This window comes from Paraburkholderia sp. CNPSo 3274 (assembly GCF_024206475.1).
GTDB lineage: Bacteria > Pseudomonadota > Gammaproteobacteria > Burkholderiales > Burkholderiaceae > Paraburkholderia.
In genome coordinates this window covers 56,286-110,517 of record NZ_JAMBPR010000025.1, presented here as the reverse complement: position 1 = coordinate 110,517, position 54,232 = coordinate 56,286, and the positions used below count along the sequence as shown (strand labels likewise).

The 54,232-nt window shown below is 65.3% G+C and carries 44 protein-coding genes, 3 tRNA genes and 2 pseudogenes (1 of these 49 running past the window's edge); 30 read left to right on the top strand and 19 right to left on the bottom strand.

What is annotated here, in order from left to right; translation table 11 throughout:
* The 3 genes and pseudogenes from M3I54_RS19030 to phaR all read left to right on the top strand — a co-directional run.
* Positions 1-342: pseudogene (locus M3I54_RS19030) on the top strand (acetyl-CoA C-acetyltransferase); the annotation flags it as partial.
* Positions 343-497: 155 nt separating this feature from the next.
* On the top strand, positions 498-1,238 hold the full coding sequence (locus M3I54_RS19025; protein ID WP_028206947.1) for a 3-ketoacyl-ACP reductase: 741 nt from the start codon (positions 498-500) through the stop codon (positions 1,236-1,238).
* A gap of 149 nt (positions 1,239-1,387) precedes the next feature.
* A complete protein-coding gene (gene phaR / locus M3I54_RS19020) occupies positions 1,388-1,999 on the top strand; it encodes a polyhydroxyalkanoate synthesis repressor PhaR (RefSeq protein ID WP_254338570.1) in 612 nt (203 codons plus the stop codon).
* Positions 2,000-2,150: 151 nt separating this feature from the next.
* Here the strand turns inward: phaR and M3I54_RS19015 are convergent, their stop codons facing one another.
* Complete coding sequence (locus M3I54_RS19015; RefSeq protein WP_254338568.1) at positions 2,151-2,441, bottom strand: hypothetical protein; 291 nt, start codon at positions 2,439-2,441, stop codon at positions 2,151-2,153.
* Positions 2,442-2,579: 138 nt separating this feature from the next.
* On the opposite strand from M3I54_RS19015, the gene rimO reads away from it, so the two are divergent.
* The 5 genes from rimO (at position 2,580) to M3I54_RS18990 (ending at position 8,065) form a co-directional block, all read left to right on the top strand.
* The gene (gene rimO, locus M3I54_RS19010) at positions 2,580-3,917 is read left to right on the top strand and encodes a 30S ribosomal protein S12 methylthiotransferase RimO (protein WP_254338566.1); all 1,338 of its coding nucleotides are present in this window, start codon (positions 2,580-2,582) and stop codon (positions 3,915-3,917) included.
* Between the two features lie 5 nt (positions 3,918-3,922).
* Positions 3,923-4,849: a sugar kinase gene (locus M3I54_RS19005; protein ID WP_254338564.1), complete on the top strand. Its 927-nt coding sequence runs from the start codon at positions 3,923-3,925 to the stop codon at positions 4,847-4,849.
* Between the two features lie 61 nt (positions 4,850-4,910).
* A complete protein-coding gene (gene bktB, locus M3I54_RS19000) occupies positions 4,911-6,095 on the top strand; it encodes a beta-ketothiolase BktB (RefSeq protein WP_254338562.1) in 1,185 nt (394 codons plus the stop codon).
* A gap of 59 nt (positions 6,096-6,154) precedes the next feature.
* A complete protein-coding gene (locus tag M3I54_RS18995) occupies positions 6,155-6,760 on the top strand; it encodes a hypothetical protein (RefSeq protein WP_254338560.1) in 606 nt (201 codons plus the stop codon).
* A gap of 99 nt (positions 6,761-6,859) precedes the next feature.
* On the top strand, positions 6,860-8,065 hold the full coding sequence (locus M3I54_RS18990) for a cystathionine beta-lyase (protein WP_254338558.1): 1,206 nt from the start codon (positions 6,860-6,862) through the stop codon (positions 8,063-8,065).
* Between the two features lie 81 nt (positions 8,066-8,146).
* Here M3I54_RS18990 and serB read toward each other — a convergent pair whose 3' ends face one another.
* Positions 8,147-8,986 carry a phosphoserine phosphatase SerB gene (gene serB, locus M3I54_RS18985; protein ID WP_254338556.1) on the bottom strand — a complete coding sequence of 280 codons (840 nt, stop codon included), beginning with the start codon at positions 8,984-8,986 and terminating at the stop codon, positions 8,147-8,149.
* A 364-nt stretch (positions 8,987-9,350) separates the two neighbouring features.
* On the opposite strand from serB, the gene ligD reads away from it, so the two are divergent.
* Together ligD and M3I54_RS18975 are read left to right on the top strand one after the other, a co-directional pair.
* On the top strand, positions 9,351-10,403 hold the full coding sequence (ligD, locus tag M3I54_RS18980) for a non-homologous end-joining DNA ligase (RefSeq protein ID WP_254338554.1): 1,053 nt from the start codon (positions 9,351-9,353) through the stop codon (positions 10,401-10,403).
* Between the two features lie 303 nt (positions 10,404-10,706).
* Positions 10,707-11,276: a DUF6013 family protein gene (locus M3I54_RS18975; protein ID WP_254338552.1), complete on the top strand. Its 570-nt coding sequence runs from the start codon at positions 10,707-10,709 to the stop codon at positions 11,274-11,276.
* Between the two features lie 66 nt (positions 11,277-11,342).
* Here the strand turns inward: M3I54_RS18975 and M3I54_RS18970 are convergent, their stop codons facing one another.
* Both M3I54_RS18970 and M3I54_RS18965 read right to left on the bottom strand, forming a co-directional pair.
* Positions 11,343-12,155 (bottom strand): ABC transporter permease, encoded by an 813-nt coding sequence (locus M3I54_RS18970; protein ID WP_254338550.1) that lies wholly within the window; start codon positions 12,153-12,155, stop codon positions 11,343-11,345.
* Positions 12,152-12,898 (bottom strand): ATP-binding cassette domain-containing protein, encoded by a 747-nt coding sequence (locus M3I54_RS18965; RefSeq protein WP_254338587.1) that lies wholly within the window; start codon positions 12,896-12,898, stop codon positions 12,152-12,154. Before M3I54_RS18965 ends, M3I54_RS18970 begins: the two co-directional genes overlap by 4 nt.
* 130 nt (positions 12,899-13,028) lie before the next feature.
* Between M3I54_RS18965 and M3I54_RS18960 the strand changes: the two genes are divergently transcribed.
* Positions 13,029-15,563, top strand: coding sequence for an AsmA family protein (locus M3I54_RS18960; protein WP_254338548.1), 2,535 nt, complete (start codon positions 13,029-13,031; stop codon positions 15,561-15,563).
* An 84-nt stretch (positions 15,564-15,647) separates the two neighbouring features.
* Here the strand turns inward: M3I54_RS18960 and M3I54_RS18955 are convergent, their stop codons facing one another.
* A complete protein-coding gene (locus tag M3I54_RS18955; protein ID WP_028206958.1) occupies positions 15,648-16,148 on the bottom strand; it encodes a hypothetical protein in 501 nt (166 codons plus the stop codon).
* 511 nt (positions 16,149-16,659) lie between these two features.
* Between M3I54_RS18955 and M3I54_RS18950 the strand changes: the two genes are divergently transcribed.
* The 3 genes from M3I54_RS18950 (at position 16,660) to M3I54_RS18940 (ending at position 20,986) form a co-directional block, all read left to right on the top strand.
* The gene (locus M3I54_RS18950; protein ID WP_254338546.1) at positions 16,660-18,312 is read left to right on the top strand and encodes an ATP-binding protein; all 1,653 of its coding nucleotides are present in this window, start codon (positions 16,660-16,662) and stop codon (positions 18,310-18,312) included.
* A gap of 77 nt (positions 18,313-18,389) precedes the next feature.
* Entirely contained in the window at positions 18,390-18,890 is a 501-nt protein-coding gene (locus tag M3I54_RS18945) for a response regulator (protein WP_254338544.1), read from the top strand.
* Positions 18,891-18,988: 98 nt separating this feature from the next.
* Positions 18,989-20,986, top strand: coding sequence for a response regulator (locus M3I54_RS18940; protein WP_254338542.1), 1,998 nt, complete (start codon positions 18,989-18,991; stop codon positions 20,984-20,986).
* Between the two features lie 77 nt (positions 20,987-21,063).
* Here the strand turns inward: M3I54_RS18940 and mscL are convergent, their stop codons facing one another.
* The 4 genes from mscL to mfd all read right to left on the bottom strand — a co-directional run bounded on the left by mscL (position 21,064) and on the right by mfd (position 27,612).
* Positions 21,064-21,510: a large conductance mechanosensitive channel protein MscL gene (gene mscL / locus M3I54_RS18935; protein WP_254338539.1), complete on the bottom strand. Its 447-nt coding sequence runs from the start codon at positions 21,508-21,510 to the stop codon at positions 21,064-21,066.
* 188 nt (positions 21,511-21,698) lie between these two features.
* Complete coding sequence (locus M3I54_RS18930) at positions 21,699-22,709, bottom strand: threonine/serine dehydratase (protein WP_254338537.1); 1,011 nt, start codon at positions 22,707-22,709, stop codon at positions 21,699-21,701.
* Between the two features lie 21 nt (positions 22,710-22,730).
* Positions 22,731-23,954, bottom strand: coding sequence for an acetylornithine deacetylase (argE, locus tag M3I54_RS18925; RefSeq protein WP_254338536.1), 1,224 nt, complete (start codon positions 23,952-23,954; stop codon positions 22,731-22,733).
* A gap of 184 nt (positions 23,955-24,138) precedes the next feature.
* The gene (gene mfd, locus M3I54_RS18920; RefSeq protein WP_254338534.1) at positions 24,139-27,612 is read right to left on the bottom strand and encodes a transcription-repair coupling factor; all 3,474 of its coding nucleotides are present in this window, start codon (positions 27,610-27,612) and stop codon (positions 24,139-24,141) included.
* Between the two features lie 237 nt (positions 27,613-27,849).
* On the opposite strand from mfd, the gene ispD reads away from it, so the two are divergent.
* From ispD to M3I54_RS18905, 3 genes are all read left to right on the top strand, one after another.
* Positions 27,850-28,569, top strand: a complete 720-nt coding sequence (ispD, locus tag M3I54_RS18915; protein WP_254338532.1) for a 2-C-methyl-D-erythritol 4-phosphate cytidylyltransferase — start codon at positions 27,850-27,852, stop codon at positions 28,567-28,569.
* A gap of 34 nt (positions 28,570-28,603) precedes the next feature.
* Entirely contained in the window at positions 28,604-29,083 is a 480-nt protein-coding gene (gene ispF / locus M3I54_RS18910) for a 2-C-methyl-D-erythritol 2,4-cyclodiphosphate synthase (RefSeq protein ID WP_254338530.1), read from the top strand.
* Positions 29,084-29,266: 183 nt separating this feature from the next.
* A complete protein-coding gene (locus M3I54_RS18905; protein ID WP_302059021.1) occupies positions 29,267-30,412 on the top strand; it encodes an acyltransferase in 1,146 nt (381 codons plus the stop codon).
* A gap of 18 nt (positions 30,413-30,430) precedes the next feature.
* On the opposite strand, the gene M3I54_RS18900 is transcribed toward M3I54_RS18905, so the two are convergent.
* The 3 genes from M3I54_RS18900 to ompR form a co-directional block, all read right to left on the bottom strand.
* Entirely contained in the window at positions 30,431-30,979 is a 549-nt protein-coding gene (locus M3I54_RS18900) for a peroxiredoxin (protein ID WP_254338526.1), read from the bottom strand.
* Positions 30,980-31,138: 159 nt separating this feature from the next.
* Positions 31,139-32,488, bottom strand: a complete 1,350-nt coding sequence (locus M3I54_RS18895; RefSeq protein WP_254338524.1) for an ATP-binding protein — start codon at positions 32,486-32,488, stop codon at positions 31,139-31,141.
* Between the two features lie 53 nt (positions 32,489-32,541).
* Entirely contained in the window at positions 32,542-33,276 is a 735-nt protein-coding gene (gene ompR / locus M3I54_RS18890; protein ID WP_027814652.1) for a two-component system response regulator OmpR, read from the bottom strand.
* Positions 33,277-33,539: 263 nt separating this feature from the next.
* On the opposite strand from ompR, the gene M3I54_RS18885 reads away from it, so the two are divergent.
* From M3I54_RS18885 to M3I54_RS18875, 3 genes are all read left to right on the top strand, one after another.
* Positions 33,540-33,842, top strand: coding sequence for a hypothetical protein (locus M3I54_RS18885; protein ID WP_254338522.1), 303 nt, complete (start codon positions 33,540-33,542; stop codon positions 33,840-33,842).
* A 263-nt stretch (positions 33,843-34,105) separates the two neighbouring features.
* Complete coding sequence (locus M3I54_RS18880; RefSeq protein WP_254338585.1) at positions 34,106-35,614, top strand: DUF1800 family protein; 1,509 nt, start codon at positions 34,106-34,108, stop codon at positions 35,612-35,614.
* Positions 35,615-35,682: 68 nt separating this feature from the next.
* Positions 35,683-36,918 (top strand): DUF1501 domain-containing protein, encoded by a 1,236-nt coding sequence (locus M3I54_RS18875; RefSeq protein ID WP_254338520.1) that lies wholly within the window; start codon positions 35,683-35,685, stop codon positions 36,916-36,918.
* 14 nt (positions 36,919-36,932) lie between these two features.
* On the opposite strand, the gene M3I54_RS18870 is transcribed toward M3I54_RS18875, so the two are convergent.
* Positions 36,933-37,775, bottom strand: coding sequence for a squalene/phytoene synthase family protein (locus tag M3I54_RS18870; protein WP_254338583.1), 843 nt, complete (start codon positions 37,773-37,775; stop codon positions 36,933-36,935).
* A gap of 435 nt (positions 37,776-38,210) precedes the next feature.
* On the opposite strand from M3I54_RS18870, the gene M3I54_RS18865 reads away from it, so the two are divergent.
* Positions 38,211-38,297: transfer RNA gene (locus tag M3I54_RS18865), tRNA-Leu, on the top strand.
* 132 nt (positions 38,298-38,429) lie between these two features.
* Here M3I54_RS18865 and M3I54_RS18860 read toward each other — a convergent pair.
* Positions 38,430-38,876: a MarR family winged helix-turn-helix transcriptional regulator gene (locus M3I54_RS18860; RefSeq protein ID WP_254338518.1), complete on the bottom strand. Its 447-nt coding sequence runs from the start codon at positions 38,874-38,876 to the stop codon at positions 38,430-38,432.
* A gap of 246 nt (positions 38,877-39,122) precedes the next feature.
* A complete protein-coding gene (locus tag M3I54_RS18855; protein ID WP_254338516.1) occupies positions 39,123-40,280 on the bottom strand; it encodes a glycerate kinase in 1,158 nt (385 codons plus the stop codon).
* Between the two features lie 417 nt (positions 40,281-40,697).
* Between M3I54_RS18855 and tig the strand changes: the two genes are divergently transcribed.
* From tig to M3I54_RS18815, 8 genes and pseudogenes are all read left to right on the top strand, one after another.
* Positions 40,698-42,044, top strand: a complete 1,347-nt coding sequence (tig, locus tag M3I54_RS18850) for a trigger factor (RefSeq protein ID WP_254338514.1) — start codon at positions 40,698-40,700, stop codon at positions 42,042-42,044.
* A gap of 159 nt (positions 42,045-42,203) precedes the next feature.
* Entirely contained in the window at positions 42,204-42,857 is a 654-nt protein-coding gene (gene clpP, locus M3I54_RS18845; RefSeq protein ID WP_028206978.1) for an ATP-dependent Clp endopeptidase proteolytic subunit ClpP, read from the top strand.
* 258 nt (positions 42,858-43,115) lie between these two features.
* A complete protein-coding gene (gene clpX / locus M3I54_RS18840; protein WP_254338512.1) occupies positions 43,116-44,387 on the top strand; it encodes an ATP-dependent Clp protease ATP-binding subunit ClpX in 1,272 nt (423 codons plus the stop codon).
* A 190-nt stretch (positions 44,388-44,577) separates the two neighbouring features.
* Positions 44,578-47,004, top strand: coding sequence for an endopeptidase La (gene lon, locus M3I54_RS18835; RefSeq protein ID WP_069268095.1), 2,427 nt, complete (start codon positions 44,578-44,580; stop codon positions 47,002-47,004).
* Positions 47,005-47,309: 305 nt separating this feature from the next.
* A pseudogene (locus M3I54_RS18830) lies at positions 47,310-47,600 on the top strand (HU family DNA-binding protein); the annotation flags it as partial.
* Between the two features lie 59 nt (positions 47,601-47,659).
* Positions 47,660-47,735, top strand: a tRNA-Val gene (locus tag M3I54_RS18825).
* A 34-nt stretch (positions 47,736-47,769) separates the two neighbouring features.
* Positions 47,770-47,846 (top strand) — tRNA-Asp (locus tag M3I54_RS18820).
* Positions 47,847-47,949: 103 nt separating this feature from the next.
* On the top strand, positions 47,950-49,896 hold the full coding sequence (locus M3I54_RS18815) for a SurA N-terminal domain-containing protein (RefSeq protein ID WP_254338511.1): 1,947 nt from the start codon (positions 47,950-47,952) through the stop codon (positions 49,894-49,896).
* Positions 49,897-49,989: 93 nt separating this feature from the next.
* Here the strand turns inward: M3I54_RS18815 and M3I54_RS18810 are convergent, their stop codons facing one another.
* Positions 49,990-50,337 carry a hypothetical protein gene (locus M3I54_RS18810; protein ID WP_028206982.1) on the bottom strand — a complete coding sequence of 116 codons (348 nt, stop codon included), beginning with the start codon at positions 50,335-50,337 and terminating at the stop codon, positions 49,990-49,992.
* Between the two features lie 204 nt (positions 50,338-50,541).
* Positions 50,542-51,222, bottom strand: coding sequence for an arylesterase (locus M3I54_RS18805; RefSeq protein WP_254338580.1), 681 nt, complete (start codon positions 51,220-51,222; stop codon positions 50,542-50,544).
* A 99-nt stretch (positions 51,223-51,321) separates the two neighbouring features.
* On the opposite strand from M3I54_RS18805, the gene M3I54_RS18800 reads away from it, so the two are divergent.
* Positions 51,322-52,062, top strand: coding sequence for an ABC transporter ATP-binding protein (locus M3I54_RS18800; RefSeq protein ID WP_254338509.1), 741 nt, complete (start codon positions 51,322-51,324; stop codon positions 52,060-52,062).
* A 54-nt stretch (positions 52,063-52,116) separates the two neighbouring features.
* On the opposite strand, the gene pgi is transcribed toward M3I54_RS18800, so the two are convergent.
* Complete coding sequence (gene pgi / locus M3I54_RS18795; protein WP_254338507.1) at positions 52,117-53,736, bottom strand: glucose-6-phosphate isomerase; 1,620 nt, start codon at positions 53,734-53,736, stop codon at positions 52,117-52,119.
* Positions 53,737-53,990: 254 nt separating this feature from the next.
* Positions 53,991-54,232, bottom strand: partial view of an NAD(P)H-hydrate dehydratase gene (locus M3I54_RS18790; protein WP_254338505.1) — the 3' end only. It continues 1,351 nt past the right edge of the window; only the last 242 of its 1,593 coding nucleotides appear in the window; its start codon lies off the right edge, out of view; the stop codon is at positions 53,991-53,993.

The window sequence follows — 54,232 nt, the reverse complement described above, 5'->3', positions numbered from 1 at the left end:
AGCGGCGGCGTGGACCCGAAGGTGATGGGCATGGGTCCGGTGCCGGCGTCCAGGCGTGCACTGGAGCGCGCGGGCTGGTCGGTGAACGACCTCGATCTCCTGGAGATCAACGAGGCATTTGCCGCGCAGGCGCTGGCCGTGAACAAGCAGATGGGCTGGGACACGTCGAAGATCAACGTGAACGGCGGGGCGATTGCGATCGGTCACCCGATCGGCGCGTCGGGCTGCCGGATTCTCGTGACGCTGCTGTACGAAATGCAGCGCCGCGACGCGAAGCGGGGTCTGGCCTCGCTGTGCATCGGCGGCGGCATGGGCGTGGCGCTCGCGCTCGAGCGCGCTTGATGCGACTGCAGGGGTGGGCCGCTAGCGGTCCGTCCCGGCGCTTGTGACCAGCGGGGCGACCAACGACCGCGAGCGGCGCAGGCGAGGGCAGGGGGAAGGAGCGAGGCCGGTGCCGTGGAACGGTGCAGCCGGAAAACGATAATGGAGTGTGGTTTATGTCAGAGCGTATTGCGTATGTAACGGGCGGGATGGGCGGCATCGGAACAGGCATTTGCCAGCGCCTCGCCAAGCAGGGTTTCACGGTGGTCGCCGGCTGCGGCCCGCATTCGCCGCGCCGCGTAAAGTGGCTGGAAGATCAGAAGGCGCTCGGTTTCGACTTCGTGGCCTCGGAAGGCAACGTCGGCGACTGGGATTCGACACGCCAGGCGTTCGACAAGGTCAAGGCCGAGGTCGGCGAAATCGACGTGCTCGTGAACAACGCCGGCATTACGCGCGACGTGGTGTTCCGCAAGATGACGCGGGAGGACTGGACGGCCGTGATCGACACCAATCTCACGAGCCTCTTCAACGTCACGAAGCAGGTAATCGACGGCATGGTCGAGCGCGGCTGGGGCCGCATCATCAATATCTCGTCGGTAAACGGGCAGAAGGGACAGTTCGGCCAGACCAACTATTCCACGGCCAAGGCCGGCATTCACGGCTTCACGATGGCGCTGGCTCAGGAAGTGGCGACCAAGGGCGTGACGGTCAACACCGTCTCGCCGGGCTATATCGGTACGGACATGGTGAAGTCGATCCGTCCCGACGTGCTGGAAAAGATCGTCGCGACGATTCCGGTGCGCCGTCTCGGCGCGCCCGAGGAAATCGCGTCGATCGTGGCGTGGCTCGCGTCCGACGAGTCAGGCTTTGCAACCGGTGCTGACTTCTCGCTGAATGGCGGGTTGCACATGGGCTGATCCTGAGCGCAGCGCGCCTGCAGGGGGCGCGCGAAGCTGGGATCGAGGACGGCAGCGGGCCTGTTTGCTCACCGGGGCAGGCCGTTTCCGGGCTAGACCGACGCGCGACGGCAGCGGCTGACGCGCGTTGGCGCTAACAAGGGCGACACATGACGACTACAAAGAAAACCGCCGAACGTCTCATCAAGAAATATCCGAATCGTCGGCTGTACGACACGGAGACGAGCACGTACATCACGTTGACGGACGTGAAGCAACTCGTGCTGGAGCAGGAGGAGTTCAAGGTCATCGACGCGAAGACCAACGAGGATCTGACGCGCAGCATCCTGCTGCAGATCATTCTCGAAGAGGAAAGCGGCGGTCTGCCGATGTTCTCGTCGTCGATGCTGTCGCAGATCATCCGTTTCTATGGGCATGCGATGCAGGGCATGATGGGCACCTACCTGGAAAAGAACATCCAGGCGTTCATTGACATCCAGAACAAGCTCGCGGACCAGTCGAAGACCCTCTACGAAGGCAACGCGATGAATCCCGAGGTCTGGTCGCAGTTCATGAACATGCAGGCGCCGATGATGCAGGGCATGATGACGAGCTACATCGAGCAGTCGAAGAACATGTTCGTGCAGATGCAGGAGCAGATGCAGAACCAGGCGAAGAACATGTTCAGCAGCTTCCCGTTCAAGCCCGTGGCGCCGGGCGGCGCGGCGGCGCCGACGCCGGCGCAGGGCGCGCCCGAGGGCGGCGAGGAAGAGAAGAAGTAAGCGGCGCGGCGCTCACGGCGGGTGGCGCGCGCGGTGGCAAGTCGCGTTGCGCAGTCGCCTACCCGGCGCGCCGTGGCGGCGCGTTGCCGCGCGAGCGCCACGCTTTGCGAGGCGGCTGGCGTGGGCGCGATGCCCCCGCCCGCATTTGCCCTCAGGCGCTTTGCAGGTCGCGCAACGCGCGACTCGAGGCGCCCCGGCGCGCTTTCAATCCGCACACCGATTTCAGCAGTTCGGCCTGAAACGGTTCCATTTTCTCGTTCATGTTTTCGCTCTCTCCACGCAACCGGTTCAGGTTGCGTTTGACCGTGCTCAAGGCGCACGCGGCGAAAATTATCCAGATGCGCAGCTGGCAGGCGAGTGATAGCTGAACAAAGTTTGATTCTGTCCATATTCCATCCGACCCTGACGCGACGAGGCGCGCACCCACCATGCTGCGCCGCACGATACGCCAAACGGGTAAAATAGCGGATTGGCTTGACCCCGCGCGGCGCTACCTTCGCCCTGCGCCCCACATCCGGACGTACACGTGAAAAACCCTGTTGAATCAACGACCCCCCGCAATCCTGCTCCGCGCGTCGGGATGGTTTCCCTCGGCTGCCCGAAGGCGCTTGTCGACTCTGAGCAGATCATTACCCAGCTGCGCGCCGAGGGTTACGAAATCTCGGGGTCTTACGACGGTGCGGATCTCGTGGTCGTCAACACGTGTGGTTTCATCGACGAAGCCGTGCAGGAGAGTCTCGACGCCATCGGCGAAGCGCTTTCGGAGAACGGCAAGGTGATCGTCACCGGCTGTCTCGGCAAGAAGGCGAGCGCAAGCGGCTCGAACCTGATCGAGGAAGTGCATCCGAAGGTGCTCGCGGTGACGGGCCCGCACGCCGTGGGCGAGGTCATGCAGGCCGTGCACAGCCACTTGCCCAAGCCGCACGATCCGTTCGTCGACCTCGTGCCGGCTGCGGGCATCAAGCTCACGCCGCGCCATTACGCGTACCTGAAGATCTCCGAAGGCTGCAATCACCGCTGCACGTTCTGCATCATCCCGTCGATGCGCGGCGACCTCGTGTCGCGTCCGGTCGCCGAAGTCATGCTCGAAGCGGAAAACCTCTTCAAGTCCGGCGTGAAGGAGCTGCTCGTCATTTCGCAGGACACAAGCGCTTACGGCGTGGACGTGAAGTACCGCACCGGCTTCTGGAACGGCAAGCCGATCAAGACGCGCATGACCGACCTCGTCGCCGCACTGGGCGAACTGGCCGCGCAATATGGCGCCTGGGTGCGCCTGCACTACGTCTACCCGTATCCGAGCGTCGACGAAATCATTCCGATGATGGCGGAAGGTCCGTTCAAGGGCCACGTGCTGCCGTATCTCGATGTGCCATTCCAGCACGCGCACCCCGAAGTGCTCAAGCGCATGAAGCGTCCCGCGAACGCCGAGAAGGTCATGGAGCGCGTGAAGGCCTGGCGCGAAGTGTGCCCCGATCTCACGATCCGCAGCACGTTCATTGCCGGCTTCCCCGGCGAAACCGAAGAGCAGTTCGAAACGCTGCTCGACTTCATCCGCGAGGCCGAACTCGACCGCGTGGGCTGCTTCGCCTATTCGCCGGTCGAAGGCGCAACGGCGAACGAGCTTGACGGCGCGTTGCCCGACGAAGTGCGCGAGGAGCGCCGCGCGCGCTTCATGGAGGTGGCGGAGCAGGTCTCGGCCAAGCGTATCCAGCGCAAGGTGGGCAAGACCCTGAAGGTGCTGATCGACGAGATCAACGCCGATGGCGGCATTGGCCGCACCGCGGCGGATGCGCCCGAGATCGACGGCGTGGTGTATGTCGCGCCGGCGGCCAAGGCGTCGAAGCGCTACAAGGTCGGCGATTTCGTTTCGGTGAAGATCACCGGCGCGGATGGCCACGATCTCTGGGGCGAGGTCTGACCGGCATGACGAGCGTCGCCTCGCAAGTCCTCGCTTATGGCGAGGCCATGGTCGAGTTCAACCAGGCGTCGAAAGACCGTCCCGAGTATTTGCAAGGCTTTGGCGGCGACACGTCGAACTTCGCCATCGCGGCGGCTCGCCAGGGTGCACGCACGGGCTTCGTCTCAGCCGTCGGCGACGATCATTTCGGACGTCTCCTGATCGACCTGTGGACGCGCGAAGGCGTCGATACCTCGACGGTGCGCGTGGACGCTACGGCGCCCACGGGCGTCTACTTCGTCTCGCATGGCCCGAGCGGCCATGCCTTCGATTATCTGCGCGAGGGCTCGGCCGCTAGTCGTTACACGCCGGACGACCTGCCGCTCGACGTCATTGCGGCGGCGCGCGTGCTGCATCTTTCCGGCATCAGCGTGGCGATCAGCGATAGCGCCTGCGACGCGGCACTCGCCGCCGTCGAGCATGCGCGCGCCAACGGTGTGCGCGTGAGCTTCGACACCAACTTGCGCCTGAAACTGTGGCCGCTCGCGCGAGCACGCGCCGTGATGAACGAGGTGCTGCGCCTCACCGACATCTGCCTGCCTAGCTGGGACGACGTGGCGGTGCTCACGGGCCTCGACGACCGCGAAGCGATCGTCGATGACCTGCTCGCGCGCGGCGCTCGCGTGGTCGCGTTGAAGCTGGGCAAGGACGGCGCCTATGTCGCGACGCCGGACGAGCGGCGCGTCGTGCCGGGACACGTGGTCGCGGCTGTGGACGCCACGGGCGCGGGCGACTGCTTTGGCGGCGCATTCGTCGCGCGGCTCGCAGCCGGCGACGATCCGTTCGTGGCCGCGCGCTATGCGAACGCGGCCGCCGCACTTTCGACGCTGGGTTTTGGGGCGGTTGCGCCAATCCCATATCGCGAAGACGTCGAGCGCTTGCTTGCCGATTAGCCCGCAAGCGAAGCGCACGAATAACAAGATTCATCCATTCAGGAAGACGAGGAGCAAGACTATGGAACGCGAAGTAGTGGTGGCAAGTGGTGTGCGCACGGCAATCGGCGACTTCGGCGGCAGCCTGAAGGACTTCTCGCCGACGGATCTCGGTGCACGCGTGGTCCGTGAAGTGCTCTCGCGCGCGAACGTGGAAGGCGACGCAGTGGGTCACGTGGTGTTCGGCAACGTCGTGCACACGGAGCCCAAGGACATGTACCTCGCGCGCGTGGCCGCAATCAACGGCGGCGTTGCCCAGCACGCGCCGGCATTGACCGTGAACCGCCTGTGCGGCTCGGGCCTGCAGGCGATCGTTTCGGCGGCGCAAACCATTCTGCTCGGCGACGCCGACATCGCGATCGGTGGCGGCGCGGAGAACATGAGCCGCGCGCCGTACTCGATGCCGGCCGCGCGTTTCGGCCAGCGCATGGGAGACACGCAGCTCGTCGACATGATGATCGGCGCGCTGCACGACCCGTTCCAGGCCATCCACATGGGCGTGACGGCTGAAAACGTCGCGAAGAAGTTCGGCATCACGCGCGAGGCGCAGGACGCGCTCGCGCTCGAATCCCATCGCCGCGCCGAGCGGGCGATCGCCGAAGGCCGCTTCAAGGATCAGATTCTGCCCATCTCGATCAAGTCGAAGAAGGGCGAAGTGCTGTTCGACGCCGACGAGCACGTGCGCCACGGCGCCACGCTGGAGGACTTCTCCAGGCTCAAGGCGGTGTTCGCGAAGGAGAACGGCACGGTCACGGCGGGCAACGCGTCGGGCATCAACGACGCGGCCGCCGGGGTGCTGCTGATGAGCGCGGACGCGGCCCGCGCGCGCGGCGTGAAGCCGCTCGCGCGCCTCGTCTCGTACGCGCATGCGGGCGTCGATCCGGCGTACATGGGCATCGGCCCCGTGCCGGCCACGCAGAAGGCGCTCGAGCGCGCTGGCCTCAAAGTCAGCGACCTCGACGTGATCGAAGCCAACGAAGCCTTCGCGGCGCAGGCCTGCGCGGTGTCGCAGGAGCTCGGGCTCGACCCGGCCAAGGTCAATCCGAACGGCTCGGGCATCTCGCTTGGCCACCCGATCGGCGCGACCGGTGCGCTCATCACCGTGAAGGCGCTTTATGAACTGCAGCGTATCGGCGGGCGCTACGCGCTCGTGACGATGTGCATCGGCGGTGGCCAGGGCATTGCGGCCATCTTCGAGCGGATTTGACGCCGACACGTGACGCGCGGCTCGCGCCAGTCCGCTGTGCAAGTGAAGGAAGGATTCAGATGGAAGTATTGACGCAAGCACAGCGGCTGCGGCGTGCGGCCGCCAAACGGGGCAGCGCCACCCGGGCGCGCGGCTGGATCGTGGCCGCGGCAGCTGCGGCCCTGGTCCTCACGCTGCCGCTCGCGGCGCGCGCGCAGGACGCAGGTGCTCCGCCGCCGGTCAAATCCACACTCAAGCCGAACCCCGAGTTCGCGAAGCTGCCGCAATACGTCGGCACGCTCGGCAAGCGCCAGATCGTCATGCGCCTTGGCGCCAAGGCCGGCGACGACGACCCGACCGGCGTGCATGGCGAATACCAGTTCACGGACACCGGCGAGGTGATCCTGATCGCTGGCGACCGCGCGGACGCCACGCTCGAAGCCGAGGACTCGAACGACGGCACACATATCACCGGCAACTGGGTGGGCACGTTCGCCGAGGACGGCTCGCTTTCGGGCGACCGCATGGACCCGGACGATTCCCATCCGGTGCCGTTCGATCTGAAGCCGCTCGCGGCGGGCTCCGCGGCGCCGGCCGTGTCGACCGGCGCGGCGAGCGCGCCCGCCGCGATGCCGAACGGCACTCAGGCAGTGAACGGCGTGGGCAATCTCGTCATCGGGCAATAAGCGCCGCTGCGGGTGTTACTCTTCGATATACGGCGTTGCGCGGCATTGCACAAGCCGCGCGCCGCAACATCATCGCGCCTCAACCGAATTCGCTCCGACATGACCAAATCCGACTCCAGCCGCGCATTGCAGACGCGCATCGTTCACCCGCAAGACGACCTCACGCCCGGCTTCGAGTCGTTTGCCGCGCCTGTCACGCGGGCTTCGACCGTGGTGTTTCCCGACCTCGCTTCGGTTCGCGCGCTCGACTGGCGCAACGACGCGCAATGGCGCTACGGCCTGCACGCCACGCCCACCTCGGCCATGCTGCAAAAGCGCATCGCCGAGATCGAAGGCGGCGAGCATGCGCTGCTGCAACCCTCGGGCCTCTCGGCCATCTCGAATGTCTACTTCGGACTGCTGAAGTCGGGCGACGATGTGCTGATCCCCGATAACGTCTATTCGCCGAACCGCGATCACGGCGACTGGCTTGCACGCGATTTCGGCCTCACGGTGCGCTACTACGATCCGATGATCGGCGCGGGCATCGCCGAGCTGATCCAGCCGAACACGAAGCTGATCTGGCTGGAAGCGCCCGGTTCGGTGACGATGGAAGTGCCCGACGTGCGCGCCATCACGGCGGCGGCGCGCGCGCGCAACGTCGTGACGGCCATCGACAATACGTGGTCGGCCGGCCTCGCCTTCAAGCCGTTCGAGCACGGCATCGACATCTCGGTGCAGGCGCTCACCAAGTATCAGTCGGGCGGCAGCGACGTACTGATGGGCGCGACCATCACCGCCGACCGCGATCTCTATCTCAAGCTCAAGGCGGCGCGCATGCGGCTTGGCATTGGCGTGTCGGTCGACGACTGCTCGCTGGTGCTGCGCGGGCTGCCGAGCATGAAGGCGCGCTTCGAGGCGCACGATCGCACCGCGCTCGCACTCGCAGGCTGGCTCAAGACGCGCCCCGAAATTGCGGCGATGCTGCACCCGGCGTTCGAAGATTGCTCGGGCCACGAGTTCTACAAGCGCGACTTCACGGGCGCGGGCGGTCTCTTTTCCGTGGTGTTCGACGAGCGCTATAGTGCGGCGCAGATCGACACGTTCTGCGAGTCGCTCGAACTCTTCGCGTTGGGCTGGAGCTGGGGCGGGGCGCATAGCCTGGCGATGCCGTACGACGTCGGTTCGATGCGCACGGCTGCGAGCTGGCCGCATCGCGGCACGCTGGTGCGTTTCTACATCGGTCTCGAAGAAGAAGCCGATCTGCGCGCCGATATCGAGCGCTCGCTCGCGAGGCTTGCGGAAAAAACAAGCACGCCTGAATAACCCGCGCAAAGCAACAACGGCCGCTCGCGTCCGCGAGGACACGAGCGGCCGTTGGCTTGTCTGAATGCCGCGAAACCCGAATCAGAAAAGACGCAGCAACCCGTCGAGCCCGACGAAGTTGAACGCGACGCTCGCGGCTTCCCGCACCACCGGCTTCGCGCGGAACGCAACCGACAAACCGGCCACGCCCATCATCTTGAGGTCGTTCGAGCCGTCGCCCATCGCGATTGCGCGGCGCGGGTCGATGCCGATCCCGGCACAGGTTTCGGCGAGCGTGCGCGCCTTCACGTCGGCGTTGACGATCTCGCCAGTCACGCGGCCCGTGAGCTTGCCGTCGACGATTTCGAGCGTGTTCGCGCGCGTGTAGTCGAGCCCGAGCCGCGCTTTCAGGCGCTCGGTGAAGAACGTGAAGCCGCCGGAGACCAGCAGCGTCTTCAGCCCCGCGGCCTTCGCGCCCGCGAGCATCTGTTCGGCGCCCGGCGAGAGCTGCAGGCGTTCCTCGTACACACGCTCCAGGGCGCTCGCGTCGAGCCCCTTGAGCAGCGCCACGCGGCGCGTGAGACTCTCGTTGAAGTCCTTGATCTCGCCGCGCATCGAGGCTTCGGTAATCGCCGCGACCTCGGCCTTCAGGCCGCAGAAGTCGGCGATTTCATCGATGCATTCGATCGTGATGAGCGTCGAGTCCATGTCCATCGCCAGGAGGCCGAAATCGGCCAGCGCGCGGCCCGTTTCGACGAATGCATAGTCGAGCTGATGCGTGCCGCAGTAGACCTCGAGGTCGGCGCGCTGGGCCGGCTCGGCGTTCTCGATGCGCAGCGCGTGAGCGTCGATCGGCGCGAGACGGCTGCCGCGGGCGAGGCCGAGGAGCGGCTTGTGATGGACGGTGTCGAGCGGGGCGGGACTCTGGATGACGAGGTTCATGGCTGGACGGGCAAAGCCGACGCACGGCGTCGTCGGATCGATCAGATGAAAAAGGGCGCAGTCGCGCGTGGGCGCTCAAGACCCCGCAGTGCTCCCTGCAGTGCGCGGCAAAGCGCGTCATTGTAACGTCCCGCTGACCGCTGCGGTCGCATGCTCCACCCCTCGCGCTTGCGCGGATGGCGGATGTTTCCCCGTTTTTGGCGTGCGTTCGCGATCACCTTTCAGCGACGAAAGCGGCCATTCGAGGCACAATGAAAGCTCATGCGGCGATCCGGGGGGGCGGCAGCCGCGTGCCGTCAACCGAACGTGTCGCGACTCGCGTCGCGCGATGCGTCATGTGCGCCAAGGCGCCAGGGGAACCGGTATGCAGGACGCTCGCAAGGCCCGAACCACGACATCTGCCCGAACGCCACGCGGCGAGCGGGCCTCGACATCGGACGCCGCCGCACCGGCCACGCCTGCCGCGTCCGTGCACCGCTTGCCTCGCACCGCACGGCGCCGGCGCGACGACTCCGCCGAAAGCGAAATCGACGGCATACGCATCACGAGCGCAAGACGCGTCATCGATGCGGACAGCGGCACGCACAAGCTCGAACTCGTGCGCTACTACGAGCGCGCCGCGCGCTGGCTCCTGCCGCAGCTGCGCGATCGCCCCGTGTCGCTCGTGCGCGCACCGCGCGGCTTGAGCGGAGAGATGTTCTTCCAGCGCCACCGCGGGCGGGCGCTGCTGCCCGAACTCACCGAACACGAAGGGCTCGACCCGGGCCATCCGCCGCTGCTCACGATCGATACGGCGAGAGCGCTGGTGAGCGCCGCGCAGATGGACGTCATCGAGCTGCACACCTGGAACGCCAGTGTCCACGACATCGAGCGCCCCGATCGGGTCGTGTTCGACCTCGACCCCGATCCGGCGCTGGGCTGGGACCGCATGATCGAGGCGGCACAGTCCACGCGCGCGTTGCTTGCGGAACTCAGGCTCGAATCGTTTTGTAAAACGAGCGGCGGCAAGGGGCTGCATATCGTCGTGCCGCTCACGCCGGAGGCGGGCTGGGATGACGCGAAGGCGTTCGCGCGTGCGGTTGCGCAGCATCTGGCCTCTGTCTGGCCCACGCAGATCACGGCCACCATGGGCCCCGAGCACCGCAAGAAGAAGATCTTCGTCGACTATCTGCGCAATGCGCGCGGCGCGAGCACGGCGCTCGCGTATGGCGTGCGCGCGCGGCCGGGCATGGGCGTGTCCGTGCCGATCGGCTGGGACGAACTGGAGGCGACGACGGGTGGTGCGCAATGGACGCTTGCGACTATCGACGCGCGCCTCGCTCAGATCGAGCAAGCCGATCCCTGGGCGGCCTATGGGCGCGTGCGCCAGAAGTTGACGGCGGAGCTGACGCTGAGTCTCGAAACAGCCGGCAAGTAAGCGCGCAATGGGAGGGCTTTGCGTGCCGGGTATGCACGACGAGTCGGCCATGCAGACGACGCCCGGCGCATCACCGCGCGCTGCCGGACGGCAAGCAAATTGCTCGCGATGACAAGCAGGATAAAACCTGGTCCGTTCGATGCATGTGCTCGGCGCAAGGCAGCGCGCAGCGCGCTAGACTGGTAACAGACCATCCGCCGCACGGGAGCGGAGCGTCGTACCTGGCGTTTCGCGGCTCGCCGCGTTCGTTGCATACGCCGCTTTTCGCTCGCGGGCGCGGCCGTTCCCGCCAGGAGGTGACGCATGCCTTGCCGCAGCTCCCGCCATACTCGCCGCCGCCACGCGGCGCTCGTCCAGTTTGTCCTCGCCGCTTCCTGCGCGATTGCGTTGCCGGCACTCGCGGCCACGCCGATCACGGTCACCTCGAAGGCCGCGACCGATGGGCCGATCCGCTACACGGTTCGAGTCGCGTCGAAGGCGTTCGGCGACGCTCAGGAGACCCGCACACTGCGCTCGGGCGATACCGACGACTTCACGTGGCGCACCACGCCGCCGGGCGGCGCGGTTGCGACGCCACAAGGCTGCCCGGACTACGCCGCGTTGCCGCTCGACGCGAACGGCGCGATGGTCCGGCAGACTCAGGTGCGTCTTGCGCCAATCGTCGCGAGCAATGGCACGGCCACCGTGCAGGTGAGCTTCCGCGCCCAGGCGCCCCACGGCACGCAGACGGTGTCGGCCAACGGCGCTTCGCTCACATGCCCCGCCGTGGTTGCGCATAGCGAGGTCGCGCATCTCACGATGCCCACCAATGGCACCGCGAAGATGCTCAAGCTCAGCGACGGCACGCAAATCACGATCTCGGCGCAGCGCTAGGGCGCGCCTGGAGCGGGATGGCCGGCGAGGCGCACAAAGCGCGCCGGCCGCGCGCGCCGCCCAGGCTTAAGCGCGTGCCTTGCGCTCGATCAGCCGCGCAACGAGAAAGCGATGCTCCGGCGAGAAGAGGCGCCGGTACGCGAGCAGTACCGCGCCCACCGTGCCGAGCGCCGACGAAGCCGCGATCAGGAACATGATCACGATCTGATAGCGTACGGCCTGTAGCGGCGATTGCCCCGCGAGCACCTGGCCCGTCATCATGCCCGGCAGGCTCACCACGCCGACCACGGCCATCTGGTTGAGCGTCGGAATCATGCCGGCGCGTACGGCCTCGCGCGCGCTCGCCTGCGCGGCTTCCCAGCGTGTCGCGCCCAGCGCGAGCGCGCTCTCCACACGGTCGCGCCGCGCGGTCAGTTCCTGCATCATGCGCTCCACGCCGAGCGAAACCCCCGTCAGCGTGTTACCGAGAATCATGCCGAGGATCGGAATCGCATATTGCGGCTCGTACCACGGCCGGATGCGGATCACCACGAAGAGCCCGACTGCCGCCACGAGCCACGCGCTCACCCAGATCGACACGATGCTGTCCGCGCGTTGCCCGCCATAGGTGCGCGCGCCGCGCTGCGCCCCCGCAAAGCCGGCGACCAGCGTCATGAGTACCATGAGCGGCAGCACGACGTACCAGCGGTTGAACGCGAACACCCAGCCGAGCACGTAACCGATCGCGAGCAGTTGCACGACGGTGCGCACGGCGGCCCACGCCAGCTTGCGCTCGAGGTCGAGCTTGAGCAGCACGGAGACCGCGCCGTTGACGAACACGAGCAGCGCCGCAATGGCGACGTCGCCGATGCCGAGGTTCTGCAGCACGCCGGGGCTCATTGCGCGGCTCCCTGCGTGAATGCCGCACGCGTGGCGGGTTCTTCGAGCACACCCGCGCGCATCGTCAGATGCCGCTCGCCCACACGCTGCGCCTGGGCGGGATCGTGCGAGACCCAGACCGTGGCGCGCGCGGTGCGCGCCTCTTCGAACCAGCCGGCTACGAGCGCTTCGACGGCGCGCGCCGATTCGGGGTCGAGAGACGCGGTTGGCTCGTCGAGCAGGAGCGCTTCGGGATCGAGCTGGAGCACGCGCACGAGCGCCACGATCTGCGCTTCGCCGCCCGAAAGCTCGGAGGTGTCGCGCGCGAGGAAGTCGCTGGAACGGCCGGTGGCGGCGAAGAGCGCGCTGGCGCGCGCCGCGTCGAATCGCACGTCGCGGTATACGGCTAGCGTATAGGGGTAGCGCAGATTGTCCTCGACGCTGCCGTCCAGCAGCGCGGGCCGCTGCCGCAGGTACGCAATATGCCGCCGATAGTGGACAATGCGCCCGCGCGTGACCGGTTCGTCATGCCAGCGCACGTCGCCGCCATCGAGCGGGTCGAGCAGCGCGAGCGCGCGCAGGAACACACTCTTGCCGGAGCCGGACGGTCCCGTCAGTACGGCGCGCTCGCCCGTCTGCAGGGCGAAATCCGTGGGATGCAGCAGCCACTGGCCGCGTTGCGCGTCGCGCCGGGAGACCTGGCGCGCCTCGACGAGCGACGCGCCATCGGCGTGGGGTGGGAGAAGTGGTTGGTGCTTGAGCATCGAAAGATTGCAAACAAGGCCGGCATACAGGTCGTGCGAGGCAGTCATGCAGATGTAACCGGGCACGCTGACTGCTCTTGCGGTATTGCAACATAGCAGGCCAAACAACAACGCATAACGTGGAGTACGCATGACGTCACCGCAGCCCAAGCCCTTCCGCCTTGGCCGCACGCTCGCCAGGATCATCGCATGGCTCGTCGCGGTTGTCGTCGTGTTGATCGCCGTGCTCGTCGTCTTCATCCTGACATTCGACTGGAACCACGCCAAACCCTACGTGAACGAGAAGGTCACCGAGGCCATCGGGCGGCCGTTCGCTATCGAAGGCGATCTCAAGGTGGGCTGGCAAAGGCCGCCCGGTGAAACGGGCTGGCGCGCGTGGGTGCCATGGCCGCGTTTTTCTGCCACGCAGATCGAGATTGCCAATCCCGACTGGACGAAGTCCCCGCACTTCGCCACGCTCGATGAAATCGACTTCGAGGTGGCCGTGCTGCCGCTTCTCGCGCACGACATCGTGATCCCGGCGATCAATCTCGTGAATCCGTCCATCGACGTCGAGCGTCTTGTCGACGGGCGCAACAACTGGACCTTCAAGCTGCCCGCCTCGAGCGGGCCGTCGACGTGGCGGCTCGATCTGCACGACATCACGTTCTCGAGCGGCAATATCGACGTGAGCGACCAGCAGACGAAAACCGACGTGAAGATCGCGGTGAGCCTGCTCGGGCACGGCATCCCGATCGGCAAGGTGATGGAGGAGCAGGAAGCGGCGTCGCGCCAGGGCTCCGCGCAGGTCATAGGGCGTGCGGGCGCGAACCGGCTGACGCAGCAGGTGCAGAAGGAACAGGCTTCGGAGGCGGCGGCCGCCAGCGCTGCGAGCGAGGCTAGCGGCGCGGCGGCTTCGGGCGTGCCGGCTGCTGCGAGTGTTGCCGGCACAACGACGGGCACGGCGGCCGCGACAAGCGCGCCCACGGCGGCCTCGCAGACGCTCGCCGCGAGCGGCGCCAGCAGCGCCATCGTCGGCTCGGGCGTGGCGCCCGCGCAGCCGCCCATGAAACAGCCGTTCTACGCGATCGGCTGGACGATCAAGGGCACGTATGGCAAGACGGCGCTCTCGGGCGATGGCAAGCTCGGCGGCGTGCTCGCCCTGCAGGACGCGAAGCGTCCGTTCCCGATCCAGGCCGACATGCGCGCGGGCGACATGCACATCGCGCTGGTCGGCACGCTCACCGACCCCATGCATCTCGCCGCCGTCGATCTGCGCCTGTGGCTGCAGGGGCAAAGCCTGGCGCACCTCTACAACCTCACCGGCGTGACGCTGCCCGAAACGCCGCCGTATGCCACCGACGGCCACTTCGTCGGCAATTTCAAGCCAGGTGCGAGCGTGTTCCGCTATGAGAACTTCACGGGCCGCGTGGGCGGCAGCGATTTGAACGGCACGGTGGTCTACCAGCAACGCACGCCACGGCCGCTCTTGTCTGGCGAACTGGTCTCGAACCTGCTGCAGTTCTCGGACCTCGCGCCGATCATCGGCGCAGACAGCAAGGCGAGCAAGAACCAGCGCGGCGACGCTGTGACCCAACCGGCCGATCGCGTGATTCCGGTCGAGCAGTTCCGCACCGACCGCTGGAACGCCATCGACGCCGACGTCAAATTCACGGGCCGGCGCATCATCAAGCAGGGCAGCCTGCCCGTTCAGGACCTCTACACGCACGTCACGATGACGAACGGCGTGCTCGTGCTCGACCCGCTGCAGTTCGGCGTGGCAGGTGGCACGCTCGGCACGCGACTGAACCTGGACGGCAACGCCGCGCCGCTCAAGGCGCGTGGCACGCTGGAGGTGCGCCACCTGAAGCTCAAGCAGCTATTCCCGAACGTCAAGACGATGCAGTCGGCGCTCGGCGAGATCAATGGCGACGCTTCGCTCACGGCGACCGGCAACTCGCCGGCGGCGCTCGCTTCGACCTCGAACGGCGAGGTGAAGCTGCTCGTCACGCAGGGCACGATCAGTATGCTGCTCATGGAGGCGGCGGGCCTGAACGTGGCGAACGTGGTCTACGAAAAGCTGTTCGGCTCGCGCGACGTGAAAATCAATTGTGCCGCGGCCGACTTCGTTGCGACCAACGGCGTGCTCGATCCGCGCGTGTTCGCGCTCGACACCGACGACGCTGTGATCGACATCGACGGCCCGATCGATCTGCGCGACGAGTCGATGGACATGAAGGTCCATCCGCATACCAAGGGATTTCGCATTTTCACGCTGCGCTCGCCGCTCTACGTGAAGGGCACCTTCAAGAACCCGCGCGTGGGCGTGGATGCGACGGCGCTTGCGCTGCGCGGCGGCGCGATGATCGGGCTCGGGCTGATCAACCCGTTCGCCGCGCTGATTCCGCTCATCGCGCCGAGCAACAACAAGCCGCTGCCGTGCGACACGCTATTCGCGCAGATGCATCAACACCCCGTGGCGCCGCCGCCGGGCCAGAAAATGCACGCGCTGCCAAAGCCCGACCTCGGAAGCGCAGGCGCGGGCGCGAGCGCGCCTACGGCGACTGACAAGGGCGACAAGGGTGATAAGAGCGCGAAAGCGGGCCCGGCAACGCGCAATGCGCCTTCGCCAGCCTCAGCTGGCAAGCCGACGCAAGGGCAGGAGCCGCTCTACAAGGGAAGCTGATTCGGCAAGCGGACGCGGAAAAACCACTGCGCCGGGCAATTCGCCCCGGCGCAGTGGTGCAGTGAACTTCGTTGAAAGCGCGATCTAGCGCAACGAGCGCGGCGCCGTGTCGCCGGCGGCGTCCTGGCGGCGTGTCACGCGTCGTGTGGTCATGGTCGGACGCGCCGCGCCGAACTCGGGCAGGACCCGGCCGCGCGCGCGGCTCGCGAACACGAGAAAGCCGAAGCCGTCCGCCTCGTACCAGTAACCGCCGTTCTCGAGGCCTTCGATCGGCTGCTCGAGCGCGTGAGCGATCGATTCGATGCAGCGCTTGCGCAACTCGCTCGTGCCCGGATAGGGTGGCTGCGCACCGCGCACGCTGCACAGGAGCACGTCGAGCCCCGGCAGGATATGCGCATAGAGCACGGGCTCGTCCTGCGCGCGCGCACGCGCGATCTTGGTATCAAGTTGGCCGAACGGTTTGAAATGGCTCAGCACGGCGAGAAATGACTCGTCGCCGTCAGCCTTGACGCGTTTGCGCTTTTTCGGGAAGGACATAAAAATTCGCCTGAAAAAGGTGGATTGCAGTACACGCAGCGTTCCCATGCGACCACTCCCGGACTGGTGCGCCGCACGTCGATCCTTTATAGCACACGGATTTGCTGTGTTCATGAGGATAGAGATGGGGACGGTCCGCTTTGACGGCGCGCGGATCGCCTGAAACGATCCGGCCTGCGCGGCCCGGCTTGCTGCCCCTGTTTCAAAACCCTCATTGCGCTCGCAAACGCCATGCCGGATCGCACGTCGCGCTCATGTAGACATCCCGGCGCTCTCTCGCTTGTCTCCGTCTCAATAATAGACCTGTGTGTGCGCTCGGTGTGGCGAATTGCCGCAAAAAAGCATGTTTTCCACGACGTGAGGTGTGTGGCGTCACACACATTGTCATCCTGAAAAATCGCGCAGATAATGTTGCGGTTCTGGTGCCAGCGGTTGCCCCAGGCGCCCCCAGCCGACTGGCGTCGCGAGGGTGGGCGCGGCGCAAGATCCTGCAAAACGCATTGCAAAAAGCGTGGCGAAAAGCACGGCGCGCCCAGACCCGCCACCGAACCAGACCGACATGAAACTCTTCGCCAAGGGGCTCTTGCTGATCGCGATTCCGAGCGTTGTCGAACTGGCGCTGCTCGGCGTCGTGTTCGACGCGCAGGGAAAGGCCGCGCTCGCGGCCAAACGTGCCGAGAACACGCAGCAAATTCTTTGGCAAGCCAACAGTCTCGTGGACCCGTTGCTGCGCGAAGCCGCGCGCGTGCGCACTGGCATCGTGCTCGAAGACCCTTCCTTCATCGATCGCCACGCCGTCTGGACCGAGTTCTCCGACCGCATCACGCTGCTCGCGCGCATGGTCGCCGACAATCCGCCCCAACTCGCGCGCGTCGAGCGCATGCGCGACGCCGCTTATGCATGGCGCAAGGAAGCGGGTGATATTGCCGATGCGTTGCGCACGGGGCATAGCGCGTCGTTCGCGCGCGTGGCGGGTAACGGCATGCCGCCCGAAATCGAAACGGTGCGCGAGGTGCTGGGCGACTTCATCGCCGAAGAAACGCGGCTCGACGAGGCCCGCGCAGCGATGCTGCGCGAGACGCGCGAGCGCCAGCAGGACGCACTTATTTTTGCCGTGGTGGGCTCGATGCTGATCTGGGCGTTTACGGCCATGGCGTTTGCGCGCAACGTGGGCGTGCGCCTTGCCGCGCTCGGCGCGAACGCCGAGCGTCTGGGCGATGGGGCGCCGCTCGCGCCACCGCTCTCGGGCGACGATGAAATCGCCGCGCTCGATGCGGTGCTGCATCAGACGAGCGCGCGGCTGCGCGTGGCCGAGCGCGAGCAGGCCGCGCTCAAGGCACAGTTGCAGGCGCGCGCCGCGGACCTGGCGAGCGCCAACGAGCATTTGCGCCAGGAGAGTCAGGACAACGAGATGTTCATCTACAGCGTGTCGCACGATTTGCGCTCGCCGCTCGTGAACCTGCAGGGTTTTTCGAAGGAGCTGCAGGTATCGTGCGACGACTTGCGCGCGCAGGTCGACGCGGCGGGGTTGCCCGAACACGAATATCGCGCGATGGCCGAAGTGCTCGACGGCGATGTCGATGAATCGCTGAAATTCCTGCGTCAGGCGGTGGCACGCGCGGCGGCCATCATCGACGCGCTGCTGCGCATCTCGCGCGCCGGCCGCCTCGAATACCGCTGGCAGCGTGTGAACGTCGCGCGGCTCGTCGAGCGCGTGCTGGGCGGCCTCGCCGAGGAACGCGCGAAGGCCGCGCGCATCGAGGTCGGCGAGTTGCCGCCCGCGTGGGGCGATCCGGCCGCACTCGAGCAGATCTTCGGCAACCTCATCGAGAACGCGCTGCACCATCTCGATCCGGCGCGGCCGGGCCGGGTCGAGATCGGCGCGCTGGAGGCCGGCGGCGAATCCGCCAGCGAACCCGGTAAAAGCGCGGGAAAGGACCCAGGGAAATCAGAGGCGGGAGAGCCTGGCGAGCGTACGCGGACTTATTTTGTGCGCGACAATGGCGTTGGTATCGCGCAAGCGTATCTGCCCAAGCTGTTCCGCGCTTTTCAGCGGCTGCACAGTGGCGAATCGCCCGGGCAGGGCACCGGCCTCGCGCTCGCCAAGCGTATTGCGGAGCGACATGGCGGGCGCATCTGGGTCGAATCGACCGAGGGCGCGGGCTCGACGTTTTTCGTCGCGCTGCCGGACCAGCCGTTGCGTACCACATAGCGGGTTTTCTGGCGCGCGCTGCGCGGCAAGCTTTCAACAAGCCTTGAAAAGTTCATGCAGGACGTAGGAGAGTCGAGATGACGAACGGGGAACAGGTCAGCATCGTGCTGATCGAAGACGACGACGGGCATGCCACGCTGGTCGAGCGCAACCTGCGGCGTTCGGGGATCTCGAACGGCTTTCTGCGCTTTCGCGACGGCCAGGAGGCGCTCGATTACTTTTTCGGCACGCCGGGCGATAGCCCGGCTGCGGCCGCGAACTGGCCGTCGCGCGACGCGCTCGGCAATTTTGTCGTGCTGCTCGACCTGCGCATGCCGCGCGTGGACGGCTTCGAGGTGCTGCGGCGCCTGAAAGCGGAGCCCGCCACGGCGTCGGTGCCGGTGATCGTGCTCACGACCACCGACGACCCTCGCGAGATCGAACGCTGCTATGAGCTCGGCTGCAACGTGTACATCACGAAACCGGTCGAATATGACGCGTTCATCGAGGCCGTTCGCCGACTCGGCTTCTTTCTCCAGGTCGTCAAGCTGCCGCCAGGACATCGCTTCGTCCAGGCGCGAGCGGCCGGCGCCCAATAACGCATCACGCGTGCATCACGCACGGAATCATCACGCATTGGCAACCGAATGGAAGAACGGCGGCAAACCCGACCCGTGCCCGAAGGGACGCTTCGCGCATGACTGAGGAACCCACGATGCTGGACGGCGCGCGCGTGCTCGTCGTCGACGACGACGAAGGCATCCTGCGCCTCGCGCGCAAATCGCTTCTGCGCGCCGGTGCGCGCGTGGACACCTGCACGGGCGTCGGGGAGGCGCGCGCGCTGCTCGCCGTGCAGACGCCCGACGTGCTCGTGCTCGACTATCAGCTCGACGGCGCGGAAACGGGCCTCGACTTCTTCCGCCGCCTGCGTGCCGACGATGTGCGCGTGCCGGCCATCCTCGTGACCGGCTTCACCGACGAATCTCGCGTGATCGCCGCGTTGCGCGCGGGCGTCTCGGATGTGGTGCCGAAATCGGGCGACTATCTTGACTATCTGCCTGAAGCCGTTGCGCGCGTGCTCTCGCAGGTGGCGCTGCAGCGCGCCTCCGACGAAGCGCTGCTACTGCGCGACCGCGAAGAGCACTACCGCACGCTCTCCGAAGCATTGCCGCACCTCGTGCTCACCTGCGGCGCGGACGGCAATTGCGACTTTGTCTCGAAGCAGTGGCTCGACTACACGGGTCTCGACGCGGACCAGTCGGATGGTCTCGCGTGGCTCGACGCCGTGCATGCGGACGATCGCGAAGAGATTCGCCAAACCTGGCTCACAGCCGTGAGCAGCGGTGCCACCGACTATCGCCACGAGTTGCGAATTCGCCGCCACGATGGCGTATATCGATGGTTCGATGTCCGAATCGTTCCGATGCGCGACCCGCGCGGCGGCGTAAACAAATGGTTCGGCAGTTGCACCGACATCGACTCGCAGCGCGAAGCGACCCAGGAGCGCGAGCGCCTGCTCGCCTCGGCGCAGGCCGCGCGGCAGACCGCCGAGGAGGCCAACCGCGCGAAAGACCGCTTCCTCGCTATGCTCTCGCACGAGCTGCGCACGCCGCTCACGCCGGTGCTCGCGGGCACGCGTCTGCTGGAGCAGATCCCGGGCCTGCCCGATGCGGCGCGCGCGGGTGTGCTGATGATCCGCCGCAATATCGAGCTTGAGGCGCGTCTGATCGACGACCTGCTCGATCTCACGCGCGTGGCCAACGGCAAGCTGAGCCTTGCGCTCGACACCGTTGACGTGCACGAGGTGATCGAGGCCGTGCTCGAGCTCTTCCATAGCGAAATCCAGATCAAGCAGCAGGACGTGCACGTCGATCTGCGCGCGCAGCAGCATTATGTGCGCGGCGACCGCGCGCGCCTGCAGCAGATGCTGTGGAACCTCGTGCGCAACGCCGCGAAATTCACGCCCGACGGCGGCCACATTTACGTGCGCACGCGCGACGAGCGCATGCAGGTGGAAATTGAGGTCGAGGATACGGGCATCGGCATCGCACCGGAGCAGATCGGCAAGCTCTTTCATGCCTTCGAGCAGGGCAGCCACAATCTCACGCGCCAGTTCGGCGGGCTCGGTTTGGGTCTCGCCGTGACGCGGGCGCTGACCGAGGCGCACGGCGGGAACGTCAGCGCGAAGAGCCCCGGCGCGCATTGTGGCGCGACCTTCACCATCGTGCTGCCGAGCGCGGCGCGGGGCGTGGGGGCGGCCGCGACCGCCGAGCTGCGCGGACCGCATCGGGTGGGTGCGCTGAACATCCTGCTGATCGAGGATCACGAGGACACCGCCGAGGTCATGTCGCAGCTGATGCGCGCAGGCGGCCACGAGGTGGCGGTGGCGGGCAGCGTGGCTGGCGCGCTCGCGCTCACGGCCAGCATGGCCTTCGACCTCGTGGTGAGCGACATCGGCCTGCCGGACGGCTCGGGCATCGACTTCATTCGGGCGTTTCGTGCGCAATCAACGGTGCCCGCCGTCGCGCTTACCGGCTTCGGAACCGACGACGACGTGCGCCGCAGCGTCGAAGCGGGCTTTACTGCGCATCTCACGAAACCCGTCAACTTCGAGCAGCTCGAACGGCTGATTGAAGAGGCCGTAGCCGCGCGCAGCGCGGCGGCCGAGCCCGATTCCGCCGCGCCTTGTCCCTGACTCTGCCTTGAGCCGGGCACAAAAAAGCCCGCGCGGCCTTGCGGCGGCGCGGGCTTTTGTCTGGACGCTTGTGAGGATCAGCGCGGACTGTTCTGCAACGAATCGCGGATCTCGCGCAGCAGCAGCACGTCTTCGGGCGTGGGCGGCGGCTCGGCGGGCGCGGCGGCTTGCGGCTGGCGCAGCTTGTTGATGAACTTCACCATCAAAAAGATGATGAACGCGAGGATGACGAAGTTGATCACCGCGGTGATGAACGAGCCATAGCCGAACACGGCCACGCCAGCGGTCTGCAGGTCCTTGTACGACTCGGGGTTGCCTTTATAGCTGGCCGGAATGTGGCCGAGCCGCACGAACATATTCGAGAAGTCGAGGCCGCCCGTGATCACGCCGATGACCGGCATGATGAGGTCTTTCACGATTGAGTTGACAATGCTCGAGAACGCGCCGCCGATGATCACACCGACGGCGAGATCCATCACGTTGCCTTTGACGGCGAATTCCTTGAACTCCTGGACGATGCTCATGAGCGGGCTCTCCCTGAATGGCGCAGCACGGGGCTGGGGTCAATACGGCATATTGGCGCAATCATAGCGAACGCATCCATATCGCGGTAGCAATTTGACATTCCCTGACGTTTTGCCAGGGACGGCGACGAAGTCCCGGCGAACGCACGCGGCGTGCCCACCGCGCTAACTTTGGGCCGCGTTTGGATTCAGTGCGCGAGCGAGATCTGCTGGTGGAAAGTCGCCGGGTCGGTATTGGTGCCACACAGCAGCACGCCCACGCGCTTGCCTTGCAGCGTGTCGCGCAGCGGCCCGAGCAGCCCCGCCGTGGCGGTGGCGCAAGCGGGCTCGACGGCGAGCTTGAGTTGCTCGAAGAGCACGCGCATTGCGCTGCGCAACGCCTCGTCGGAGACCGTGACGACGCGTTCGAGATGACGGCGGCACAGCGTATAGCTGTATTGCTCCGCATGCGGCGCCATGAGCGAGTCGGCGATCGAGTGCATGTGGGTCAGGCGCACCGTGTGGTTCGCGGCGAAGCTGCGTGCCATCACGTCCGAGCCCTCGGGCTCGACGCCATACACGCGCACGCGCGGATTCGCGAGCCGCAGCGCGGTGGCGACGCCCGCAGCGAGACCGCCACCGCCAATGGGCACGACGACCGCGTCGAGATCGGGCGCCTGGGTGGCCCATTCGTAGCCGAGCGTGGCCGTGCCGAGCACCGTGCGATAACCGTTGAAGGGATGCACGAAATAGCGTCCCTCGTCGGTCTCGATGCGACGCACGATCTCGAACGCCTCGCTGCTGTTGCCCGCCACGACGATTTCCGCGCCAAAGCGCTTGCACTGCGCAACGCGCGCCGCGCTCGCGGTGCGAAAGAGCACGACCTTCGCGCTGATGCCAAGGCGCATCGCCGCATACGCCACCGCAATGGCGTGATTACCGCCCGAAACGCACGTGACGCCAGCGCTGCGTTGCGCGGCGTCGAGTGCGAGCAGATGCGTGAACGCGCCGCGCACCTTGAAGCTGCCGCTCGACTGCAACAGCTCGAACTTGAAGTTCACGAGCGTCGCTTCGAGCGTGGACAGGTCGTGGCGGTCGAACACCGGTGTGCGCAGCACCCACGGCGCGAGCGCGAAATGCTGCGAGGCGATCTCGTCGAGCGTAGGGATCGCCTCACCGTCTATCGTGTGGCTGGTGGGGAGCGGCGCGGCGGTGGACATAATGGTGCGCGTCCAGCGTGGTTACTGTGCCAGGGCTTCGACGGACATGCCGTGCACGAGCTTGCGCAGGAAACCTTCGCAGGCCGCGAGCTGTTCGAGCGAAACATATTCGTTCGGCTTGTGCGCCTGCTGAATGTCGCCCGGACCGCACACCACGCTCGGAATGCCCGCGCGTGCGAAGAGGCCCGCCTCAGTGCCATAGGCCACCTTGAGGCGCGCCTGGTCGGCGGTGAGCGCGCGCACGAGCTGCGTGATCGCGGCTTGCTCGGTGGCGTCGAGACCGGGTGCCGCGGCGATCTTCGTGAACTCGATCGCGCCCACCGCATGTTCGCGCTGCATCTTCGGCACGAGCGTTTCGCGCGCGTACTGCTCGATACGCGCGAAGATCGTGTCGGGGTTGAGCGTCGGCAGATTGCGGAACTCGAACGCGAAGCGGCATTCGGCCGGCACCGTGTTGATGGCGTTGCCGCCTTCGATCGTGCTCGTCTGCGCGGTCGTGAACGGCACGTCGTAAAGCTCGTCGAACGGACCGTTCGCGCGGAACTCGTCGGCCATGTCGCGGATGTAGCAGATGAGGCGCGCCGCATACTCGATCGCGTTGAGGCCGCGCGGCGTGAGCGACGAATGTGCGGCCTGGCCGCGCACGCAGCACTGGTACGCGTTGATGCCCTTGTGCGCAACGATGGGGCGCATGCTCGTGGGCTCGCCCACGATGCAGCCTTCAGGTTTCACGCCGCGCTTCACGAGTTCTTCGATCATGAGCGGCGCGCCTACGCAGCCCACTTCCTCGTCGAACGAGAGCGCGAGGTGCAAGGGCTTGGCGAGTTTCGTCTGCTGGATCTCGGGCAGGAGCGTGAGCGCCGCGCCGATGAATCCCTTCATGTCGCAGGTGCCGCGGCCATAGAGCAGGCCGTCGCGAATCTCGGGCTTGAACGGGTCGCTGTCCCATTTCTGGCCGTCCACCGGTACCACGTCGGTGTGGCCCGAGAGCACGATGCCGCCGTTCGTCTCGCCGTCGTGCGCGGGGATCGTGGCGAACAGGTTGGCCCATTTGCCGTCGCGGCCATAGGTGAGCGTCGATTCGATGCCGCGCGCGCGCAGATCGTCACGCACGGTCTCGATCAGGCCGAGATTCGGATGGCGGCTGACCGTGTCCATCGAAACAAGGCGGGTGACCCAGGGAAGCGACGCGGGAAGGGCGGCGGAAGGCGTGGACGACTGCGCTGTTTCAGCGGCGAGGGACATGTTGGACTCCAGCTTGCTTGTATTCTTCATCTTACCCAAAAAGAATGCGGCAAGCCAAAGCTGCGGGTAGTGCGGCGTCCCACGCAGCGGGCGATTGCGATGGGCATGGCGCGCTGCAGCATGACGTGAAAACGCCCGCGCTCAGGGCAAACCGCGCGGGCGTCCGAAGATGCTGAAAAGGCGTTCAGCGCGATGCGCCAGCGCGATTGGGCGCACCGAGCGCGCGCAACGTCTCCTTCACGGTGGCCACGCGCACCGCGAGGTCGGGGCTGCGCGTTTCGATGCGCAGCTTGTCCTGCCCTGCGAGCTTGATGTGCTTGTGTTTCTGCACCATCTCGATGATGCGCATGGCGTCCACGGGCGGATTCGGCACGAACTGCAGGCCAATCACCGCTTCGCCCGCATCGATCTTCGTGATGCCGAGCGGCTTGGCCGCAAGACGCAGACGGTGCGTTTCGATCAGCGCATGCGCCTGCGCCGGCATCTTGCCGAAGCGGTCGATCAGCTCTTCCTGAATACCGTCGATCGAATCGTCGTGCTCGCAGTTCGCGAGTCGCTTGTAGAGCGAGAGGCGCTCCTGCACGTCGCCGCAATAGTCGGCGGGCAGGATGGCGGGCGCGTGCAGGTTGATCTCGGTGGTCGCCGCGAGCGGCGCGTTGAGATCGGGCTCGCGGCCGTCTTTCAGCGCCTTCACGGCGTCGTTGAGCATGTCCGTATAGAGCTGGAAGCCGATCTCCTGGATCTCGCCCGACTGCTTGTCGCCGAGCACTTCGCCCGTGCCGCGAATCTCCAGGTCGTGCATCGCCAGATAGAAGCCCGAACCGAGTTCTTCCATCTGCTGGATGGCTTCGAGCCGGCGCTGCGCCTGCTTCGTGAGCCCTTGCGGATCGTGCACGAGCAAATACGCGTACGCCTGGTGGTGCGAGCGACCGACGCGGCCGCGCAACTGGTGTAGCTGTGCGAGACCGAATTTGTCGGAACGGTGGATAAGGATGGTGTTCGCGGTCGGCACATCGATGCCGGTCTCGATGATCGTGGTACAGAGCAGCACGTTCGCGCGCTGCGCCACGAAATCGCGCATCACGGTCTCGAGTTCGCGCTCGTGCATCTGGCCGTGCGCCACGGCGATACGCGCTTCCGGCACGAGCGCTTCGAGCATCGCACGGCGGTTCTCGATGGTTTCGACCTCATTGTGCAGGAAGTACACCTGGCCGCCGCGCTTGAGTTCGCGCAGCATGGCCTCGCGAATCACGCTGTCTTCCTCGCGGCGCACGAAAGTCTTGATGGCGAGACGCTTTTGCGGCGCGGTCGCGATCACGGAGAAGTCGCGCAAGCCTTCGAGCGCCATGCCGAGCGTGCGTGGAATCGGCGTGGCGGTGAGCGTGAGCACGTCCACTTCCGCGCGCAGCGCCTTGAGCGCCTCCTTCTGGCGCACGCCAAAGCGGTGCTCCTCGTCGATGATTACGAGCCCGAGGCGCTTGAACTGAACATCGGACGAAAGCAGCTTGTGCGTGCCGATCACGATATCGACGCTGCCGTCGTTGATCTGCTGGATCGAGCCGCTCACTTCCTTCGCGGTCTTGAAGCGCGACAGCTCGGCGATGCGCACGGGCCAGTCGGCGAAGCGGTCCGTGAAGGTTTGCGTGTGCTGCTCGGCGAGCAGCGTGGTGGGCGAGAGAATCGCCACCTGCTTGCCGCCCATCACGGCGATGAACGCCGCACGCAACGCCACTTCCGTCTTGCCGAAGCCCACGTCGCCGCATACGAGGCGGTCCATCGGCTTGCCGCTCGTCATGTCGCCGATCACGGCGGCGATCGCCGCGGCCTGGTCAGGCGTTTCCTCGAAGCCGAAACTCTCCGCGAACTTGACGTAGTCGCGCGGTTCGAGTGCGAACGCGTGGCCCTCGCGCGCGGCGCGGCGCGCGTAGAGGTTCAAAAGCTCGGCAGCGGTGTCGCGGATCTGCTGCGCGGCCTTGCGGCGCGCCTTTTCCCACTGGCCCGAGCCGAGCGCGTGCAGCGGCGCGCTATCGGGATCGGCGCCGCTGTAGCGCGAAATTACGTGCAACTGCGACACCGGCACGTAGAGCTTGCTACCGTTCGCGTATTCGAGGTGCAGGAACTCGGTGTCGCCTTCGCCGAGGTCCATCGTCACCAGGCCGTGATAGCGGCCGATGCCGTGCTGCGCATGGACCACTGGATCGCCCACTTTCAGTTCGGAGAGGTCGCGCACCATCGAGTCGACGTTGCTCGCCTGTTCCTGGCGGCGGCGCCCGGTGCGGCGCGCGAGCGGCCCGTAAAGCTCGGTTTCGGTGATGACCGCGAGTTCCTCGCCTGGCAGCGAGAATCCCGTGGAAAGCGGCGCGACGCCCAGCGCGAAGCGCTCGTCGCCGGTGAGCCAGTCCTCGAAGCTATCCGTGCCCGCGGGGCGCAGATGGTTGTCGGCGAGCAGTTGCGCGATGGTTTCGCGCCGGCCGGCCGACTCCACCGCGAACAGCACGCGGTTTTTCGTCGCGTCGAGGTACGTGCGCAGCGAAGCGAGCGGGTCGTCGGCGTGGCGGTCGATCGCGAGGGTCGGCAGCGCCGTGGCCCAGCCGCCCGCGCTCGTGGCGGGCAGCACGAGGCGCGCGAAGGGCTTCGCGAACGCGAAGAAGTCCTCGTCGGTCAGGAAGAGGCGTTGCGGCTCCAGGATCGGCCGCTCGCGGTCGTGCGAGAGGAAGTTGTGGCGCTGCTTCGTGTCGTTCGTGAAGCGGCGGATCGCGGCGTCGAGGTCGCCCGAGAACACCAGTTGGGCGTTTTCGGGCAGATAGTGGAAGAGCGTAGCCGTCTCTTCGAAAAAGAGCGGCAGGTAGTATTCGATGCCAGCCGAAGGCACGCCGTTGCCCATGTCCTTGTAGATCGTCGCGCGGCTCGGGTCGCCCTCGAACACCTCGCGCCAGCGGCTGCGAAACGCCGTGCGCGCGGCTTCATCGAACGGGAACTCGCGGCCAGGCAGCAGGCGCACGTCCTTCACGGGATAGAGGCTGCGCTGGCTGTCCGGATCGAACGCGCGGATCGAGTCGACCTGGTCGTCGAACAGGTCGATGCGATAGGGCAGTGGCGAGCCCATCGGAAAGAGGTCGATGAGCGAGCCGCGCACGCAGTATTCGCCCGGGCGCACCACCTGGCTCACGTGCTCGTAGCCCGCGAGCGTGAGCTGCGACTTGAGCTTCGCTTCGTCGAGGCGCTCGCCCTGCGAGAACGAGAACGTATAGGCCGCGAGGAACGATGCGGGCGGCATGCGGTAGAGCGCCGTGGTGGCCGGCACGATGAGAATGTCGCAGCGGCCTTCGCCGAGATCGTGCAGCGTGGCGAGGCGCTCGGAAACGAGGTCCTGGTGCGGCGAGAACGTGTCGTACGGCAGCGTTTCCCAGTCGGGCAGGAGGCGCACGCGCGCCTCGGGCGCGAAGAACGGAATCTCCTGGGCAAGCCGCTGCGCGTCCACGGCGCTGGCGCAGATCACGGCAAGCAGCGGGGCGGCGCCGGCGCGCGCGGCTTCGCGGTAGCGGGCGATCAGGAGCGCGTCGGACGAGCCGTGCGTGCCGTCGAACGCGTAGCGCTGCCCCGGCTTGACGACGGCAACGGGGGACGGAGATTGCGAGGAAGCGGCGATATCGGACATGGGCAACAGGGTGGCCGACGCTTGTGTCGGCGCTTGTGTCGGTTTGGTGGCCAGTTCAGTTCGGGCAGAGTGCAGCGCCAGAATATGGGGGCCGGTTTCTGGTCTTCAAGTCAATTCGGCGCGCTTTTACTTACGTTGCGCGGGCATTCTATGGCCGTTTTGCGGACGTCCTGCGTGCGGGTAAGGGACCTATTATAAAATCCGTCCTTTACTTTGACTCATGCGGCTCGCGACACCGTGACTTCACGCCTCTTTGCCCTGATTCCGTGCGCCGGCACCGGCAGCCGTTCGGGCTCGGCCATGCCGAAACAATACCGAATCGTTGCCGGACGCGACCTCCTGCACTATACGCTCGCCGCTTTTGACGCCTGCAACGAATTCTCGCAGACGCTCGTGGTGATTTCTCCCGACGATAACCACTTTGACGCCCGGCGCTTCGGCGGCTTGCGCTTTGCCGTGCGCCGCTGCGGGGGCGCCTCGCGCCAGGCATCGGTCTACAACGGCCTCGCCGCGCTCGCCGAATTCGGCGCAACCGACGACGACTGGGTGCTCGTGCACGACGCCGCGCGCCCCGGCATCACGCCCGCACTGATCCGCGCGCTGGTCGAGTCGCTCAAGGACGACCCCGTGGGCGGCATCATGGCGCTCCCGGTGGCCGACACGCTCAAGCGCGTCGCGCCGAAGGACCCCGCGGCGCCCGGCGCGCATATCGCGCGCACCGAATCGCGCGACGGCCTCTGGCAGGCCCAGACCCCGCAGATGTTCCGCATCGGCATGCTGCGCACGGCGATCGAGCGCGCGCACCAAGACGGCCACGATCTCACCGACGAAGCGAGCGCGATCGAATGGCTCGGTCACGCGCCGCGACTCGTGCAGGGCAGCCTGCGCAATTTCAAGGTGACGTACCCCGAAGATTTCGCGCTCGCCGAAGCGATTCTCAGCCGGCCCGCAGAGTAAGCGCGCCGCAATCCTCTTACCCGGAACCCCAATCATGGACATCAGAATCGGACAAGGCTACGACGTGCACGCGCTGGTGCCCGGCCGCCCGCTCGTGCTCGGCGGCGTGACGATCCCCTACGATCGCGGCCTGCTCGGCCACTCGGACGCCGACGTGCTGCTGCACGCCATCACCGACGCGCTGTTCGGCGCCGCCGCACTCGGCGACATCGGCCGCCATTTTCCGGATACCGACCAGCAGTTCTACGGCGCGAACAGCCGCGTGCTGCTGCGCGAATGTCTGCGCCGCGTGCAGGAGGCGGGCTTCACGCTCATGAACGTCGATACCACGGTGATCGCGCAGGCGCCCAAGCTCGCGCCTCACATCGAATCGATGCGCAAGACGATCGCCGAAGACCTGAACCTGCCGGTCGAGCGCGTCAACGTGAAGGCGAAGACGAATGAAAAGCTCGGCTATCTCGGCCGCAGCGAAGGGATCGAAGCGCAGGCGGCGGTACTGTTGCTGCGCGCGTGAGCGGTCATTCAACCCTCGTTTTGAAGGGTGAACGGCGGGGTTGAGCGGCGCGAGCAGGGCGCGTGCCTGCTCCCCACCTGACGGCGATGATTGCAGCTGCAATCATCGCCGTTGCTTTTCTTGCCGATTAATTTCCGTTTTTTTCGTCCCATACTGAACCGGTAACCGGAAGTGGGGAGGACGATGGCGGGAGTTGAAAGACGCGTGAAAGGCCTCGATGGCCTGCGGGCGCTGGCAGTGGTGCTCGTGTTCCTCTCGCACAAGGCCCACGTCGACGCGATCGATGCGGGCAAGATCGGCGTTTGGCTGTTCTTTCTGATCAGCGGCTATCTGATCATCGGTGAGCTGCATCGCAATCGGGTTCGTATCGAGCAGCACGGCGCGCGCACGGCCGCGCTGCTGTACGTTTTTTTCATGAAGCGCGCGCTGCGTATCTTTCCCGTGTACTACCTGCTGCTCGTTGCGCTCACCATCGCGCATGCGAGCTTCTATCAGCGCGATGTCGATCTCGGGCTCGCCTGGCATTTCGTTTTCCTCTCCAATTACTGGATCGGCGTGGTGCACGACGGGTGGCCCGGCACCGTTTCGCATTTCTGGAGCCTCGCGGTCGAGCAGCAGTTCTATCTCGTCGCGCCGTTTGCGTTGCTGTTCGTGCGCGCGTCGCGCCATCTCACGCTCTGCGCGGTGGTCATCGCGGCGGCTGCGTTCGCGCATCTCGCGCTTTACGAGGAAGGGGCGATCGCGCCGCTCATCTACGCATTCTCGCCGTGGAATTTCGCCATGCTTGCGCTCGGCGGCGCACTGGCGATTGGAGCCGCGCGTGTGCCATTGCGCCCGGGGGCATTAAGCGCAGTGTGGTTCGTTGGTGCGTGTGCGGCGATCGCCGGCTTCGCGCTGGCGCGCGCCGATTGTGCTGGCTGCACCGACGGCGTGACGAGCGCGGCGATGCTGCCGGGCTGCTTCGACATCGGGCTCGCGCTCTCGCTCGGCGCGTTGTTCCTGTGGCTCGTGCGTCGTCAGGACAGCGTACTGGTCGCGGCGCTGGAACTGCGGCCGCTGGCCTGGCTCGGCACGATCAGCTACGGCTTCTATCTGTTTCACAACCTCGTGCCGGCGCGTCTTGGCGTGGCGCCGGGGCTCTATGCGCGGTTTCACGTGCCCGAGGTGGCGCAGCCGGTCCTCGCGCTCGTGCTGCAGTTCGCACTGGCCGTGCTGCTCGCGCATCTGTCGTGGCAGGTGCTCGAAAAGCGCGTGCTCGAGTGGAAGCGGCCGCTCGAAACGGCGATACGCAACCGCCTGCCCACCCGCGCGGCAGCGAGCCAGACGTGATGCGCGGCGGCGCGTAGCCTAGAGCGTTCCGCCGCCGACTTCGCGGCCGTCCGGACACAGCTCGCCGGTCTGTAACCCATCGAGCACGCGCAGCACTTCTTCGGCGCTGCGCCCGACGTTCAGGTTGTTCACCGTGACATGCTGGATCGTGTTGTCGGGATCGACGATGAACGTCGCGCGCAGCGCCACGCCCGCTTCCTTGTCGCGTATGCCGAGCTGATCGATGAGTTCGCCCTTCACGTCGCCGAACGAAAAGTGATTGAGGCGATCGAGACTCTTGTCCTCGCGTCGCCACGCGAGCTTCACATATTCGTTGTCGCAACTGCCGCCAATCACGACCGTTTCGCGGTCATCGAATTCCTTGATGAGCCGTGCGAACGCGACGATCTCGGTGGGGCAAACGAGCGTGAAATCCTTCGGGTAGAAGTAGATGACCTTCCACTTGTTGGCGAAGGTCTGCTCGGTGATTTCGGTGAACGCCGATTCGCCGTTTTCTTCGGGATGGTTGAAGCCGGGCTTCGCGGCCGTGACGGTAAAGGCTTCGAGTTTGTCGCCGACGGTTTTCATGGCGGAGGTCCTCAGACGAGAGACGGGCCCGGGCGGCCCGCTTTGACGCCGCGCGCGGTGCGCAACGCGGCGTGCCCATGAAAACGATTGTCGCAGGTGCAGGCGGCGCGTGGTGTGAGGGTGCGCCGCCGCCGGCTCTCGATCAGGCGAGGCGGAGACTTAGGCGCCCTTGGCGAGCGGGAACTCGATCGTCACTTCGAGGCCGGGGCCTGGCAGCCGGTTGCGCAGGCGCAGCGCGCCGCGATAGCGGCCCACGAGGCGCTGCACGATGGCCATGCCAAGTCCGGTGCCATTCGCCTGCGTACGCGCCGTGTCTACGCGGTAAAACGGGCGCGTCACGAGCGGGAGCTGATCCTCGGGAATGCCCGGGCCTTCGTCGACCACCGAGAGCTCGACGCGCGAATGAGAGACGCGCGTTTCGAGCATGATGTGCGGAATGCCGTCGGTTTCGCTCGCGCCGTACTTGCGGGCGTTCTCGATCAGGTTGCCCACGACGCGGCGCATGTCGGTGTCGTCGGCTTCGATCATGGCCGAAGGCGCGAGCCGCGTGATGAGACGCACGCCATCTTCGCTCGCCATGCGCCCGGCCATCTCGCCGGCGATGACCGAGAGGTCGACGCGCTCGGGCATGCGCTGGGCGGGCCGTGCGTAATCGAGGAAGCGGCCGATGATCATGTCCATCTGCTCGATGTCGTCGATCATCGCGTCCTTGGTGGCCTGGTCGGACGGACTCATCTCCGTCTCGAGCCGCAGGCGCGCGAGCGGCGTGCGCAGATCGTGCGAGATGCCCGCGAGCATCAGCGCGCGGTCGGCCTCCAGCTGCTCGAGGTCCCGCACCATCTGGTTGAACGAGCGATTCGTTTCGGCCGCGACGCCCATGCCGCTCTCGGGCAAGGGCGCGGGCGGCTGCCCCGAGCCCAGCATGCGCGCCGACATGGCGAGACGCGCGAATGGCCGGTTCACGAGACTCGTGATGAAGGCCGCCCCGAAGAGCGATAGCGCAAGCGCAGAGACACCCCATCCGACCCACTGCAGGCCTGTGACGTTGTCGAGCTGGTCGCGGTCGAGCGCGACCCAGTAGTCGTCGTCGTCGATCTTGAAGCTGATCCACACGCCCGGAATGTCGTTCACGGACTGCGCGATCACGGTGTCGTCGCCAAGACGCCCGCGGATGTCGTGCTCGATCAGGCGATTGAGCGACTCGTCGGGCTGGAGCTTGTATTTGTCGGTGGTTTCGCGCGGGTACACGCGCACGCCCTCGTTGCTCTCGAGATCCTGCAGCAACGCGCGGCGCAAATCGGGATCGGAGTAGAGGAGCGCCGTGCGCGTGAGCTTCACGATCGCGACGAGCTGGAGCGCCACGCGCTGCGCGCGCGGCTCCCGCTCGATCACGCGAAAGCTCTGGAACCACGCGGCGAGACTCACTGCGATGAGAAGGGCGATCAGCAGGAAGGTGCGCCAGAACAGATCGCCGAACGCGAGCGTGAGCAAACGCCGGTCAATCCGCATGGACCCTTCCCGTTTCAACAGAGGCAGTGCAGACAACGAGACTCCATCCAGGATCACGCGGCGCCGTCGGGAATGAACACGTAGCCGAGGCCCCAAACCGTTTGAATGAAACGCGGGCTGCCCGGATCGGGTTCGATGAGCTTGCGCAGGCGCGAGATCTGCACGTCGAGGCTGCGGTCGAACACTTCGTATTCACGGCCGCGCGCGAGCTCCATGAGCTTTTCGCGGGAGAGCGGTTGGCGCGGATGACGCGCGAACACCTTGAGCACCGAGAATTCGCCCGTGGTGAGCGGGATTTCCTGGCCGGCCTTGGTGAGCGTACGCGTGGCGAGATTCAACGCGAATTCGCCGAACTCGAACACTTCGGTGGTTTCCGAGGGCGCGCCCGGCAGTTCGGACGGCGCCTGACGGCGCAGCACCGCGTGAATGCGCGCGACGAGTTCGCGCGGGTTGAAGGGCTTGGGCAAATAGTCGTCGGCACCCATTTCGAGGCCGACGATGCGGTCCACGTCCTCGCCCTTGGCGGTGAGCATGATGATGGGCGTGCGGTCGTTGCTACCGCGCAGACGCCGGCAGATCGACAGCCCGTCTTCGCCTGGCAGCATGAGGTCGAGCACCAGCAGGTCGAAACGCTCGCGCACCCACAGCTTGTTCATGGCGGGGGCGTTTTCGGCCACATAGACATTGAAGCCCTGCTCGCCGAGGTAGCGGCGCAGGAGGTCCCGCAGTCGGGGATCGTCATCGACAACGAGAATTTTGGACGGGTTTTTGGTTTCCATGCCTGGCATCTTAGCGCGATTGGATACTGATGCGAGTTTGCACCAATTATCAGGTTACAGTCAGTTACAAAATTTACCCGTGCTGTGCCACGACGGCAAGCACTGACAGATAGACTTCTTTACGTAAAGCGGCTGTTCGGTAGATACTTCATTCGACTTTAAAATTCATGCCCGCGCCGAGCCGGGTTCGTACATGTATTCGAGGTAGCCGTTTGCCGCGTCAAGAAGGGAACAAAACGATGGGAGGGGTCAGGCCGACAATGCGCCACACCATGCTTGCACTGGCGCTTGCCGGTGGCGTGGTGGCTGCACTGGAGTCGGTGCCGGCCCGGGCCCAGCCCTCCGCAGACCGCTACGAGAACCCGCCGTCCTCCGCTCGCTCGCCGGGCGGCAAACCGTCCATGCGGCGCGTACGCAGCGACACGATCCCGCGCCCCGCATCGGACATCAACCAGCGTCCCGCAGTTCCCTCCGATCTCGATCAGCGTCGCCGCGACGGCCATATGACGCCCGAAGAGCGGCGTCTCTTGCGCCAGCATATCGAAGACGCCGTGCGCGAACTGTACAAGCGCTGATACCGCTGCGGCGCGCGTAAATGCCGCGCTGCTGCGATTACGCGGCGATAACGGTTACGCGATTTTTTCTTCGCACATCGCTCACGCCTTTCTCGTGCCTTTCATGATTTTATCGGCATCGAAGCGCGCATGCGTGCACTCGCGCCGCCGAAACGCGCTGAAAAATACCGTAGCAATTGCACAGTCAACATCCGTTTCGCCACAGCCGTTAAGCCGGTACATTCATTGACTGCGCCGGCGGTTTCGTCGTGCGCCCATTCATTATGAGCGACTCCAGACGGTCGAGGCCAAACGCGCAGTCCGCCGCCCACGCATCGGCGCCCGACGACGGCGCGGATGCGCTGCTCGACGCCGACGACGCCCGCCATCTTCTCGTACGCACGGGCTTCGCGCCGCGCGAAAGCGAAGTCGCGCCTTATGTGGGGCTCACGCGAGAGCAGGCTGTCGCGCGGCTCATCGGCGGCGCGCGCGGCGAGGCGCTCACGCCGCCGCCCGCATGGGCCGCCGAAGTGCCGCCGAGCCGGGCACAGCGCAGCGCGTGGACCGCCGAAGAACGCCAGCAAGCGCAGCGCCAGCGCGGTGCACGCTATGACGAATTGCGCGCGTGGTGGCTGCGCGAGATGCTCGTCACGCCTTCGCCGCTGACCGAGCGTATGACGCTCTTCTGGCACAACCACTTCACCTCGGGGCAGGACAAAGTCGGCGAGCCGCAGTTGATGGCCGCGCAAAACGCGTTGTTGCGGCGCGATGCGCTGGGCAGTTTCGCGAGCATGCTGCACGCGGTCGCGAAGGACCCCGCGATGCTGCTTTACCTCGACGGCGCGAGCAATCGTAAAGGCAGGCCCAACGAGAATTTCGCGCGCGAAGTGATGGAACTGTTCACGCTGGGCGAAGGGCAGTACTCGCAGCGCGACGTTGCCGAAGCGGCGCGTGCCTATACGGGTTGGAGTCTCGATCCCGACACCCAGGCGTTCGTCTGGCGCGCCGACTTGCACGACGACGGCGAAAAGACCGTGCTTGGACGCAGCGGTGCGTTCGATGGCGACCAGGTGCTCGACATCCTGCTCGCGCAGCCGCAAACTGCGCGGTATGTGTCGGCCAGGCTGTGGCGCGAGTTCATCTCCGCCACGCCGGACGATGCGCAGCTCGCAAGCGTCGCCGATCGTTTTCGCGCAAGTGGTTATGAAATCAGCGCCGCGCTTCGCGCGCTCTTCGTCGCTCCCGCGTTCTGGGATGAACGCAATCGGGGTGTGCTCGTGAGTTCGCCGGTAGAGTTCATCGTCGGCACGATGCGGCGCTTCGACGTCGCTTATGGCGATACGCTGCCGTTCGCGCGCCGCTCGGCCGCGTTAGGCGAGAACCTGTTCTATCCGCCGAACGTGAAGGGGTGGCCCGGCGGGGCGTCGTGGATCAATAGCTCGACGCTGCTCGCGCGCAAGCAGTTCGTCGAGCAGCTGTTTCGTGCGACGGAAGCAGGGCGGCCGCATGCTTCCGTCGCAGCGACGAAGATCGCGGCAAGCATGCCGCAAAACGTGCAGAACGCGCCGAACGCGATGCGGAGTGACGCTTTGCAAGGCGGCATGCGCTTCGATCTGGACGGCTGGCTCTCGCGCTTCGGTCTCGCCGCCGATGCCACGCCCGGCCTTTCCGCGCAGTTGCAAATGCAGCATGCAGTTCTACCGCTTGCACCCGTCGATGCGATTGCGGTTGGCAGCCGTTCGGGTTCATATCTCCAGGCACTGCTGATGGATCCGGTGTATCAGTTGAAGTGAAGCATGGCTATGAGTAGCCGAATCCCTGGCGGCAATGTGCGCCGCCGCACTGACGAGCGAGGCAAGCCATGAAGCGACGCGACTTTCTTGCAGCCGGTGCGACGGCGGCCGCCGCGATGGCGGGTTCTGCGCTATGGGTGCCTCGCGCTGCGCGCGCGCAAGGCTCGGCGCCCATGCGCCCGGGCACGGGGAGCGGCTACGAGAACCTGCTGATTCTCGTCGAGCTAAAGGGCGGCAACGACGGCCTCAACACCGTCGTGCCATTTGCCGATCCGCTTTACTACAGCTACCGGCAAACGATTGGCGTGCCGCGTGCACAGGCGATACAACTGGACGAGCGCACGGCGCTCCATCCGGCGCTCGCGCCGCTCATGCCGATGTGGCGCGCGCACGAGCTCGCGATCGTGCAGGGCGTGAGCTACGCGCAGCCAAATCTCTCGCACTTTCGATCGATCGAGATCTGGGACACGGCTTCGCGCTCGAATGAATATCTGCGAGAGGGCTGGCTCACGCGCACGTTCGCACGCGAGCCGGTGCCGCCCGGATTCGCCGCCGATGCGCTCGTGCTCGGCAGCGCCGAGATGGGGCCGCTCTCGAACGGCGCGCGCGCCATCGCGCTCGTGAATCCGGCTCAGTTCGCGCGCGCTTCGCGCCTCGTCACGCCGGTATCGCTCAAGGAACGCAACCCCGCGCTCGCGCATATCCTCGACGTTGAGAACGACATCGTGCATGCCGCCGACGCGCTGCGGCCGCGCCCGGGCAATTACGCGCTGAAGACTGCGTTTCCGGCAGGTGCGTTCGGTACCTCGATTAAAACGGCCATGCAGGCGCTCGCATCGAGCGACACGCCGCAAGGCGCGCCGGTGGCGGGGCGTGGCGTCGCGGTGATTCGTCTGACGCTGAACGGCTTCGATACGCACCAGAACCAGCCGCAGCGTCACGCCGACTTGCTGCGCCAGTTCGCCTCGGGCATGGCGGCGATGCGCTCGGCGCTCGTGGAACTCGGGCGTTGGGACCGCACGCTCATCGTGACCTATGCGGAATTCGGGCGGCGCGTGCGCGAGAATCAAAGCCGCGGCACCGATCACGGTACGGCTTCGGCGCACTTCGTCGTGGGCGGGCGAGTGGCGGGCGGGCTCTATGGTCAGGCGCCGCAACTCACGCGGCTCGACGGCAACGGCAATCTGCCGGTGGGTGTCGATTTCAGGCAGATCTATGCGACCGTGCTAGGCCCGTGGTGGGGCCTCGACGCGCAGGCCGTGCTGCAGCAGCGCTTCGACCCGCTGCCTTTGCTGCGCGCGTAGCGCGGGCGCGAAGTTCAACAACGACGCGCGGCGCGCCAGGCGATCCACAGCTTGCGCACTGGCGTGAGAACGATCTGCTGATGCAGCACCTGGTAGCCTTCGCGCTCGACTTCGTCGAGCAGCGCGAGTTCGAGTGCCGCGAGCGCACGCAGGGTGCGCTGGTCGCGCCGCGCCGAAGCCGGAATCGCGTCGAGCGCGGTATGTACCGCTTCGCGCGCGCGCGAGGTCTGGAACTGCATCAGCTCCGTGAATTCCGCGCTGTAGCGCCGGTTGATGAGATCGGCGGCGGTGACGTTGTAGCGCTGCAATTCGTCGATGGGCACGTAGATGCGGCCATGGCGCGCGTCGTTGCCGATTTCCGGCACGAACTGCGCGAACATCAGCGCGTTGCCGAGCGGTGCGGCCCAGCGTCCAGCGTCCTGCCGGTCCTCGTCGGTGCGCGCGCTGAGTTGCGCGACGAGCGAGGCGAACGTGCCGCCCACGCCCTGCATATAGCGGCGCAGGTTCGGCAGATCGAGATAACGCGCCTGCTCGAAGTCCATCTCGAAGCCTGCGAGCAGCGCTTGCAGATCGGGATAGACGGCGCTTGCATCGCCGAGATGCTCGGCGAGCGCCTGGGTGACCGGATGCGCGGGTTTGCCCGCGGCGAGCGCGGCCAGTTCCTTTTGCCACCAGGCGAGCTTCGTGCGGCCGACGGTGGGATCGCTCGTTTCTTTCGCGGTTTCCTCGAGTTCGCGGCGCAGCGCGAAGAGGGCGGTCAAGAGCGGCTGGCGCGCAGCGCGGGCCTGACGCAGCGCATAGTAAGTGCTCGAACCAGGGGGGGCCGCCTTTTGCAGGCAGTAGTCGTCGAAGTTCACGGCGTTCGGAGATGTGGGGCGAAGCGGCTCGTGCGGCGGCCAGAGCGCGCCGCGACGGTAGAGCCGCGATTCTAGCATCGGCGCGGCTTTCGGCCGGCCCGGCAAAGCGGACCGGCGCGCTGGTCGATGCACGGGTTGATGCGCTGTCATGTCCCGTCGCGCACCGTTTTCAGGGTGCAGACAAGCGCCAGTCAATCGGTTAGAATCTCGCGCTTGCGCTTTCTGACGCTTAGCTAGAAGCGCGCAGCCGGCACATAATGAAGCATCGCTGCCGGCGGGCGTAGTCAGAAAGCAGGCTGGATTGCGGGCGAGGTGGACAATACTACGCCCGGCGTCTCACGAGGACTCGATCAGTCGGCATGTCGCACAGGGTTGTATCGCACGCGTTATTCGCAGCGGTCCTGCCGGGCGCAAGATGAGAAGCGCAAAGAATTCGCGTGAGTGGCGAAATTGGTAGACGCACCAGGTTTAGGTCCTGACGCCCGCAAGGGTGTGCCGGTTCGAGTCCGGCCTCACGCACCATCGTAAAAAGGCCATGTACCGTCAGGTACGTGGCCTTTTTGTTTGTGCGCGGTTTGCGCGGGGCAATCGCGATGGCGGCTCGATCCTGGCCGCCATCTGTTTAGCTTATTGCCTCTGCTCGTTCGTACTGCCTTACAGTTCGGTCTGCATGGCTACGATCACCTTGTCGAGCGCGCGCGCGAGTGTGTCGCGCTCCTTGTCGTCGAGGCTCGCGAAGAGGTCGACATTCCACTTGCGCGCGATGGGCATGACCTTGCGATACAGCGCGCGTCCGTCGGTTGTGAGCGAAACGAGCACGAGGCGTCCGTCTTCCTCGCTCGTGTCGCGCTGCATGAGGCCGCGGCGCATCAGCGCCTCGGCTGCACGGCTTGCCTGGCTCTTGTCGAGATTCGCGTGACGCGCAAGCTCCATCACGGAAAACGGGCCGAACGCCCCCACAGCTGCAATGAGCCGAGCCTCCGGAAGTGTGATGCCGAGCTTCGCCTGGTAGCGTTCGCTCGCACCACGTTCGGAGAGTTTGTTCAGGACATGCAGCCGATAGGTGAGGAATTGTTCGAGTCCGGCTTTGCTTGCCTTCATGGGAGTCCTGGTCTGGTCGCTTGGGAAGGGCGCGATCGTGTCGCGATTTCATGATTGTTGCCCCATCTTGCGCGCGGGTCAACGCATCCTAACCCTTGTCCAGCGCGTCCTGTGCGGTGCACGAATCTATTAATCGCTTACTGCGGAATGCGTGGCGCGCCGAGGTCATGAGTCTGGCCGCGATCTCGCCGCCCGGATTCTGGCAACGAGGTGGGGGCGGCGGCCCCCGGCCGGTCTGCCCGCATGTTAGATGGATGTACGCGCAGCGTATTTGAGGCGGGCGAGCTGCTCCGCTTCGTTGGCGAGCAGCCGTGCGGCGTCGCGAATCGCGGTTTCGAGCGTGATGGGGCCCGGTGCGGGCGAGAAGCAGCCGCTGAAATGCTCGGCGAGCCGCGGCAGGGCGGCTGCGTCCACGGCGCCCGAGAGCAGCGTGGCCGGCACCCCCACGGCCGCGGCGTGGCGGCAGGCGATGAACGGCGCCTTGCCGTGCAGCGTTTGTACGTCGGAGCGGCCTTCGCCGGTGATGAGCCAGTCAGCGCGATCGAGCGCTTCGTCCAGACCGATGGTGCGCGCAACGACTTCGGCGCCGGGCTCGAAGCTCGCGCCGAGCATGCGCAGCGCGAAGCCGAGGCCGCCGGCCGCGCCGGAACCTGCTTCGTCGCGCACGCGACGGCCCAGCGCCGTTTCGAGCAGATCGGCAAAACGGCCGAGCGCCGCGTCGATCGGCGCGACCTGCTCGGGCGTCACGCCTTTTTGCGGGCCGAACACGGCGGTTGCGCCATGCTCGCCCGTGAGCGGATTGTCCACGTCCGACATGCCGACGAACGATGCCTCGCGAAGTCGCGCGTCGAGCCCGGAAGCCTCCACGCGCGCTACTTGCGCGAGCGCTTGCGGCGTGGGCTCGAGGGGCTTGCCGGCGGCGTCGAAGAGTTGCAGGCCGAGGCCCGCGAGCAAGCCCGCGCCGGCGTCGTTGGTGCTGCTGCCACCGAGCGCCACGTAAAAGCGCCGCACGCCTTCGTCGAGCAGCGCGCGGATCGCTTCGCCCATACCGCGCGTGCTGCGCGCGTCCACCGGCACGCCCATGCCCACCGGGTCCGTGATGCCGACGATCTCGGCCGTTTCGACGATCGCGCTGCCGTCGTGCAGCAGGCCCACTGCGGCGTCGCGCTTCGGGCCCGCTGCGCCTTCGACGGTGAGGACGCGGCGTTCTCCGCCCATCGACAGCATCGCGTCGAGCGTGCCTTCGCCGCCGTCGGCCATGGGGCGAATGCGGATGTCGGCGTCGGCGCGCACGCGGCGGATGCCCTCGGCGATCGCGGCGGCGACCCCGTCCGCGCTGAGCGAGCCTTTGAAAGAGTCAGGAGCAATGACGATAACGGGAGCGTCAGTCGACGAATTCGGCATGGTGTCTCTGCTGGAAGAATTGTGTTGGGAGCGGCTGCGGCCGGCGGGGCGTCCGGCGCGAGCGTAAGCTTAACAGCCTCGCCGCGTGCGCTGGATAACGCCGTTGCGATAGCGCGCATTGGGGCACATTTCAGGCTCGTAGCGGCTCAAAAGCAGACCAAACCCCCGTCAAAAGCAGGCTCTTAGCACACTCAAACGGCAATTCCACTGGGACCGGGAAATAGTTTGCTAAAATACTTGGCTCTCTTGACGGAACCGCACCGCAAGCCGCCCGTTTCGGCGCTGTTGAGCGGCGCACCAGGCGCCTGCGTTCAGCTCCAAAGCGGGTTGCTGGACCCTATCGGACCCAAGCGGACCGCGGTTCGCAAAGACCACAGATTACTGATTCGCTCGAACAATTTTAGGACGATTGAAGCCATGGCTAACGTTGTTGAAAACCTCGGCAAGCTCGAACGCCGTGTGACGATTTCCCTGCCGAAGGACGCCGTGCAGAAAGAAATCGATTCGCGCATTCGTAAACTCGCGAAGAACGTGCGCATGCCGGGTTTCCGCCCGGGCAAGGTGCCGCTCAAGATGGTCACGCAGCAGTATTCGGGCCAGGTCGAAGCCGAAGTGCTGAGCGACAAGGTCGGCAAGGAATTCTTCGACATCAGCCGCGCCGAGAACCTGCGCGTTGCCGGCCAGCCGAGCTTCGCACCGAAGTCGGAAGCCGCTGAAGGCGATTACGCGTTCGACGCGACCTTCGAGATCTACCCGGAAGTGAAGCTCGGCGACGTCGCAACGGCCGAAATCGAGCGTACGACCACGACCATCACCGAAGCTGAAATCGACCGTACGCTCGACATCCTGCGCAAGCAGCGTGTGCACTTCCACGCTCGCGGGGAAGCCGGCGAGCACGGTGACGGCGGCGCCGACACCGCAGCGAAGGAAGGCGACCGCGTGACGGTCGACTTCGTCGGCAAGATCGATGACGTCGCGTTCCAGGGCGGCACCGCGGAAGGCTTTGCGTTCGTGCTGGGCGAAGGCCGCATGCTGCCGGAATTCGAAAAGGCGGCAATCGGCCTGAAGAAGGGCGAGTCGCGCGAATTCGACCTCGCGTTCCCCGAGGACTATCACGGCAAGGACGTCGCCGGCAAGACGGCGAAGTTCACGATCACGATGCAGCAGATCGAGTGGCCGCACCTGCCGGAAATCGACGCTGAATTCGCCAAGTCGCTCGGCATCGCCGACGGCGACCTCGTGAAGATGCGCGCCGAAATCAAGGACAATCTCGAACGCGAAGCGAAGCGCCGCACCCAGTCCATCGTCAAGAACCAGGTGATGGACGCGCTCCTCAAGATTTCCGAACTCGAGGTGCCGAACGCGCTCGTCGAGCAGGATCAGGAGCGCCTCGTCGAAATGGCGCGCGCCGACCTCGCGCAGCGTGGCGTGCCCAACGCCAAGGACGCGCCGATCCCGGCCGAAATGTTCAAGGAACAAGCCGAGCGTCGCGTGAAGCTCGGCCTCGTGCTCGCCGAACTCGTGAAGGCCAACAGCCTCGAGGCGAAGCCGGAGCAGATCCGTGCTGAAGTCGACGAATTCGCGAAAAGCTATGAGGACCCGAAGGAGGTCGTGCGCTGGTATTATTCCAACCAGCAGCGTCTGGCCGAAATGGAAGCCTATGTCGTCGAATCGAACGTCGTCGACTTCGTGCTCGGCAAGGCCAAGGTGACGGACAAGCAAGTTAGCTTCGAAGAACTGGCAAGCGCGACGGCGCAGGCTTAAAACTGCCCGCTACGGCGTGCCGGCTGTCGGAGCGACCGACGGCCAGCACGCCGTTTTTGTATCCGCAGGTTTTAGCCATGCTGACCGTGTGGTTGATTTAACCGGGGTCCGTCGCCATACCGGTATATAGAAGAACTTTTCCAGACAAGGATGCACTGCATGACCATTCGCGCTCAATCGCTGGATACGTTGACCTCCCACTCGTCGCGGGACTTCGACCCGCAGGCGCTCGGCCTCGTGCCGATCGTCGTCGAAACGAGCGGCCGCGGCGAACGTTCCTACGACATCTACTCGCGCCTGCTCAAGGAGCGCGTGGTGTTCCTGGTCGGCGAAGTGAACGACCAGACGGCGAACCTCGTGGTCGCCCAGCTGCTGTTCCTCGAAAGCGAAAACCCGGACAAGGACATCAGCCTGTACATCAACAGCCCGGGCGGCTCGGTGTCGGCCGGTATGGCGATTTACGACACGATGCAGTTCATCAAGCCGGACGTTTCGACCCTTTGCATGGGCCTCGCGGCCAGCATGGGCGCGTTCCTGCTGGCGTCGGGCGCCAAGGGCAAGCGTTTCGCGCTGCCGAACTCGCGCGTGATGATTCACCAGCCGCTTGGCGGCGCGCGCGGCCAGGCTTCGGACATCGAAATCCAGGCTCGCGAAATCCTGTACCTGAAGGAGCGCCTGAACCAGTTGCTCGCGCACCATACGGGTCAGCCGGTCGAGCGCATTGCGCGCGACACGGATCGCGACAATTTCATGTCGGGCGACGACGCTCAGGCGTACGGTCTCGTCGACCAGGTCCTGCACAAGCGTCCTTAAGCTGCGCGAGCGGTTTTGCGCGTCCGACCCTGCGAAGGGCGGCGCGCAAGCCGTGACAAAAAAGCGATGTAAAGGATCAGCTCGGCCCCCGTACAAAAGGGGATAGCCGACGCCGCGCAGACCTTGTGAAATAATCGGCAAACGCGCTTCGCGGCCCGCGGCCCCCAACGCCGTCACAGCAAGCGGTTCACGCACCCTCCGGCCTCGCCGGGGGAAACGGCGTATCATGTAACAGAGTGTCCGGAGGCTCATTTATCCATGGCGGACAAGAAAGGTTCTAACAGCGAGAAGCTGTTGTATTGCTCGTTCTGCGGCAAGAGCCAGCATGAGGTGAAAAAGCTCATCGCTGGTCCGTCGGTATTCATCTGCGATGAATGCATCGACTTGTGCAACGAGATCATTCGCGACGAAGCCGCCGGTGCGGGCGTCGACGCGGCGCTGTCGCGCTCGGACCTGCCGAGCCCGCAGGAGATCCGCGACATCCTCGACCAGTACGTAATCGGGCAGGAGCGCGCGAAGAAGATTCTCGCAGTGGCGGTGTACAACCACTACAAGCGTCTGAAGCACCTCGACAAGAAAGACGACGTCGAACTCTCCAAGAGCAACATTCTGCTGATCGGGCCCACGGGCTCGGGCAAGACGCTGCTCGCGCAGACGCTCGCGCGCCTTCTGAACGTGCCGTTCGTGATCGCCGACGCCACCACGCTGACCGAAGCCGGTTACGTGGGCGAAGACGTCGAGAACATCATTCAGAAGCTGCTGCAGAACTGCAATTACGAGGTCGACAAGGCCCAGCGCGGCATCGTCTATATCGACGAAATCGACAAGATCAGCCGCAAGTCCGATAACCCGTCGATCACGCGGGATGTTTCCGGCGAGGGCGTGCAGCAGGCGCTGCTCAAGCTCGTCGAGGGCACGATGGCTTCGGTGCCGCCGCAGGGTGGCCGCAAGCATCCGAACCAGGATTTCATCCAGGTCGACACGACCAATATCCTGTTCATTTGCGGCGGCGCGTTCGACGGTCTGGAAAAGGTCATCACCGATCGTACGGAAAAGACCGGCATTGGCTTCGGTGCGAGCGTGAAGAGCAAGCAGGAGCGCGACACAGGCGAAGTGCTGCGCGAAACGGAACCGGAAGACCTGATCAAGTTCGGCCTGATTCCCGAACTGATCGGCCGCCTGCCCGTGGTCGCCACGCTCGGCAAGCTCGACGAAGTCGCGCTCATGAAGATTCTGGTCGAGCCGAAGAATGCGCTCGTCAAGCAGTATCACAAGCTCTTCAACATGGAGCGCGTGGAGCTGGAAATTCGCCCGGCCGCGCTGCAGGCCGTCGCCCGCAAGGCGATCCGCCGCAAGACCGGGGCCCGTGGCCTGCGCTCGATCCTGGAACAGGCGTTGCTCGACGTGATGTACGAGCTGCCGGCCATGAAGGGCGTGAGCAAGGTCATCATCGACGACAATGTGATCGACGGCGACGGCAAACCGCTGTTGATCTACGAAGACGCTCCGAAGGTTGCAGGGTCGAACTGATGGTGGTGATCGGCTAAAGAGTTCCGGAAAAGGGCCGTTCATACAATGGGATGAACGGCTTTTTCGTTTATCTTGTGGTCGATGGCGCACTATTTTGGAGTCACTGAACTTTTCCCACACGCACGAGGCTTGCAATCGGTATCTCAGGCCTCAATTACCGAACAATTGATTCCACTCATGGGGAAATGAAATGTCAGGAACCCAACTCCTCCCGCCGGAACGCACCACGCTCCCGCTGCTGCCGCTGCGAGACGTCGTAGTCTTCCCGCATATGGTGATTCCCCTTTTCGTGGGCCGACCGAAATCGATCAAGGCCCTCGAAGCGGCTATGGAAGGCGGCAAGCACATCATGCTCGTCGCGCAGAAAACCGCCGCGAAGGATGAGCCGACCGAAAAAGACATGTATGAAGTAGGGTGTGTCGCCAACATCCTGCAAATGCTCAAGCTGCCCGACGGCACCGTGAAGGTGCTCGTGGAAGGCCTGCAGCGCGCGAAGACGCTTTCCATCGAAGAGCAGGAAACGCAGTTCTCGTGCGAAGTGATGCCGCTCGAACCGGACCACGCCGACAGCGCAGAAACCGAAGCGCTGCGCCGCGCGATCGTCTCGCAGTTCGACCAGTACGTGAAGCTCAACAAGAAGATCCCGCCGGAGATCCTGACGTCGCTGTCGGGGATCGACGAGGCCGGTCGTCTTGCTGACACCATCGCCGCGCATCTGCCGCTCAAGCTCGACCAGAAGCAGCACATCCTCGAGATGTTCCCGGTCGTGGAGCGTCTGGAGCACTTGCTCGCGCAACTCGAAGCCGAAATCGACATTCTCCAGGTAGAGAAGCGCATTCGCGGCCGCGTGAAGCGCCAGATGGAAAAGAGCCAGCGCGAGTACTACCTGAACGAGCAGGTCAAGGCAATCCAGAAGGAACTGGGCGAAGGCGAAGAGGGTGCGGATCTCGAAGAACTCGAGAAGCGCATCACGGCTGCGCGCATGCCGAAGGAAGCCAAGAAGAAGGCCGACGCCGAGCTCAAGAAGCTCAAGCTGATGTCGCCGATGTCGGCGGAAGCCACTGTCGTGCGCAACTACATCGACACGCTGATCGGCCTGCCGTGGCGAAAGAAGAGCAAGGTCAACAACGACCTCTCGAACGCCGAAGCCGTGCTCGACGAAGACCACTTCGGTCTCGAGAAGGTAAAGGAACGCATTCTCGAGTATCTCGCGGTGCAACAGCGCGTGGACAAGGTCAAGGCGCCGATCCTGTGCCTGGTCGGGCCTCCGGGCGTCGGCAAGACCTCGCTCGGGCAGTCGATTGCGCGCGCAACGAACCGCAAGTTCGTGCGTATGGCGCTGGGCGGTGTGCGTGACGAAGCCGAGATCCGCGGTCACCGTCGAACGTACATCGGTTCGATGCCGGGCAAGATCCTGCAGAGCCTCACCAAGGTCGGCGTGCGCAATCCGCTCTTCCTGCTCGACGAAGTCGACAAGATGGGCATGGATTTCCGCGGCGACCCGTCGTCGGCGCTGCTCGAAGTGCTCGATCCGGAACAGAACCACACGTTCGCCGACCACTACATCGAAGTTGATTTCGACCTCTCCGATGTGATGTTCGTCGCCACGTCGAACTCGCTGAACATCCCGCCGCCGCTGCTCGACCGGATGGAAGTCATCCGTCTGTCGGGTTACACGGAAGACGAGAAGGTCAGCATCGCCCAGCGTTATCTCCTGCCGAAGCAGAAGAAGAACAACGGGCTGAAGCCGGGCGAGATCGAGGTGACCGAAGGCGCGATCCGCGACATCATTCGCTACTACACGCGTGAAGCGGGCGTGCGTTCGCTCGAGCGCGAAGTATCGAAGATCTGCCGCAAGGTCGTGAAGATGCTGCTGCTGAAGAAGGCCGACAAGGCCGTCACGGTGGACAGCGCCAACCTCGACACTTTCCTCGGCGTGCGCAAGTACGACTTCGGTCTGGCCGCGAAGGAAAACCAGATCGGTCAGGTCACTGGCCTTGCATGGACGGAAGTCGGCGGCGATCTGCTGACGATCGAAGCGGCGGTCATGCCCGGCAAGGGCAACGTGATCCGCACGGGTTCGCTCGGCGACGTCATGAAGGAATCGGTCGAAGCGGCACGCTCGGTGGTGCGATCGCGTTCGCGTCGTCTTGGTATCAAGGACGAAGCGTTCGAGAAGCAGGACATCCACATCCACGTGCCGGAAGGCGCGACGCCGAAGGACGGTCCGTCCGCAGGCGGTGCGATGACGACGGCGCTCGTGTCCGTGCTCACCGGTATTCCGGTGCGTGCTGACGTTGCGATGACGGGCGAGATCACGCTGCGCGGCGAAGTGCTGCCGATCGGCGGCCTGAAGGAGAAGCTGCTCGCAGCGCATCGTGGCGGCATCAAGCTCGTGCTGATCCCGGAAGAGAACGTCAAGGATCTCACCGAGATTCCGGACAACGTGAAGAACTCGATCGAAATCGTGCCGGTCCGCTGGATCGACAAGGTGCTCGAACTCGCGCTCGAACGTGTGCCGCAGCCGCTGCCGGAAGAAGAGGTGAAGGCCGAGGATGCCAAGGCGCCCGTGGCCGAATCGAAGGATGCCGGCGCAACGGAAGTCGTCAAGCACTAAGCCTTCAGTACGCCTTCAACAAGCCGCGCTCATACGCGGCGCGTTGGACCCAAAAAGCCCGCGGGATGCTCCCGCGGGCTTTTTTATTTGCGTCACAATCCTTGACGCTGTGATGACAACCAGCGGTCTTTTCTGCGTTTTCCCACATGTTCGATACTCCTTCGAATAATCCCTCGAATCCCGCGCCAAATCAGGCTCAACCCCGCTTGACACGGCCCTTTCGGCCCCGTTAAATGAGCGGTCCCCGCGCTATGGCGGGGACGTCTATCCAATAAGTTGAACTTCTTTCTTACGTTTACCCAAACACATTCTCGGGGGCTGGAATGAATAAAACGGAACTGATTGACCATATCGCGCAACAAGCCGACATTTCGAAGGCGGCTGCGGGACGCGCACTCGACGCCGTGATCGGCGGCGTCAAAGGGACGCTCAAGAAGGGCGGCTCGGTTACGCTCGTCGGCTTTGGCACGTTCGCCGTCGGCAAGCGTACGGCGCGTACGGGCCGCAATCCGCGTACTGGCGACGCGATCAAAATCAAGGCGGCAAAGGTGCCCAAATTTAGGCCTGGTAAAGCGCTGAAGGATGCGCTAAACTAGCGGGCTCGCTACCCGATGGGGAGCGCAGCAGAAGTCGCAGCGCAGGAAAGCATGAAGCTGGGTGCTTAGCTCAGTTGGTAGAGCGGCGCCCTTACAAGGCGTAGGTCGGGAGTTCGAGCCTCTCAGCACCCACCACAGCTTCAGTTCCGGTACGTAGCGCAACCCGCACGGAGCGGTAGTTCAGTTGGTTAGAATACCGGCCTGTCACGCCGGGGGTCGCGGGTTCGAGTCCCGTCCGCTCCGCCAAGGATATCTCGACAAGAAGGCGAACTCCGGTTCGCCTTTTTTGTTGGCCGCTGTTGTAATATCGGGCGTTCCATTTTTTGGCGCCCTCAACGTCTGGTCACGCATGCTCGACTTTTTCCGCAATCACAAACGCCTGATGATGTTCATGCTGCTCCTGGTCGTCCTGCCAGGGTTGGGCTTCGTCGGTATTCAAGGTTTCCGCGGCTTCTTCGATGAAAGCGCGAACGTCGCGAGCGTCAACGGGCACAAAATCACGCGTGTCGAATACGACAACGCCGCGCGCCAGCAGCTCGACCAGGCCCGCCAGGTCCTCGGCGCGCAATTCGACGCGAGCATGTTCGACACGCCCCAGCACCGCAAGGACATCCTCGACGGTCTGATCCAGCAGCGCGTGCTCGTGGACGAAACGCAGCGCCTGCACCTCACCGCCTCGGACGACGCCGTGCGCCGCGCGCTGCTCTCCGACCCGGTGATCTCGTCGCTCAAGAATCCTGACGGCTCGATTAATCTCGACCAGTACAAGCAATTGCTCGCCATGCAGGGCATGACGCCCGAGCAGTACGACGAGCGCGTTCGCTATAGCCTCGCCATGCAGCAACTGCCGGCGTCGATCATCAGCAGCGCGTTCACGCCGAAGGCGCTCGCGCAGCAGCTCACGGGCCTCTCGGAGCAGCAGCGCGACGTCCAGGGCCTCGCGTTCCACGCGAGTGACTATGCGCCCAAGGTTCAGCCGACCGACGCGCAACTGCAGGCGTACTACGACGCGAACAAGAACGCTTTCGCCACGCCGGCCACGGCACAGATCCAGTATCTCGTGCTCTCGGCGGCTACGGTTGCCGCCGGCGTGCAGCCGAGCGACGCCGATCTCAAGAAGTACTACGACGACAACATCGCGCACTACCGTACGCAGGAAGAAGTGCGCGCGAGCCACATCCTGATCACGGTGCCGAAGGACGCGAGCGCCGACGTGCGCAATGCCGCGAAGCAAAAGGCCGAATCGATCCTCGCCGAAGTGAAGGCGCATCCGGATCAGTTCGCGCAGATCGCGCAGAAGGAATCGCAGGACCCGGGTTCGGCCTCGAAGGGCGGCGACCTCGGCTACTTCGGCCCCGGCATGATCGCGGGCGGCCAGGCGTTCGACGCCGCGGTCTTCAAGCTCAAGAAGGACGAAATCAGCGACGTAATCCAGTCGGACTTCGGCTATCACATCGTCAAGGTCACGGACTTGAAGCCGGCGGTTACGAAGCCGTTCGACGACGTGAAGGCGCAGATCACGAACGACGTGAAGGCGCAGCAAGCCGCGAAGCTGCTTGCCGACGCGAGCGATGGCTTCACGTCGGTGGTCTACGAGCAGGCCAAGAGCCTGCAGCCAGCCGCGGACAAGTACAAGCTGACGATCCAGACGGCCACGGTCACGCCGAAGCCGAATGCAACGCTGCCGCCGGATAGCCCGCTGAACAACCAGAAGTTCCTCGACGCTGTATTCGCGAGCGACTCGGTGAACCAGCACAACAACACCCAGGCGATCGATGTTGGCAACAGCACGCTGATCTCGGCTCACGTGACGAACTACCAGCCGGCCGCCGTGCCCGCGTTCGCCGCGGTCAAGGATGCCGTGCGCCAGAAGGTGGTCGCGCAGCAGGCCGCCGACATGGCGCGCAAGGACGGCGAGGCCCAACTCGCGGAACTGCAGAAGTCGAAGTCGACCGATGGTTTCTCGTCGGCGCTCAAGGTGTCGCGCAACGACGCCCAGGGCCTGCCGCCCAGCGCGCTCTCCGCCGTTTTCAAGGCCGATTCGCAGAAGCTGCCTGCTTACGTGGGCGTGGACCTTGGCAAGGACGGCTATGCGATTTATCGCGTGAATAGCGTGACCAACGGTCCGGCCGCAGAGGGCCCGCGTCTGGCCGCCGCGCAGCAGCAGCTTGCTCAGGTGGACGGCCAGTCGCAGGTGCAGGCGTACCTCGACGCGCTGCGCGAGCGCTCGAAGGTGAAGCTCTACGGTTCGCTCGGTTCGGCCAGCCAGTCGGGCGACGGCGACGGCAGTCAGTAAGCACGACCCGCGTATCTGCCCGCCGGCGTCCGGAGCCGGCACAAAAAAGCCCCGCGAAACAATGCGGGGCTTTTGCGTTCTGACGAGCGGAAATCAGAGGCAGGCGCTGATGTCGCTGGTGGCGTCTCCACCCGCGCCGCCGCCGGAGCGGAAGCCGACCCACGTCTTCGCGCTGGCGCTCCACGCCGGGCGCACCGTTGCCGCTGCGCCGTTAGGCGGCTGCTGGCCAGGGACGTAGACGTCGACAGCCTGGCCGTTGGCGAGCACGGACTGCGAGACGACTTGCTGCTGCGACTTGTCGGCCCACTTTTGCGCGATGCATTGCGCAACGGTCGCAGGCGGTTGTTGGCTCGTGCCGACGGACTGCGCTCCGCTCGGCATTGGCTGATTGGCGCAGGCAGCAAGGGCTGCCGTAACGACAATGAGAGGTAAATATTTCATGCTTCTTCCTCCAGTCAGGGTCGGTCGGATTCAGGCAGCGAAGCCTCTCGGGCTTGCGTGTCTGACGCAAAAAGGGGCCAATGGCGAGACGCGGTTGCCCGCGCCACGCTGCCTGAGAAGCTCGAGCGGCCTGCACGCACTAAGGGCGGGGCCCTGAGAAAAGGCGCCCGTTGATGACGCCCGCCCGGTTGCCCAGCTGCTGCGTCAGCGCCGCACGCCACTGCCGAGCAGCGGCTTGAGCGTTGGCCACACGTTATCGAGCAGCAAGGGCTGTGCCTGCTGGGTGGGATGGATCTGATCGGCCTGGAAGAGTTCGGGCTTGTCGGCAAGACCGGCGAGCAGAAAGGGCACGAGCGGCACGTTCAGTTCCTTCGCAAGCCGTTCGTAGATGGCGTGGAAGTCACGCGTGTAGTCGGGCCCGTAGTTGGGCGGCACGTACATGCCGATGAGTACGGGTTTCGCGCCGCCCTGGCGAATCTGCGCGACGATGGCGCGCAGATTGCTATCCGTCGTCGTGAGCGGCACACCGCGCAGTGCGTCGTTTGCGCCCAGTTCGACGATCACGATCGCGGGCGTGATGCGCTGCATGACGAGCGGCAGGCGCGTGAGTCCGCCGCTGGTCGTGTCCCCGCTGATGCTCGCATTCGCAACGTTATAATCGATCCGCTCGCTAGCGAGCCGCTGGCGCAGCAGGGCCACCCAGCCAGTATCGCGCGGCAGGCCGTATTCGGCGGAAAGGCTGTCGCCGAGCACGACGATGTTCGGTTTTGCCGTGGCGGCGGGGTTCGTCGCCGCGTTGGCCGTGGAGACGGGCGTGGCCGCGAGAGCGGTGCCGGCGGCGCCGCATAAGGTGCCGAGCAAGGCCGCGGCGGTTAAGGTGGCGATGGAGGCAAACGCGCTGAAGCGGGACCGAGCGCGGGAAAGGGCGGCGCGCCACGGGGCGCGCTTCGGGTTCACGGCTAACCTGTGCGTCATCATGTGCGAATGAATAGCGATCCAGTCATCGAAGTACGGGGTTTGAGCAAGCGGGTTACCGACGCTACCGGCGAGCTAACGATCCTTGACGGCATCGACCTCACCGTGCAGGCGGGCGGGAGCGTGGCGATCGTCGGCGCTTCCGGTTCCGGCAAGTCGACGCTGCTCGGCCTGCTGGCAGGCCTGGACAGCGCGAGCGCGGGTTCAGTGCGCCTGCTAGGCCTGGAGCTTACCGGTATGGCCGAAGACCAGCGCGCGGCGCTGCGCAACGGCTCGGTGGGTTTCGTGTTCCAGTCGTTCCAACTGATGCCGCATCTCACCGCTTTGGAGAATGTCGCGCTGCCGCTCGAATTGCAGGGCGGCATGTCGACGCGTGACGCCTTCACTCGCGCGCGTACGCTGCTCGAGCGCGTGGGTCTTGCCGAGCGCACGGGCCACTACCCGAAGCTGCTTTCGGGCGGCGAGCAGCAGCGCGTGGCGCTCGCCCGCGCGTTCGTGACGCACCCCGCCGTGCTGTTCGCCGACGAGCCCACCGGTAGCCTCGATGCCGCCACCGGCCACGCCGTCATCGACTTGATGTTTGAACTCAATCGCGCCAACGGGGCGACGCTCGTGCTCGTCACCCACGACGTCGATCTTGCGCAGCGTTGCGACGCCATCATCACGATCGAAGCGGGGCGCCGCGTGGCCAACGCGCCGCATGGCGTGGCGGCCTCGCGTAACGCGAGCAATATCGAAGCCGGGCGGTAGCGCCTAACCGATGAACGGCGTACGCAGTGCATACGCACGCCGGTTCTCCGCGGGCTAACGCTTGAGCGCCGCACGGGCGCGCGCGATCAGCGCGGCTGTGGACGAATCATGCGGCTTCACATTGGCGCTTGCCGCGTTCAAGTCGGCTTCGACCACCTTGCCGAGGATCTTGCCGAGCTCCACGCCCCACTGATCGAACGGATTGATGTCCCACACGGAAGCCTGCACGAGCACCTTGTGCTCATACAGCGCGATGATCGCGCCGAGCGAGCGCGCGGTAAGCGCGTCGACGAGCAGCGTGGTGGTCGGCCGGTTGCCGGGGAACATGATGTGCGGCACGAGTTCGGGCTTGTCCGGGCCCGCGATCTTGCGCGCTTCTTCTTCGGTGCGGCCAAGCATCAGCGCCTCGCTCTGCGCAAAGCAGTTCGCGAGCAGCTTCGGTTGATGGTCGGCAAGCGGATGCTCGGGCGTGAGCACGGCGATGAAGTCGATCGGCACGATCGTCGTGCCCTGGTGCAGCATCTGGAAGAACGCGTGCTGGCCGTTCGTGCCGGGCTCGCCCCAGGTGATCGCCGAGGTCGCGTAATCGACGAACTTGCCGTCGAGGCGCGCCGACTTGCCGTTGCTCTCCATTTCGAGCTGCTGGAGATACGAAGGCAGGAAGTGCAACGCTTCGGAGTAGGGCGCAACGAGATAGCTCTGCGAGCCGAAGAAGTTGCGATACCAGACGCCGATCATGCCGAGCAGCACGGGCAGGTTTTTCTCCAGCGGCGCTTCGCGGAAGTGCGTGTCCATGTCGTGCGCGCCGGCGAGCAATTCGTCGAACTGCTGCGGCCCGATGGCGATCATGATCGAGAGGCCAACGGCCGACCACAGCGAATAACGCCCGCCGACCCAGTCCCACATCTCGAACACGTTTTCTTTGGCGATGCCGAACTTCACGACTTCGGCCGGATTCGCGGAGACACCCACGAAGTGCTTCGCGAGTTCGCCTTCCGGACAGCCGTGCTTGACGAACCAGTCGCGCATGGATAGCGCGTTGGTCATGGTTTCGAGCGTCGTGAAAGTCTTCGAAACGATGATCGCCAGCGTCTCTTCCGGATCGATGTTTTCGATCGTGCGCCACAGGTCCGCGCCGTCGACATTCGAGACGAAGTGCGAGGTGATCTCGGGCAGTTCGAGATGCTTGAGCGCGTGCACGACCATTTTCGGCCCGAGGTCCGAGCCGCCGATGCCGATATTCACGACATGGCGGATACGCTTGCCCGTGTAGCCCGTCCATGCGCCGCTGCGCACGGCGTCGGCGAACTTCGCCATCTTCGCGCGCTCGGCGAGGATCTGGGCGTGGAACGGCGCGTCGGCTTCGGTGGCGCGCAAGGCGGTGTGCAGCGCCGCGCGGCCTTCAGTCGGGTTGACGACTTCGCCCTTGAACATCGCATCGCGGCGCGCTTCCACGCCGGCCTCGCGAGCGAGCTGCACGAGCAGCTTGAGCGTGGCGTCGGTGATGCGGTTCTTCGACAAGTCGGCGCCGAGACCGGCACCTGCGAACGTGAAACGTTCGGCGCGCGTCGGCGCAGGGTCGTTGGCGGGGGCGAACCAGTCGCGCAGCTTTTCGTCGCGGATCTGTTCGTAATGCGTCTGTAGCGCGGACCAGGCGGGGAGCGGATTCGTCATGTTCGTCTAGCGAGGGATCACGAATGGAGGGCGGCAGTTGCGGTTCGCCGGTCAGGCCGAACGCGCGCTTCGCGCGCCGCGGGGAAGCACGGGCCGCCTCCGGTGGAAGGCGGCGTGCGGAGAATCAGTATAGCGGCCTCGCGCGACACTGCGCAGCGTTGTGACGCCTGCGGCTGTGCCAGGCGCGGGAGGTGGGGCAAACGTCATTGTGAAGCAAGCCGCGTGCCGCGCGAGCGGACGTGCGACGGGGCGCTTCAGGCCGCATAAGGCGGCGCGTAAAAGAGCCGGTTCATGAGCCTGCGCACCGCTGGCGCGAGTTCGCCCGCCGTGAGGCCCGAGGGGCCGTCGCCTTGAGCGCACAGCGTGTCGGCGGCGAGGCCGTGCAGATAGACGCCCGCGAGCGCCGCCTCGTAGGGCGGCACTCGCTGGACCAGCAGCGCGCCGATCATGCCGCCGAGCACGTCGCCGGTCCCGCCCGTGGCGAGGCCCGCATTTC

Excerpts from the sequence above, each read along its gene's own strand:
- M3I54_RS18905 (WP_302059021.1), top strand. The coding sequence starts at position 29,267 with ATGGCGGGAGTTGAAAGACGCGTGAAAGGCCTCGATGGCCTGCGGGCG.
- M3I54_RS18940 (WP_254338542.1), top strand. The coding sequence starts at position 18,989 with ATGACTGAGGAACCCACGATGCTGGACGGCGCGCGCGTGCTCGTCGTC.
- clpP (WP_028206978.1), top strand. The coding sequence starts at position 42,204 with ATGACCATTCGCGCTCAATCGCTGGATACGTTGACCTCCCACTCGTCG.
- tig (WP_254338514.1), top strand. The coding sequence starts at position 40,698 with ATGGCTAACGTTGTTGAAAACCTCGGCAAGCTCGAACGCCGTGTGACG.
- M3I54_RS18965 (WP_254338587.1), bottom strand. The coding sequence starts at position 12,898 with ATGCTCAAGCACCAACCACTTCTCCCACCCCACGCCGATGGCGCGTCG.
- M3I54_RS18860 (WP_254338518.1), bottom strand. The coding sequence starts at position 38,876 with ATGAAGGCAAGCAAAGCCGGACTCGAACAATTCCTCACCTATCGGCTG.
- clpX (WP_254338512.1), top strand. The coding sequence starts at position 43,116 with ATGGCGGACAAGAAAGGTTCTAACAGCGAGAAGCTGTTGTATTGCTCG.
- M3I54_RS18990 (WP_254338558.1), top strand. The coding sequence starts at position 6,860 with ATGACCAAATCCGACTCCAGCCGCGCATTGCAGACGCGCATCGTTCAC.
- M3I54_RS19005 (WP_254338564.1), top strand. The coding sequence starts at position 3,923 with ATGACGAGCGTCGCCTCGCAAGTCCTCGCTTATGGCGAGGCCATGGTC.
- M3I54_RS18975 (WP_254338552.1), top strand. The coding sequence starts at position 10,707 with ATGCCTTGCCGCAGCTCCCGCCATACTCGCCGCCGCCACGCGGCGCTC.
- phaR (WP_254338570.1), top strand. The coding sequence starts at position 1,388 with ATGACGACTACAAAGAAAACCGCCGAACGTCTCATCAAGAAATATCCG.
- M3I54_RS18995 (WP_254338560.1), top strand. The coding sequence starts at position 6,155 with ATGGAAGTATTGACGCAAGCACAGCGGCTGCGGCGTGCGGCCGCCAAA.
- ompR (WP_027814652.1), bottom strand. The coding sequence starts at position 33,276 with ATGCCAGGCATGGAAACCAAAAACCCGTCCAAAATTCTCGTTGTCGAT.
- mscL (WP_254338539.1), bottom strand. The coding sequence starts at position 21,510 with ATGAGCATCGTCCAGGAGTTCAAGGAATTCGCCGTCAAAGGCAACGTG.
- M3I54_RS18815 (WP_254338511.1), top strand. The coding sequence starts at position 47,950 with ATGCTCGACTTTTTCCGCAATCACAAACGCCTGATGATGTTCATGCTG.
- M3I54_RS18970 (WP_254338550.1), bottom strand. The coding sequence starts at position 12,155 with ATGAGCCCCGGCGTGCTGCAGAACCTCGGCATCGGCGACGTCGCCATT.
- ligD (WP_254338554.1), top strand. The coding sequence starts at position 9,351 with ATGCAGGACGCTCGCAAGGCCCGAACCACGACATCTGCCCGAACGCCA.
- bktB (WP_254338562.1), top strand. The coding sequence starts at position 4,911 with ATGGAACGCGAAGTAGTGGTGGCAAGTGGTGTGCGCACGGCAATCGGC.
- M3I54_RS18855 (WP_254338516.1), bottom strand. The coding sequence starts at position 40,280 with ATGCCGAATTCGTCGACTGACGCTCCCGTTATCGTCATTGCTCCTGAC.
- M3I54_RS18895 (WP_254338524.1), bottom strand. The coding sequence starts at position 32,488 with ATGCGGATTGACCGGCGTTTGCTCACGCTCGCGTTCGGCGATCTGTTC.
- pgi (WP_254338507.1), bottom strand. The coding sequence starts at position 53,736 with ATGACGAATCCGCTCCCCGCCTGGTCCGCGCTACAGACGCATTACGAA.
- argE (WP_254338536.1), bottom strand. The coding sequence starts at position 23,954 with ATGTCCCTCGCCGCTGAAACAGCGCAGTCGTCCACGCCTTCCGCCGCC.
- lon (WP_069268095.1), top strand. The coding sequence starts at position 44,578 with ATGTCAGGAACCCAACTCCTCCCGCCGGAACGCACCACGCTCCCGCTG.
- serB (WP_254338556.1), bottom strand. The coding sequence starts at position 8,986 with ATGAACCTCGTCATCCAGAGTCCCGCCCCGCTCGACACCGTCCATCAC.
- M3I54_RS18880 (WP_254338585.1), top strand. The coding sequence starts at position 34,106 with ATGAGCGACTCCAGACGGTCGAGGCCAAACGCGCAGTCCGCCGCCCAC.
- M3I54_RS18950 (WP_254338546.1), top strand. The coding sequence starts at position 16,660 with ATGAAACTCTTCGCCAAGGGGCTCTTGCTGATCGCGATTCCGAGCGTT.
- M3I54_RS18800 (WP_254338509.1), top strand. The coding sequence starts at position 51,322 with ATGAATAGCGATCCAGTCATCGAAGTACGGGGTTTGAGCAAGCGGGTT.
- M3I54_RS18945 (WP_254338544.1), top strand. The coding sequence starts at position 18,390 with ATGACGAACGGGGAACAGGTCAGCATCGTGCTGATCGAAGACGACGAC.
- M3I54_RS18955 (WP_028206958.1), bottom strand. The coding sequence starts at position 16,148 with ATGGGAACGCTGCGTGTACTGCAATCCACCTTTTTCAGGCGAATTTTT.
- ispF (WP_254338530.1), top strand. The coding sequence starts at position 28,604 with ATGGACATCAGAATCGGACAAGGCTACGACGTGCACGCGCTGGTGCCC.
- M3I54_RS18810 (WP_028206982.1), bottom strand. The coding sequence starts at position 50,337 with ATGAAATATTTACCTCTCATTGTCGTTACGGCAGCCCTTGCTGCCTGC.
- M3I54_RS18960 (WP_254338548.1), top strand. The coding sequence starts at position 13,029 with ATGACGTCACCGCAGCCCAAGCCCTTCCGCCTTGGCCGCACGCTCGCC.
- M3I54_RS18875 (WP_254338520.1), top strand. The coding sequence starts at position 35,683 with ATGAAGCGACGCGACTTTCTTGCAGCCGGTGCGACGGCGGCCGCCGCG.
- M3I54_RS18900 (WP_254338526.1), bottom strand. The coding sequence starts at position 30,979 with ATGAAAACCGTCGGCGACAAACTCGAAGCCTTTACCGTCACGGCCGCG.
- mfd (WP_254338534.1), bottom strand. The coding sequence starts at position 27,612 with ATGTCCGATATCGCCGCTTCCTCGCAATCTCCGTCCCCCGTTGCCGTC.
- M3I54_RS18885 (WP_254338522.1), top strand. The coding sequence starts at position 33,540 with ATGCTTGCACTGGCGCTTGCCGGTGGCGTGGTGGCTGCACTGGAGTCG.
- M3I54_RS18930 (WP_254338537.1), bottom strand. The coding sequence starts at position 22,709 with ATGTCCACCGCCGCGCCGCTCCCCACCAGCCACACGATAGACGGTGAG.
- M3I54_RS19025 (WP_028206947.1), top strand. The coding sequence starts at position 498 with ATGTCAGAGCGTATTGCGTATGTAACGGGCGGGATGGGCGGCATCGGA.
- rimO (WP_254338566.1), top strand. The coding sequence starts at position 2,580 with ATGGTTTCCCTCGGCTGCCCGAAGGCGCTTGTCGACTCTGAGCAGATC.